This window comes from Ensifer sp. Root127, from assembly GCF_001425225.1.
Classification (GTDB): domain Bacteria; phylum Pseudomonadota; class Alphaproteobacteria; order Rhizobiales; family Rhizobiaceae; genus Ensifer; species Ensifer canadensis.
This window is the reverse complement of the sequence record NZ_LMDX01000002.1, coordinates 54,556-110,707: the sequence shown is the minus strand read 5'-3', so window position 1 is coordinate 110,707 and position 56,152 is coordinate 54,556. Positions and strand designations below refer to the sequence as shown.

55 protein-coding genes (2 of these 55 running past the window's edge) are annotated in these 56,152 nt (G+C 62.4%); 26 read left to right on the top strand and 29 right to left on the bottom strand.

Annotation, left to right across the window (positions count from 1 at the left end; genetic code table 11):
• Both ASD03_RS07280 and ASD03_RS07275 read left to right on the top strand, forming a co-directional pair.
• Positions 1–1,553, top strand: partial view of a glycoside hydrolase family 9 protein gene (locus tag ASD03_RS07280; protein WP_239637558.1) — the 3' portion only. 706 nt of this gene lie to the left of the window's left edge; 1,553 of the gene's 2,259 nt are visible here — the last part of the coding sequence; its start codon lies off the left edge, out of view; its stop codon occupies positions 1,551–1,553.
• Positions 1,554–1,565: 12 nt separating this feature from the next.
• Entirely contained in the window at positions 1,566–2,702 is a 1,137-nt protein-coding gene (locus ASD03_RS07275; RefSeq protein WP_057212589.1) for a Gfo/Idh/MocA family oxidoreductase, read from the top strand.
• Here ASD03_RS07275 and ASD03_RS07270 read toward each other — a convergent pair.
• The 6 genes from ASD03_RS07270 to ASD03_RS07245 all read right to left on the bottom strand — a co-directional run bounded on the left by ASD03_RS07270 (position 2,697) and on the right by ASD03_RS07245 (position 8,268).
• On the bottom strand, positions 2,697–3,743 hold the full coding sequence (locus ASD03_RS07270) for a Gfo/Idh/MocA family oxidoreductase (protein WP_025427992.1): 1,047 nt from the start codon (positions 3,741–3,743) through the stop codon (positions 2,697–2,699). The genes ASD03_RS07275 and ASD03_RS07270 overlap by 6 nt on opposite strands.
• Positions 3,744–4,040: 297 nt before the next feature.
• A complete protein-coding gene (locus ASD03_RS07265) occupies positions 4,041–4,385 on the bottom strand; it encodes a metalloregulator ArsR/SmtB family transcription factor (protein WP_025427991.1) in 345 nt (114 codons plus the stop codon).
• Between the two features lie 119 nt (positions 4,386–4,504).
• Positions 4,505–5,248, bottom strand: a complete 744-nt coding sequence (locus ASD03_RS07260) for a HugZ family protein (RefSeq protein ID WP_025427990.1) — start codon at positions 5,246–5,248, stop codon at positions 4,505–4,507.
• Positions 5,249–5,338: 90 nt separating this feature from the next.
• Complete coding sequence (gene choV, locus ASD03_RS07255) at positions 5,339–6,388, bottom strand: choline ABC transporter ATP-binding protein (RefSeq protein ID WP_025427989.1); 1,050 nt, start codon at positions 6,386–6,388, stop codon at positions 5,339–5,341.
• Entirely contained in the window at positions 6,385–7,230 is an 846-nt protein-coding gene (gene choW / locus ASD03_RS07250; RefSeq protein ID WP_025427988.1) for a choline ABC transporter permease subunit, read from the bottom strand. The genes choV and choW overlap by 4 nt, the downstream gene beginning before the upstream one ends.
• An 81-nt stretch (positions 7,231–7,311) precedes the next feature.
• Complete coding sequence (locus ASD03_RS07245; protein WP_025427987.1) at positions 7,312–8,268, bottom strand: choline ABC transporter substrate-binding protein; 957 nt, start codon at positions 8,266–8,268, stop codon at positions 7,312–7,314.
• 270 nt (positions 8,269–8,538) lie between these two features.
• Here ASD03_RS07245 and ASD03_RS07240 point away from each other — a divergent pair, with 270 nt between their 5' ends.
• The 8 genes from ASD03_RS07240 (at position 8,539) to ASD03_RS07205 (ending at position 18,421) form a co-directional block, all read left to right on the top strand.
• Positions 8,539–9,132, top strand: coding sequence for a thymidine kinase (locus ASD03_RS07240; protein ID WP_025427986.1), 594 nt, complete (start codon positions 8,539–8,541; stop codon positions 9,130–9,132).
• Between the two features lie 170 nt (positions 9,133–9,302).
• Positions 9,303–9,689 carry a cytochrome c family protein gene (locus ASD03_RS07235; protein WP_025427985.1) on the top strand — a complete coding sequence of 129 codons (387 nt, stop codon included), beginning with the start codon at positions 9,303–9,305 and terminating at the stop codon, positions 9,687–9,689.
• 165 nt (positions 9,690–9,854) lie between these two features.
• Positions 9,855–10,943: a hypothetical protein gene (locus ASD03_RS07230; RefSeq protein WP_057205736.1), complete on the top strand. Its 1,089-nt coding sequence runs from the start codon at positions 9,855–9,857 to the stop codon at positions 10,941–10,943.
• 72 nt (positions 10,944–11,015) lie between these two features.
• Entirely contained in the window at positions 11,016–12,164 is a 1,149-nt protein-coding gene (locus ASD03_RS07225) for a hypothetical protein (RefSeq protein ID WP_025427983.1), read from the top strand.
• A gap of 2 nt (positions 12,165–12,166) precedes the next feature.
• A complete protein-coding gene (locus ASD03_RS07220) occupies positions 12,167–14,083 on the top strand; it encodes an AAA family ATPase (protein WP_057212586.1) in 1,917 nt (638 codons plus the stop codon).
• Positions 14,084–14,102: 19 nt separating this feature from the next.
• Entirely contained in the window at positions 14,103–15,392 is a 1,290-nt protein-coding gene (locus tag ASD03_RS07215; protein WP_025427981.1) for a DUF6638 family protein, read from the top strand.
• A gap of 3 nt (positions 15,393–15,395) precedes the next feature.
• Positions 15,396–16,619: a DUF2333 family protein gene (locus ASD03_RS07210; protein ID WP_025427980.1), complete on the top strand. Its 1,224-nt coding sequence runs from the start codon at positions 15,396–15,398 to the stop codon at positions 16,617–16,619.
• A gap of 122 nt (positions 16,620–16,741) precedes the next feature.
• The gene (locus tag ASD03_RS07205; protein WP_025427979.1) at positions 16,742–18,421 is read left to right on the top strand and encodes a formate--tetrahydrofolate ligase; all 1,680 of its coding nucleotides are present in this window, start codon (positions 16,742–16,744) and stop codon (positions 18,419–18,421) included.
• A 306-nt stretch (positions 18,422–18,727) separates the two neighbouring features.
• Here the strand turns inward: ASD03_RS07205 and ASD03_RS07200 are convergent, their stop codons facing one another.
• The gene (locus ASD03_RS07200; RefSeq protein WP_025427978.1) at positions 18,728–19,234 is read right to left on the bottom strand and encodes a DUF1993 domain-containing protein; all 507 of its coding nucleotides are present in this window, start codon (positions 19,232–19,234) and stop codon (positions 18,728–18,730) included.
• A 228-nt stretch (positions 19,235–19,462) separates the two neighbouring features.
• On the opposite strand from ASD03_RS07200, the gene ASD03_RS07195 reads away from it, so the two are divergent.
• On the top strand, positions 19,463–19,915 hold the full coding sequence (locus ASD03_RS07195; RefSeq protein ID WP_025427977.1) for a YiiD C-terminal domain-containing protein: 453 nt from the start codon (positions 19,463–19,465) through the stop codon (positions 19,913–19,915).
• Between the two features lie 96 nt (positions 19,916–20,011).
• Here the strand turns inward: ASD03_RS07195 and ASD03_RS37360 are convergent, their stop codons facing one another.
• Complete coding sequence (locus ASD03_RS37360) at positions 20,012–20,956, bottom strand: extensin family protein (RefSeq protein ID WP_025427976.1); 945 nt, start codon at positions 20,954–20,956, stop codon at positions 20,012–20,014.
• Between the two features lie 295 nt (positions 20,957–21,251).
• On the opposite strand from ASD03_RS37360, the gene ASD03_RS07185 reads away from it, so the two are divergent.
• From ASD03_RS07185 to ASD03_RS07180, 3 genes are all read left to right on the top strand, one after another.
• Positions 21,252–23,357 (top strand): TonB-dependent hemoglobin/transferrin/lactoferrin family receptor, encoded by a 2,106-nt coding sequence (locus ASD03_RS07185; RefSeq protein ID WP_025427975.1) that lies wholly within the window; start codon positions 21,252–21,254, stop codon positions 23,355–23,357.
• Positions 23,358–23,477: 120 nt separating this feature from the next.
• Positions 23,478–23,522, top strand: coding sequence for a trpE operon leader peptide TrpLE (gene trpLE / locus ASD03_RS39895; protein ID WP_178385073.1), 45 nt, complete (start codon positions 23,478–23,480; stop codon positions 23,520–23,522).
• Between the two features lie 113 nt (positions 23,523–23,635).
• On the top strand, positions 23,636–25,825 hold the full coding sequence (locus ASD03_RS07180) for an anthranilate synthase (RefSeq protein ID WP_025427974.1): 2,190 nt from the start codon (positions 23,636–23,638) through the stop codon (positions 25,823–25,825).
• Positions 25,826–25,901: 76 nt separating this feature from the next.
• Here the strand turns inward: ASD03_RS07180 and ASD03_RS07175 are convergent, their stop codons facing one another.
• A complete protein-coding gene (locus ASD03_RS07175) occupies positions 25,902–26,819 on the bottom strand; it encodes a LysR substrate-binding domain-containing protein (RefSeq protein ID WP_025427973.1) in 918 nt (305 codons plus the stop codon).
• A gap of 179 nt (positions 26,820–26,998) precedes the next feature.
• Between ASD03_RS07175 and ASD03_RS07170 the strand changes: the two genes are divergently transcribed.
• The 3 genes from ASD03_RS07170 to queF all read left to right on the top strand — a co-directional run bounded on the left by ASD03_RS07170 (position 26,999) and on the right by queF (position 30,079).
• The gene (locus ASD03_RS07170) at positions 26,999–28,543 is read left to right on the top strand and encodes an MFS transporter (protein WP_025427972.1); all 1,545 of its coding nucleotides are present in this window, start codon (positions 26,999–27,001) and stop codon (positions 28,541–28,543) included.
• A 154-nt stretch (positions 28,544–28,697) separates the two neighbouring features.
• Positions 28,698–29,618 (top strand): cation diffusion facilitator family transporter, encoded by a 921-nt coding sequence (locus ASD03_RS07165; protein WP_057206125.1) that lies wholly within the window; start codon positions 28,698–28,700, stop codon positions 29,616–29,618.
• Positions 29,615–30,079, top strand: a complete 465-nt coding sequence (gene queF / locus ASD03_RS07160) for a preQ(1) synthase (protein WP_025427970.1) — start codon at positions 29,615–29,617, stop codon at positions 30,077–30,079. Before ASD03_RS07165 ends, queF begins: the two co-directional genes overlap by 4 nt.
• A gap of 38 nt (positions 30,080–30,117) precedes the next feature.
• On the opposite strand, the gene ASD03_RS07155 is transcribed toward queF, so the two are convergent.
• Positions 30,118–30,696, bottom strand: coding sequence for a HupE/UreJ family protein (locus ASD03_RS07155; protein WP_025427969.1), 579 nt, complete (start codon positions 30,694–30,696; stop codon positions 30,118–30,120).
• 244 nt (positions 30,697–30,940) lie between these two features.
• Between ASD03_RS07155 and ASD03_RS07150 the strand changes: the two genes are divergently transcribed.
• Together ASD03_RS07150 and leuA are read left to right on the top strand one after the other, a co-directional pair.
• Positions 30,941–31,519 carry an ATP-dependent Clp protease proteolytic subunit gene (locus tag ASD03_RS07150; RefSeq protein ID WP_025427968.1) on the top strand — a complete coding sequence of 193 codons (579 nt, stop codon included), beginning with the start codon at positions 30,941–30,943 and terminating at the stop codon, positions 31,517–31,519.
• Positions 31,520–31,972: 453 nt separating this feature from the next.
• The gene (gene leuA / locus ASD03_RS07140) at positions 31,973–33,682 is read left to right on the top strand and encodes a 2-isopropylmalate synthase (RefSeq protein ID WP_025427966.1); all 1,710 of its coding nucleotides are present in this window, start codon (positions 31,973–31,975) and stop codon (positions 33,680–33,682) included.
• A 114-nt stretch (positions 33,683–33,796) separates the two neighbouring features.
• Here leuA and ASD03_RS07135 read toward each other — a convergent pair whose 3' ends face one another.
• The 5 genes from ASD03_RS07135 to ASD03_RS07115 form a co-directional block, all read right to left on the bottom strand.
• A complete protein-coding gene (locus tag ASD03_RS07135) occupies positions 33,797–34,177 on the bottom strand; it encodes a DUF6481 family protein (RefSeq protein ID WP_025427965.1) in 381 nt (126 codons plus the stop codon).
• A 37-nt stretch (positions 34,178–34,214) separates the two neighbouring features.
• Positions 34,215–34,439 carry a hypothetical protein gene (locus ASD03_RS07130; protein ID WP_025427964.1) on the bottom strand — a complete coding sequence of 75 codons (225 nt, stop codon included), beginning with the start codon at positions 34,437–34,439 and terminating at the stop codon, positions 34,215–34,217.
• A 185-nt stretch (positions 34,440–34,624) separates the two neighbouring features.
• On the bottom strand, positions 34,625–34,834 hold the full coding sequence (locus ASD03_RS07125) for a cold-shock protein (RefSeq protein WP_025427963.1): 210 nt from the start codon (positions 34,832–34,834) through the stop codon (positions 34,625–34,627).
• A 473-nt stretch (positions 34,835–35,307) separates the two neighbouring features.
• Positions 35,308–36,135 carry an anti-sigma factor gene (locus ASD03_RS07120; RefSeq protein ID WP_025427962.1) on the bottom strand — a complete coding sequence of 276 codons (828 nt, stop codon included), beginning with the start codon at positions 36,133–36,135 and terminating at the stop codon, positions 35,308–35,310.
• A gap of 3 nt (positions 36,136–36,138) precedes the next feature.
• Entirely contained in the window at positions 36,139–36,657 is a 519-nt protein-coding gene (locus ASD03_RS07115) for an RNA polymerase sigma factor (protein WP_025427961.1), read from the bottom strand.
• Positions 36,658–37,054: 397 nt separating this feature from the next.
• Here ASD03_RS07115 and ASD03_RS07110 point away from each other — a divergent pair, with 397 nt between their 5' ends.
• Positions 37,055–37,846: a DUF3313 domain-containing protein gene (locus ASD03_RS07110; protein ID WP_158268960.1), complete on the top strand. Its 792-nt coding sequence runs from the start codon at positions 37,055–37,057 to the stop codon at positions 37,844–37,846.
• Between the two features lie 64 nt (positions 37,847–37,910).
• Here ASD03_RS07110 and ASD03_RS07105 read toward each other — a convergent pair whose 3' ends face one another.
• Positions 37,911–38,459: a tetratricopeptide repeat protein gene (locus ASD03_RS07105; RefSeq protein WP_082557275.1), complete on the bottom strand. Its 549-nt coding sequence runs from the start codon at positions 38,457–38,459 to the stop codon at positions 37,911–37,913.
• 164 nt (positions 38,460–38,623) lie between these two features.
• Positions 38,624–39,526 carry a metallophosphoesterase gene (locus ASD03_RS07100; protein ID WP_057212582.1) on the bottom strand — a complete coding sequence of 301 codons (903 nt, stop codon included), beginning with the start codon at positions 39,524–39,526 and terminating at the stop codon, positions 38,624–38,626.
• A 110-nt stretch (positions 39,527–39,636) separates the two neighbouring features.
• Here ASD03_RS07100 and ASD03_RS07095 point away from each other — a divergent pair, with 110 nt between their 5' ends.
• A complete protein-coding gene (locus ASD03_RS07095; protein WP_107027893.1) occupies positions 39,637–40,104 on the top strand; it encodes an NUDIX domain-containing protein in 468 nt (155 codons plus the stop codon).
• Between the two features lie 98 nt (positions 40,105–40,202).
• On the opposite strand, the gene ASD03_RS07090 is transcribed toward ASD03_RS07095, so the two are convergent.
• A complete protein-coding gene (locus ASD03_RS07090) occupies positions 40,203–41,180 on the bottom strand; it encodes a glutathione S-transferase family protein (RefSeq protein ID WP_057212580.1) in 978 nt (325 codons plus the stop codon).
• Between the two features lie 259 nt (positions 41,181–41,439).
• On the opposite strand from ASD03_RS07090, the gene ASD03_RS07085 reads away from it, so the two are divergent.
• Positions 41,440–41,997, top strand: coding sequence for an N-acetyltransferase (locus ASD03_RS07085; protein WP_057212578.1), 558 nt, complete (start codon positions 41,440–41,442; stop codon positions 41,995–41,997).
• A 13-nt stretch (positions 41,998–42,010) separates the two neighbouring features.
• On the opposite strand, the gene ASD03_RS07080 is transcribed toward ASD03_RS07085, so the two are convergent.
• The 7 genes from ASD03_RS07080 to ASD03_RS07050 are packed head-to-tail and all read right to left on the bottom strand — an operon-like array spanning position 42,011 to position 50,981.
• Positions 42,011–42,433, bottom strand: coding sequence for a GNAT family N-acetyltransferase (locus ASD03_RS07080; RefSeq protein WP_025427955.1), 423 nt, complete (start codon positions 42,431–42,433; stop codon positions 42,011–42,013).
• Complete coding sequence (locus tag ASD03_RS07075) at positions 42,433–43,635, bottom strand: cellulase family glycosylhydrolase (protein ID WP_082557273.1); 1,203 nt, start codon at positions 43,633–43,635, stop codon at positions 42,433–42,435. Before ASD03_RS07075 ends, ASD03_RS07080 begins: the two co-directional genes overlap by 1 nt.
• A 54-nt stretch (positions 43,636–43,689) precedes the next feature.
• A complete protein-coding gene (locus ASD03_RS07070; RefSeq protein ID WP_038576313.1) occupies positions 43,690–44,163 on the bottom strand; it encodes a GNAT family N-acetyltransferase in 474 nt (157 codons plus the stop codon).
• The gene (locus ASD03_RS07065) at positions 44,160–46,229 is read right to left on the bottom strand and encodes a membrane protein (protein WP_025427952.1); all 2,070 of its coding nucleotides are present in this window, start codon (positions 46,227–46,229) and stop codon (positions 44,160–44,162) included. The genes ASD03_RS07070 and ASD03_RS07065 overlap by 4 nt, the downstream gene beginning before the upstream one ends.
• Positions 46,230–46,239: 10 nt before the next feature.
• Positions 46,240–49,047, bottom strand: coding sequence for a DUF4159 domain-containing protein (locus ASD03_RS07060; protein WP_025427951.1), 2,808 nt, complete (start codon positions 49,045–49,047; stop codon positions 46,240–46,242).
• Entirely contained in the window at positions 49,044–49,964 is a 921-nt protein-coding gene (locus ASD03_RS07055; protein ID WP_025427950.1) for a DUF58 domain-containing protein, read from the bottom strand. Before ASD03_RS07055 ends, ASD03_RS07060 begins: the two co-directional genes overlap by 4 nt.
• A 3-nt stretch (positions 49,965–49,967) precedes the next feature.
• Complete coding sequence (locus ASD03_RS07050; protein ID WP_025427949.1) at positions 49,968–50,981, bottom strand: MoxR family ATPase; 1,014 nt, start codon at positions 50,979–50,981, stop codon at positions 49,968–49,970.
• Between the two features lie 195 nt (positions 50,982–51,176).
• On the opposite strand from ASD03_RS07050, the gene ASD03_RS07045 reads away from it, so the two are divergent.
• From ASD03_RS07045 to ASD03_RS07035, 3 genes are read left to right on the top strand one after another with little or no spacing between them, the layout of a single operon-like run.
• A complete protein-coding gene (locus tag ASD03_RS07045; RefSeq protein WP_025427948.1) occupies positions 51,177–51,800 on the top strand; it encodes a DUF1285 domain-containing protein in 624 nt (207 codons plus the stop codon).
• Positions 51,797–52,429, top strand: a complete 633-nt coding sequence (locus tag ASD03_RS07040) for a CoA pyrophosphatase (protein ID WP_025427947.1) — start codon at positions 51,797–51,799, stop codon at positions 52,427–52,429. The genes ASD03_RS07045 and ASD03_RS07040 overlap by 4 nt, the downstream gene beginning before the upstream one ends.
• Positions 52,426–53,685: a CCA tRNA nucleotidyltransferase gene (locus ASD03_RS07035; RefSeq protein WP_057212576.1), complete on the top strand. Its 1,260-nt coding sequence runs from the start codon at positions 52,426–52,428 to the stop codon at positions 53,683–53,685. The genes ASD03_RS07040 and ASD03_RS07035 overlap by 4 nt, the downstream gene beginning before the upstream one ends.
• A gap of 108 nt (positions 53,686–53,793) precedes the next feature.
• On the opposite strand, the gene ASD03_RS07030 is transcribed toward ASD03_RS07035, so the two are convergent.
• Both ASD03_RS07030 and ASD03_RS07025 read right to left on the bottom strand, forming a co-directional pair.
• Positions 53,794–54,099, bottom strand: a complete 306-nt coding sequence (locus ASD03_RS07030; RefSeq protein ID WP_025427945.1) for a hypothetical protein — start codon at positions 54,097–54,099, stop codon at positions 53,794–53,796.
• A gap of 376 nt (positions 54,100–54,475) precedes the next feature.
• Positions 54,476–54,661 (bottom strand): DUF1059 domain-containing protein, encoded by a 186-nt coding sequence (locus tag ASD03_RS07025; RefSeq protein WP_025427944.1) that lies wholly within the window; start codon positions 54,659–54,661, stop codon positions 54,476–54,478.
• Positions 54,662–54,863: 202 nt separating this feature from the next.
• On the opposite strand from ASD03_RS07025, the gene ASD03_RS07020 reads away from it, so the two are divergent.
• Complete coding sequence (locus ASD03_RS07020; RefSeq protein ID WP_025427943.1) at positions 54,864–55,409, top strand: adenine phosphoribosyltransferase; 546 nt, start codon at positions 54,864–54,866, stop codon at positions 55,407–55,409.
• A gap of 6 nt (positions 55,410–55,415) precedes the next feature.
• Here the strand turns inward: ASD03_RS07020 and ASD03_RS07015 are convergent, their stop codons facing one another.
• Positions 55,416–55,628, bottom strand: coding sequence for a hypothetical protein (locus ASD03_RS07015; protein ID WP_025427942.1), 213 nt, complete (start codon positions 55,626–55,628; stop codon positions 55,416–55,418).
• 265 nt (positions 55,629–55,893) lie between these two features.
• A protein-coding gene (locus tag ASD03_RS07010) for a MaoC family dehydratase (RefSeq protein ID WP_025427941.1) crosses the window boundary here: on the bottom strand, positions 55,894–56,152 show its 3' portion. Its footprint extends 212 nt past the window's final position; only the last 259 of its 471 coding nucleotides appear in the window; its start codon lies beyond the right edge, outside the window; it ends in the stop codon at positions 55,894–55,896.

Sequence of the window (56,152 nt, the reverse complement as noted above, 5' to 3'; positions counted from 1 at the left end):
TTTCCGCCTATGCCGTTCCCGGCAACGGGTACCGACTGGTCTCCGGTGACTGGACTAGCGATCGCTTTTCGATCTCTGACGATCTCTATGGCCGCCTGCGCGTAGACGCGCTCTCCTGGTTCTACCCGCAGCGCAGCGGTATCCAGATCCGCGGCGATATCGCCGGCAAGGCCTATGCCAGGCCGGCTGGGCATATCGGCGTCGCGCCGAACGAGGGCGACCAATCAGTCGGCTGCTTGACTGGCGACGAGGCCAAGGCGCTCTATGGCGACTGGTCCTGCTCCTATCGTCTCGACGTTTCCGGCGGCTGGTACGATGCCGGCGATCACGGCAAATACGCGGTCAACGGTGCGGTCTCGGTCGCGCAGCTGCTGGCGACATTCGAGCGCGGCCGTGTCTTTGGCGGTGCTGCCTCGCCCGTCCTCGGCGATCGGCTTTCGCACATTCCCGAAAGCGGCAACGGCATTCCCGATCTGCTCGACGAGGCGCGATGGGAGCTGCAGTTCCTGCTTGCAATGATGGTGCCGGACGGTGAGCCGCTTGCCGGGATGGTGCACCACAAGATCCATGACACAGAGTGGTCGTCGCCGCCGATGCTGCCAAGCGAGGATCCGAAACCGCGGGCGCTGCACCGGCCCTCGACGGCGGCGACCTTCGATGTGGCGGCCGTTGCCGCGCAGGCCTCGCGGCTGTTCGCGAAGGACAACCCGACCTTTGCCGCAACGCTGCTTTCGGCAGCGCGCAAGGCATGGGTGGCGGCCAATGCCAATCCGGTCCTGCTCGCGCCGAAATCCGACGGCAATTCGGGCGGCGGCGATTACGATGACGACGACGCGTCGGACGAACTCTATTGGGCCGCGGCAGAACTGTTCCTGACAACCGGAGAGGCGACGTACCTCGATGCGCTGCGCGCTTCTCCGCACTGGTCCGGCGATGTGCTGCCGTCGACCGGCGCGTTCCACTGGCGCAATGTTGCCGGTTTCGCCCGGCTGCAGCTGGCGCTCTACGGCGTAGCCCTGCCCAAGGCCGAACTCGACATGGTGCGAAGTTCGGTTCTGACGGCCGCGCGGACATTCCTGTCGCTGCAGGCAGCGGAACCGTTCGGGCAGATCTACCGCCCGGCGAACCACCAGTACGACTGGGGATCGAACCAATTGATCCTGCAAAACATCATCGTCCTGTCGACGGCCTTCGACCTTTCGGGCGACAAGGCCTTCCTCAATGCCGCGCGCGAAAGCATGGATTACATTCTCGGCCGCAATGCCATGGCGATGTCCTACATTACAGGTTATGGCGCGCGCTCGCCCGAGAACCAGCACAGCCGCTGGTACGCGCACCAGGTGGACCCGACCCTGCCCAATCCGCCGGTTGGCTCGCTTGCCGGCGGGCCGAATTCGACGCCGGTGGATGCGATCGCCAAGCAGCGGCTGCAGGGCTGTGCGCCGCAGACCTGCTATGCCGACGATATCGAGGCTTATGGCTCCAATGAGATCACCATCAACTGGAATGCGCCGCTCGTCTATGTCGCGTCGTTCCTTGCCGACGCACGCTAGGGGGCTGCAGCAATGACCGGGATAGCCTTTGTCGGAACCGGCTTCGTTGCCGACTACTACATGACGACGCTTGCCAACCATCCGCAACTGCGCCTCGCCGGCGTCTGGGATCGCGATGAAGCCCGCCTGGCGGCGTTTGCCGGCTACTGGAAGGTCAACCGCTACGCTTCACTGGACGCGGCGCTGGCGGATCCCGCGGTCACGATCGTCGTCAATCTGACGACGCCGGAAAGCCACTACATGGTAAATCGCGCAGCACTTCTGGCCGGCAAGCATGTCTATTGCGAAAAGCCGCTGGCCATGGATGTCGAGCAGGCCAGCGAGCTGGTGGATCTGGCGCGAGTGCGGGGGATGGTGCTTGCCGGTGCGCCGGCCAATGCGCTCAGCGAAGCGCACGCGCTCTGCACCTCGCTTCTTGCGAGCGGCGCCATCGGCACGCCACGCCTCGTCTATGCGGAAATGGAAGATGGTCCGGTGTTCAAAGCCAACTGGCGCGAGTGGCGCAGCCGTTCCGGCGCCCGCTGGCCCGGCGTGCATGAGTTCGAAGTCGGCTGCACACTCGAACATGCAGGTTATGCCGCAAGCTGGCTCGTTTCGCTGTTCGGACCGGTTGCCGAAGTCAGCGCCATTTCCGCCCTGACCTTCCCGGACAAGGGGCCGGGCACGGAAAACTTAAGCCTTGGCCCGGATTTTTCGGTCGGTTGCCTTTCCTTCCGCTCCGGCGTGACGGCTCGTGTGACCTGCGGGCTTGCGGCTCCGCGCGACCGCTCGCTGACCATCATCGGCGACAAGGGCACCATCGTCGTGCGCGATCTCTGGGACAACCGCTCGCCCATACATCTGGAGGCCTTCGGGGCGAAGCGCCCGCTGCAACACCGTATCCTCGACTGGGTCGAGTGGAAGGTCGGCCGCAAGCTGCCGCTCCGGCTCTATGCCGGCCGGAAGGTACGCTATCCTGCCCGGGTCGTGGCGTCGCAATTGCCCGCCTATCCCTCGAAGATCGATTTCGTTGGCGGGATTGCCGCCCAGGCCGAGGCGATCGCTCGTGGGGAAACGCCGTACTTCTCCGGCGCGACCGCGCGCCATCTGACCGAGATCGTGCTTGCGCTCAACAGCGGTCGTCAGGGCTATCGCCCGCTCGATCTATGACGGCGGTAAAGCACGGATCGTCTCGATGATTTCGATCGCCTGGATGCTGCGCGATGTCGGCATCAGGATGTGCTCGTGCCAGCCCTCCAGGATCGCCGCACTTGCCGCCTCGATCTCGAATTGCAGTCCGTTGCCCGGGAACGGCAGATCGAAGCGTTGAAGGCCGGGCAAGGAGACGCGCCTGGCAATGCGCGTCAGCATCTTTGCCCACGGGCCCTGGCCCCGAGGTGCGATGACTTTGCGGACAAGACCGTTGTCGCCAAGAAACAGTCGGCTCGCCTTCAGAAACGGCGCGTCGATGACGAGGGTGCCGCGATCGCCGTCGATGATGAACCGATTGTCGCCGTCGCGGTCGAAGCCGCAGGAAAGATGGGCCTGGAAGCCGGTGTAGGAAAGCCGCATTTCGGCCGAAAGATCGACGCCGGTGGGCGCGCTTTGCCAGCGTCCGTCGACCGCCCGTGGTTGTCCGAACAGGTTGAGGCACAGGGACAGTGGATAAATGCCGAGGTCGAGCAGCGATCCGCCGCCGAGCCTTGCGTCGAAGAAGCGGCTGGTGGGATCGAATGGTTTTTCATAGGCAAGCTCGGCTATGACATGCCGGATGCGGCCGAGAGCCTCTGCGCCGAGCAGGGTCCGGACTTTGGCGATCGCTGGCAGGAAGCAGGTCCACATGCCTTCCATGGCGAAAAGGTTTTTGGCTGCAGCCAAGGCTGCGAGTGAGCGCGCATCGTCGAACGACGTTGCCAGCGGCTTTTCGACCAGCACAGTTTTGTTCGCCGACAGGAAGACGATCGCGTGCTCCAGGTGCACGGCGTTTGGCGAGGCGACATAGACGGCATCGATACCTGGATCGGCGGCAAAGGCATCGATGCTGGAATGGCTGGCGATGCCGCCGAAACGGGCGGCGAAGGCGTTGGCCTTCTCCTTGCTCCGGGAATAGACAGCGGCCAGCTCAGCATTGCCGGTAAACTGGATATCGGACGCGAAGCTGTTCGCGATCGCGCCGGTACCAGCGATGCCCCAACGGACCTTGTCTTGCATTGCGTGAAACCCGATGTCCCGGCAGTAGGTTCAAAATGCTACAGCGTCCTTTGCGCGTCATATTTGAGGCGCGGCGCTGTAATGTCCGGGCGCATCCTGACCCCGAAACCTCAAGGCCGCGTAAACATCGCAGGCAAGCCCCTGGCAACATTGACGGTCGATGTTACCTGGGCAACGAGGCACTTCGGCCGGGCAATGGCTTGCCCCGTCTGCCGATCTTCCAGAAAAGAGTAAGCCCCGCGCGATTTCTCGTGTGGGGCTACTTCAGGGCATGATCCCTGTTACGGACTGAGTAGGTCAGGCCGAGCGGCGGACCAAAGTCTTTTCTGTCACGGCATTTGCTTCGACGCCGTAGATATCGGAGAGCGTACCCAGAATTCTCATGACCGCGTCGGACGAGCTGGAATAGTAGATCGTCTGAGCGTCACGGCGAGTGCTGACCAGATTCTGGGCTCTCAGTTTGGACAGGTGCTGGGACAGGGCGGACTGGCTCAAGCCCACCTTATTGGCCAATGCGCCGACAGCCATCTCTTCCTTGACAAGGGAATCGAGGATGAGAAGGCGCTTAGGATTTGCCATGGCCGAGAGGAAGCCAGCTGCTATCTCAGCTTCATCGTGTTTTTCAGGCGAAAGTGGCTGCATTGCGTGCTCCATGCGAAAATTACATCACACGTAGTTATGGTTGACGAAGGACGATAATTAGTCGTGATGCATAAAAGGGCAACCACCTACTGCAAGAAATGGGGGTATCTGGCGAGCGATTAACCGTAAAGTTCGCGCAAAAGTGGCCGTAACTCCGAGCTGTCCCGCATTGGCGCGGGGAACTCGAGCCGCTTCAGTTGGTCGCCAAGGGCCAGATCCAGGCCGGCAGCGTCGATACCGACCACTTTCCAGTCACCCTCCGGGCCGTTGCAAAGTTTTTCAGCGTAAAATCTGACCGCTTCGGCATGATCGGCGTTCATATGCTCGATAGCGCCTGCTTCCATGGCGGCGAGCGATGCGGTGGCGGGTGATTCGATCACCAGATCCTGCGCGGTCAGCACATAGGCGCGGCCGAAACCACCGTTAAGGCTGGCGCGTAACGGGTTCAGGCGGAAGAAACCGAAATCCGGAAAATCGACATAGAGCTTCGATTTCGGATGGCGGCGAACGAATCGTTCGCGGATGCGGGCATGGGCATCCGAATCACGCGAGATCGCTTCGGCCTCGCACTGAACCGTCAGCCGTGGATGGGCGAGGGGATCGCCCTTGCCGGGGTCGCCCGTCAGCAGCGAGGCGCGCGTGTCGGCAAGCAGTGCCTTGGTATGGGTCGACAGCTTGGAAATCAGGATCAATGGCACGCCGTCGACATCCATGCCGACGAGAACGCGACTGACGAAAGGAAACCCACCGCTCTCCGGTTCGATCGCCGCAAGCGAGCCGCTGCGTGCGCCGCGCAGAAGCGTGTGCGCAAGCTTGCGCGCCTCGTCATCGGTTTCGCGCAATACGTTCGGTTTGTCGGTCATTCGTCGGTCCTTCCAGAAATTCAAGCGCGGTTCCAGACGAAAAAGCCCGGAACTGGTGCCGGGCTTTTATTGGCTTCTTGTGCGTTTTCGTCAACTTTTGTTGCGGTGTCGCGTCAGGCCTTCAACGATGTTTTGCGCGTTGATCGTGCCGACGACGGAGCCGTTGTCGACGACGCCGACGCTGCCCGGCTGTCGGGACATGGCGTCGAGGATATCGACGAGCGGCGTCGTCGGCTTGGCGGTCGCCGTCACGCCGGCCACGGCCGCTCCGCGTTGGATGCCGGTCTGCATCACGTCCTTTGCCGTCAGCATGCTGATCGGGTTCATGTGCTGGACGAAATCGGCGACATACTGGTTCGCCGGGTTTCTGACGATGTCCTGCGGGGTTCCGCACTGGATGATGCGGCCACCTTCCATGATGGCGATGCGGTTGCCGATGCGGAACGCCTCGTCGAGGTCATGGCTGACGAAGACGATTGTCTTCTTCAGGCGGCGCTGGAATTCGAGCAGTTCGTCCTGAAGCCGGGTGCGGATCAGCGGGTCGAGGGCCGAGAACGGTTCATCCATCAGGAGGATCGGCGCGCCGGTTGCAAAGGCGCGGGCAAGACCGACACGCTGTTGCATGCCGCCTGAAAGCTCGTTGACCTTGCGGTCGGCCCACTTCGTCAGGTTGACGAGCTCTAGCTGCTCGCCGACGCGGGCCTTGCGTTCCGCGTCGGGCATGCCGGCAAGCTCTAGGCCGAAGCCGACATTGTCGGCGACGGTGCGCCAGGGCAAGAGCGCGAACTGCTGGAACACCATCGACACAGTGTGCATGCGGAAGTCGCGCAGCGACTTTGGTGTGGTGCGATAGGGGTTGAGCGGCCCGTTTGCGGTCTTGACCTCGACCTCGCCGCGAACGACGGGCGCAAGGCCGTTGACGGCGCGGAGCAGCGTCGACTTGCCAGAGCCTGACAGCCCCATCAACACGAGGATTTCACCCTCGTTGATCGCGAGCGACGCACCGGCGACACCCAGCACCAGGCCGGTTGCGGCGCCGATTTCGTCACGGGTCTTGCCCTGGTCAACCATCTGGAGCGCGGTCTGCGGATTGTTGCCGAAGATGATGTCGACATTCTTGAAAACGACGGCGTCGGTCATGCACCCTCTCCTTCGTCGGACGAGCGGAACAGGCGGTCGAGGATGATGGCGAGGATGACGATGCAGAGACCAGCCTCGAAACCCTTGGCGACGTTCACCGAGTTCAGTGCGCGAAGCACGGGAACGCCAAGGCCGTTGGCGCCGACGAGTGCGGCGATGACCACCATCGACAGGGAGAGCATGATCGTCTGGGTAAGGCCCGCCATGATCTGCGGCATGGCGAAGGGAAGCTCGACCTTGCGCAGCACCTGGCCGGGTGTCGCGCCGAAGGCCTGTGCCGCCTCCACCAGCGAGGGCGGCGTCGAGATGATGCCGAGACGGGTGAGGCGGATCGGTGCGGGAATGGCGAAGATCACCGTTGCGATCAGGCCCGGCACCATGCCGAGACCGAAGAGAATGAGCGCGGGGATCAGATAGACGAAGGTCGGGATCGTCTGCATCAGGTCGAGGATCGGCCGCATGACGGAGTAGACCCAGGCCCGGCGCGCGGCGGCAATGCCGAGCGGAACGCCGACGGCCATGCTGACGACGCTGGCCGCCAGCACCAGCGCCAGCGTTTCCGTCGTTTCCTTCCAGTAGCCCTGATTGATGATCAGCAGCAATCCGAGGCCGGTGAACAGTGTCACGCCGAGCGAACGGCGGAACCACCAGGCGAGTGCGGTGATAACCGCAACGACGATCAGCGGGTGCGGCGTCTGCAAGATATAAAGCAGAACGCCGACGACGCCGGACAGGAAGCGAGCGAGCTGGTCGAAGAACAACTCGAAGTTCGTCGTCAGCCAGTCGACGAACGCCTTGGCCCAGCCGCCAATGGGAATGCGGTATTCTGTCAGAAATTCCACAGGGTGAATCCGTCTCGTCAGATCAACACTATCGCGCGATGCGGTGAAAAAAGGCGGGGACTTCCCCCGCCTTGCTGCCGGTCAGAGCCCGAGCGCGGTCTTGACAGCGGCGAGACCTTCGCCGCCATCCTTGGTCGTGACGCCGGCAAGCCATGGGTCGATCGCCGTCGGGTTGGCCTTCAGCCATTCCGTTGCGGCAGCGTCCGGCTCCTTGCCGTCATTCAGGATCTTGCCCATGATCTCGTTTTCCATCTGCAGCGAGAACTTGAGGTTCGTGAGCAGCTTGCCGACATTAGGGCATTCGGTGGTGTAGCCGGCGCGCACATTGGTAAAGACGCTGGCGCCGCCGAAATTGGCGCCGAAGATGTCGTCGCCGCCGGAGAGATAGGTGAGCTTGAAATTGGCGTTCATCGGATGCGGTTCCCAGCCGAGGAACACGATCGGCGCGCCATCCTTCTCGGAGCGGGCGACCTGAGCCAGCATGCCCTGTTCGGAGGATTCGACAACTTCGAAACCCTTGAGCCCGAAGGTGTCCTTGTCGACCATGTCGATGATCAGGCGGTTGCCGTCATTGCCCGGCTCGATGCCGTAGATCTTGCCCTCGAGCGCGTCCTTCTTGGTGGCGATGTCCTTGAAGTCCTTGATGCCGAGTTCGGCACCCTTGGCGTTGGTCGCCAGCGTGTATTTCGCGCCTTCGAGGTTCGGTCCGAAGGATTCGACCGACTTGTCGTCGAGATAGGGGCGCACGTCGTTTTCCTGGGTCGGCATCCAGTTGCCGAGGAAGATGTCGATGTCCTTGTTTTTGAGCGAGGTGTAGGTGACCGGAACGGAGAGAACCTTGATATCCGTCTCGTAGCCCAGGCCCTTGAGGACAGCGGAAACCGTAGCGGTGGTGGCGGTGATATCGGTCCATCCGACGTCGGAGAACCGGACGGTGCCACAGTTTTCAGGCTCGGCTGCCGCGGCGTTTCCGGCAACAAGGGCAGCCACCGAAACGGCGCCCGCGAGCATGAATTTGAGAGAGAGTGCTTTGTTCATCGTTGTCGTTCCCCTGCCTCTATTATTGTTTTAGCCAAACACATTGGAGCTTTAGCCAAACACCATTGGATAGCGAATTCAAGCGCTTTGATGTCGAAGGAAGTGTATTGCGTCAATACGCGGACGGGATGCACGCTGCGACGCAGAATGTCGCAATGCCCACGAAATGGTCAAGTTGGGCGAAAAACTGTGGGTCGCGCAAACGGGCTCTGGCCTTCGGGCCCAAGCCTCGTCATGAACCGGCAAGACGATTTCCGGGAACGGCAGGATATGGCCAAACTCTATTTCAGCTATGCGACGATGAATGCGGGCAAGAGCACATTGCTGCTGCAGGCATCCTACAACTACCAGGAACGCGGCATGCGCGTCGTCATGCTGATCGCAGCGTTCGACGACCGTGCCGGCACCGGGCGCATTTCGTCACGCATCGGCCTCGATGCGGATGCCATTCCGTTCCACGGTGGCGACGATCTCTACGCGTTGATCGAAAAGCTCAACACCGATGGTGCGGGCCAGATTGCCTGCGTCTTCGTCGACGAAGCGCAGTTTCTCGACGAGGAGCAGGTCTGGCAGCTGGCGCGGGTCGCCGACCGCATCGGCGTTCCCGTCATGGCCTACGGGTTGCGCACCGATTTCCAAGGCAAGCTTTTTCCGGGCTCGATGGCGCTGCTGGCCATTGCCGACGAGCTGCGCGAAGTGCGCACGATCTGCGACTGCGGCCGCAAGGCGACCATGGTCGTCCGTCTCGACGGGCAGGGCAACGTCGTTCGCGAAGGCGCCCAGGTCGAGGTCGGCGGCAACGAGAAATATGTCTCCTATTGCCGGCGCCATTGGGAAGACAAGATGCGCTGCGACCCCGCCTGAAGCCGATAAACCGGATTCGATTCAGGGCGTTATGCCGCGAGTTTGCAGTGCTACAGCATCCTTCGCTCGTTCTATCGGACGCGCGGCATCGCGGTGCGACTGCATGGCGTCTTGAAAGCCACGCATTCTGGATGCCATGCTGATCCCGGTTTTCCCCGATGAGGTTCGCGATGCCGCGTCTGCTTCCCTATCTTCTGCTCTGTCTCTGTCTCGGAGCGACGCCCGGCCATGCTGGCGGTGACGCCAAGGCGGGGGCATCAGTCTTCCGTAAATGCGGCGCCTGCCACACGGCGACCGAGCCCAACAATAGGGTGGGGCCGAGCCTGATGGGCGTGATCGGCCGTCCGGCCGCCTCGGTCTCCAGCTACAGCTATTCGGAAGCGATGAAGGCCTTCGGATCCGAGGGGCATGTCTGGGACGAAGCGACGATGAGCGAATATCTCCTCAGCCCCAAGGCGATGGTCGGCGGCACCAAGATGAGCTTTGCCGGGCTGAAGAAGCCGCAGGACATTGCCGACGTCATCGCCTATCTCAAGGACCCATCCGCGGCCAAATAGGCAATGCCTTCGATATCTCAATCACTTCGACGGGACGGCTGACCAAAAAAGCCGGCCGGCGAGGCTTGTTCTCTTTCGATAAACACCCTTTATATACCTGCAATCGAAGGCTGAACAATTTGGCCCGGATGGCATCTGTTGCCTCAACCGATCCAGGGGGATGATATGGCGACTCTTCAGAATTTTGACGCGGAAATCGAGAAGACGAAAAGCGTTGTCGAGCAGATGCGCGGCAAGCTTGAGCAATCCGGCGTCGTGCTGGAGCAATTCGCCAAGGCCGAGACCAAGCTCGGCGACGTCAATTTCGATATCGAGAACGCCCGCATCCAGGACGTCATCAGCCAGCAGAAGGTGATGGAGGCCAACATCGCCGACCTGATCATCGGGCTCGAAGATGCGACCAACGTCTTCGGCTCCGAATTCGAGAGCATGAAGAACTATACCGGCTACGAGAAATTCATCGGCATGTTCTCCAAGCAGAAGATGCAGCGCATGCGCACCGACCGGGTGCGCAACATGTCGCTCGCCGGCAACCTGCAGGAGCTGCTGTCGAAATCCGATACCATCGTCGGCATCCTCAAGGACCAGAAGTCGATCCTCGACCAGCGCTACAAGACCTCCGAGCAGAGCCTGATCCAGGTGATCGAGCGCCGCAAGGGCACGATGTCCAATCTCGAAGCGGTGCAGAAGCGTATCGAGGAGCTCAACCCGCTGCTGCTCGACATCGAGAACCGCATTGCTGCGTCGACCGAGCAGAAGGTGCGCACCGAGCTTGAAGGCGAGCGCTCGGCGCTGGCGACGGAATACAACGAGAAGCAGGCGAAGGAGCAGGAGCTGCTGGCCGAGAGCCAGACGCTCGAGCGCTACACCTCGATGTTCCAGACCTTCGTCGATTCGCTCAACAACCAGATCGCCGCACAAAACACTCTGATCAACAAGCTGACGATCGATACCGAGCAGCGCATCGTGCTCTACAAGGCGCTCGAGGATTCGTTGAAGACCGCCGCCCAGCAGGATGTCGCCCACAAGATCAATACGCTCGGAAGCCAGGTCGATACGGCAGCGGAAGAGACGATGGCGGGCATCGGCGCCGCTGCCCAGCGCCATATCGGCGACTTGCTCGAAATGCACGAGAAGAACATGCTGTCGACGCAGGATATCCAGCGCCGCAAGAAGCTGGCCGACGATGCGTTTGCCCGACGCTTCCAGACGGTCATGGACAAGCACAACACCGCCAACTACGTGAAGCAGTGATCGGCGGCAGGGCACGGGCATGCACATGATAGGGTCCGAGTTTGCCTTGCGGCACGCGCCAGGGGGAACGGCATGAAAGTGGCTGCATCCCCCGCCGTGACGCAGTATTTCGCCTCGATCCATTCGGCTCTTGCCGGGCTCGAGCTGTTTCTCGGTGACCGCAATTCGCCGCTCTATCGCAATACGGTGGTCGGTGAGGTGATCGTTCCCTATCTCGCCCGGCTGAAAGCTTCGATCGCCTGCTGGGAGAACCGCATCGGCTTCGTCGATCAGTTCAGGATCTCCCGGGCCGAGAGCGGCTTCCCGGTTTTCCAGAACGTGCTCGAACTGGAAAACGACCGCCAGGCGGCGCCGAAGCGGCTTGCGGATATTCCCTCGGCCGATGCCCTGCGCGAGGAGATGGCCGACTTCATCCTTAGGCAGAAGGCTTTTCCTGAGGCGCTGCAGTCGCGCATGGCCGAGCGGCTCTATCTCGAGCAGATCGGCAAGGGCGAGATTTTTTCGCCGTTCATCCTGCCGGAAACGATCCGCGTTGCCGTCAACCCGAAGACGATGCGGCCCTATTACATCGTGAGCTGGGGCGCCTTCGACGGCACCCAGACCCTGCCGATGGTCTATATGGCGACGATCGAGGATTCCTCCGAGAAGATCGTCGAGATGCTCGTCACCGCGGATGGCAAGCTCAACCCACAGGTCGAGATTCCGCTGCCGGTCGGCGGCCTGCTCAATCCGGAGCTTGCCAGCCGCTTCGATGATTTCGCCTCTAAGAACAGCACCTACTCGCTGACGCCGGTGACGATCGCGACCAATATGGACAAGGATTTCCCCGAGCTGCACCCCAAGCAGTTGCGGCGCATCGTGCTTGGCCCGTTCTATTCGGCCGGGATCACCGAGAACAATGCGAAGATCAACGAGATCCTGTCCAAGGTGCGCAAGCCCGAAAATGCCTGGCTCTTGACCTGGACCGTGCAGGAGGTGTTTTCGAAGGCCGAACGCGCCGCACAGCGCGGCTTCTGGTCGACGACGCCGGCGCAGGAGGAATTCCACATCGACACCGACAATCTGGAGGCCACGCGCATGGGCGTTTCGTCCTACGAGAAACATGCGCTGGTGCCGCACGACGCCTATCAGGCGCTCTATGCATCGGGCGAGGCGGCCCAGGTGTTCGGTGACTACAAGGTGCATGTCATCTCCGGAAACCAGGTCGTGAGCGAGGTTTAAGCATGACGCTCAATACCGGGCTGACGACGCTGCACGAGGACGAGATCGCCAAGCACCAGGCGGTCGCGCAGGGGCTGGTGACCAAGCTGGTGATCCTCGAGCGGGACGAGGGATCAGCCGGCACACCGCTCGCCGGCACCGGGCGACGGTTTGTTTCGACGGTTTCGACCGGCGGCCAGCGCCGCACCCGCGAGGTCGAGCTTGCGCGCACGGTTCAGGCGGTGCGGCAGGGCGACCAGATGCTGTCGCCGGCGCAGCATGCGGTTCTCTACAGGACCCGTCGCGGCATCCAGGTGGCGCTGGCTGTCGCCGACGTCTTCGCGCGCCAGACGAACCTCGAACAGCTGCAGGCGCGCAACACGACCGCGCCGCTTGCCGGCGAGGACGCCAACCAGTTCAAGGCGCTGCTCAACGCTTCCGCCTATATCTCCGCCTTCACGCTGGCCGCCTATCTCGGCTCGACGCTGTCGGGCGAGGGCGAGCCGGTGGACGATGCCGTCGAGCCGGACTTCCTGTTCGATACGCCGCAGGATGCCCTGAAGGGGCTGATCGCGGCGCTCGACCGCAGCATTTCCGGTGCGGCCGACGATTTGGCGCTGACGGCGCGTGCCCGTGCGTTTTCGCGCGTTGCCATCGAAGGGCTTATTGCGCGCGAGGGCCGCTTTACCGGCCTGCAGAGCTTCGAGAACGTGCATATCCGGCTCGACCAGGACGACTTCACCCTGAACGGCTTCGACGTCGCGCCCGGCCAGAAGCGCAAGCCGCTGGTGATGACCTTCAAGAAACCGGAAGAGATCATCGGCAACCATATCGCCAAGTATCAGGCGCTGAAGCTTGCCAAGATGCTGATGGCCTATGACTTCGACCGACAGATGAACCCGTTCGTCGAACTTGGCGGCTTCCTGTTCACCTTTATCGGCGACGGCATGCCGGGCACCGGCAAGACGATCCTGATCCAGATGCTCGCCGGCATGCTCAACGAATATTGCGAGATCGCCGGCTACGCCTTCCACTACGAAAACTTCGGCGTCGACCAGATCTCCTCCTATCAGGGCAAATCGGGCCAGAACTGCAAGGAGTTCGTCAACAACGTCATCAACCCGCGCGCCATCGGCTTCGGCACCATCGACGATGTCGACCAGGTTGCGGCCAAGCGCTCCGACGACCGGGCATCGGCCGGCCAGCACGAGGTGACGGCGGTGCTGATGGAAAGCTTTGCCGGCGCATCGACGGTGGTGCGCGGCAACTGCACCTTCGGCATGTTCTCCAACTATCCCGAGAATGTCGACGATGCGCTGCGCCAGCGCGCCGGCGCCCGCTGGCTGGTCGACGGGCCGCAGACGGAAGACGACTATATCGACATCTTCGCGCTGCTCGTCGGCAAGAACCACAAGATCCCACTCGGCAAGCACGCGCTGTTCGAGGGACAGGAGATCAAGCGCGCCGTGTCGCAATCCTACGGGGCGCATTCGCGACCGCAGGAGGAGGGGCTGGTTTCCGTCTGGGAGCGGTACCAGAAGGAGAAGGGCGCGCTTGCCACGCTTGCCGATGTCGGCGCCTATCTGCACATGATCAAGGAGGCAGAGCCGCGCTTTACCGGCCGGGCGATCAAGAACATCACCGACGCGGTCAAGCTCAGGGCGATGGACGTCGAATTGCCCGACGACTGGTTCAAGGATGCCGGCTCGTTCATGCACAAGGGCTATGACGAGAAGAAAGCGATGATCGAGGCGCTTCGCGGCCCGATCACCATCGAGATGGTGCTGCAGGAAATCAACCGCTACGCCGACAGCGAATTCCGCTACACCGACAAGTCGGACGATGCCGCCGTCACCGACATCATCCGCCGCGAGCGCCAGCGCGAAAAGGCGATCCGCGAGATCGAGGCGATGAAACGCGACGGCCGGTGGCAGGGCTGATGGCGGGGAGCGCTGAGCTATGAAACGTCTGCTCGAAGCCGAGCTTATCTATGGACGCCTGCTCGATATCGCCGAGCCGCATCTGATCGCGCGCTACAACAAGGCGCTGGAGGGCTTTGGCCTGCGTCCGACGGCGCTGGAACGCTTCAGCATCGACATGACGGGGTTCTCGCCGGAGATTGCCGACGAGCTTGGCGATCGCGACTATCTCGACCCCAACCGGGTGAACCGCCGTTTCATCATCATGACGCCGGATCAGGCGGAACTGCCGGTGGTGCACACAAGCTTTTCCAACACGGCGGCGTTGATGCACGAGTTCTTCAACGCCAACAGTCGGGCGATCAACGCAGTGACGATCAAGGATGCACTCTACGGCGAGATCGAGGATTCGGTTTCCATCGTCGACGACATCGATGATCTGCTGTCGATCAACGAGGTGCGCTTCCGGGTGCTTTCCGCAGAAGACATGCTGGGCAAGGCGGCCGAACTCAGGAGCCTGGTCGACCGACTGAAGAAGGTGCCGACCGCCTGGACTGATGACGAGATGCTGAACCGCATGGTCGAACTGGCGAAGGTGACGGGCGACATCCGCCAGAACGCGCTGGTGCCGGATCAGCTGGTTTTCCGCCACGATGCCTTCTGGGCCAATCACTTCGGCGGCGTCTATGTCTTCCTCGACGAGAAGACGACGACCGTCATCTGCGACCCGTCGGTCCCCGGTTTCCGCCGGTCGCGGCCCTGGCAGGTCAGCTACATCGCGATCGACGATCACGCCCGCATCTACGATTTCCTGGCCTCGACAAAGCGGTTGCAACTGCCCCAGGCGTCCTGGGTCGAGGACTCAGGGCTCTACCAGCATCGCGCCGACATGGTGGTGCGCGGTTTGATCAACGATGCCGATCCGACGACGGATCTTGCCCGCGCCGACCGGATCTGGCTGCAGACCTGGATGCATCGCAACGCGGCACTCGTTGCCCAGGATGCCACCTATCCCTTCCTGCAGGAGATGCAGCGCATGGTGCAGACGACGGGCAGCATCCGGATGCAGGATGTCGCGCCGGCAAACCGCTTCATGCTGGTGAGGGCCGCGCCCGTTCATCCCGATCAGTGGCTGGTCAACCGCTTGATCGCCCAGCTCGTTCCCCGCGATTTCGTTTCCCGCTTCGTCTTCGACAAGCAGGGGTTTTATGACGCCTACGAGCGTTACAGCGAAAAGTTCAGGGAATATGTTGTGACGACCTTGACCGGCACATATCTCAAGGACAAGGCGGCCTTCCGCCGCAAGCTTTACGGCCTCAGAGAGGAATAGGACATGTTTGATCCGATCGTCGCGTTTTTCCAGCGTGTCTTTACCGCGATCGGTCGCGGCATCGGCCTGGCCGTTGCCTGGCTGCTGTGGCCGTTCGTTGCGCTTGGAAACTGGTATCGCCAGCGCAACTGGATCATCAAGGGGCCGATCGGCATCATCCTGCTCGGCCTGATCTTCTTCTACGGCTATTTCATCTGGCAGACCCAGGCCTGGACGAATTTCGATGCCGACTATGTTGATCGCTACAAGCTCGCCGAGCGCAAGGTGCCGGCGGGTTCGCCTGTGGCGGGGCCCGGTGTCACGACCGGACAAACGACGACCGGCGCAGCGGCAGCCAACCAGGCGGCCGCGGTTACGCCGCCGGCCGAAGTTACGCCTGAGGCACTTGCCGCCGTGCAACTGCCCGCCGGGACCCAGTGCCAGACCTCGGCGATCGTCGATGTCGCGGCCGATCTCATCGATTTCAACGTCAATGAGAATGCCTGGATTTCGTCGATGCTGCTCTACAAGGTCGGCTTCTTCGGCCTCGATTGGGACGATACGCCTTGGCTCGACAACAAGGCATCGTTCCAGCGCGGCATCAACCAGGCGGTTCGCCGTACCTCGGTTGAACTGGTCGATTCACTCGGTCGCGTTCGCGGCACGTCAGGCATCAACAACGATCTGCAGCGGGCGCGTGGCAACATCCAGTTCGACGAGGAGACCTGGTACTTCGGCCTCAATCCGTTTGGCCCGAAGACCCCGACACCGAGCTTCTATCGCGCTGCCATGCGGGACATGCGCACCTTCAACACCACGCTTGCCAAGTGCGATGCCGTCTTTGACGGTCGCGCCGATAACCTGGTGGAGTTCCTCGACCGCATCGCCAACGATCTCGGCAACACCTCGGCGATCATTCGCGAGCGCTCGGAAAACCACAATGGCGGCTGGTTCGACACGCGTGCCGACGACCGTTTCTGGTTCGCCTACGGACAGCTCTACGGTTACTACGGCATCCTTTCGGCTGCCGGCGCCGACTTCGAGAACGTCGTCGCCCAGCGCGGCCTGACGCCGATCTGGACGGAAACGATCAAGCAGCTGCGCTCGGCACTTCGCATCCAGCCGTTCATCATCTCCAACGGCGAAGAGGCCGGCTGGATCATGCCGACGCATCTGGCGACCATGGGCTTCTATATCCTGCGGGTGCGCTCCAACATCGTCGAGATGCGCGACATTCTCGCGCGATAAAGATCAGCGCCTGATGGGCGGCAGCTCCAGCCGGAGTTGTGCCTTCCGGCGAAGGTGCAAGAAACGCCTCATCCCGAATGGGGTCAGGCACAGAAATGCAGCTTGGGGGGAGGGGAAAACCCATGGTGGAGGTCAAGTCCGATATCGAAATCGCGCGTGCCGCGAAGAAGAGGCCGATCCTGGAGATCGGTGCAAAGCTCGGCATTCCGCCGGAGCATCTGCTGCCCTACGGCCATGACAAGGCAAAGATCGGCGCGGAATTCATTGCTGCACAGAAGGACCGCAAGAACGGCCATCTGATCCTGGTGACCGCGATCAATCCGACGCCCGCCGGCGAGGGCAAGACGACGACGACGGTCGGTCTCGGCGACGGCCTCAACCGCATCGGCAAGAAGGCGATCGTCTGCATCCGCGAGGCGTCGCTCGGCCCCTGTTTCGGCGTCAAGGGTGGGGCGGCCGGCGGCGGCTACGCCCAGGTGGTGCCGATGGAGGACATGAACCTTCATTTCACCGGCGATTTCCACGCCATCACATCCGCCCACAACCTGCTTGCGGCGCTGCTCGACAACCATATCTATTGGGGCAACGAGCAGAACATCGACATCCGGCGCATTTCCTGGCGACGGGTGATGGACATGAACGATCGGGCGCTGCGCAACATCGTCGGCTCGCTCGGCGGCGTTGCCAACGGTTATCCGCGCGAGACCGGTTTCGACATCACAGTTGCTTCCGAGGTCATGGCGATCCTTTGCCTTTCGATGGATCTGAAGGACCTGGAAAAGCGCCTCGGCAACATCATCATCGGCTACCGGCGTGACAAGAGCCCGGTCCTTGCCCGCGATATCAAGGCGGACGGGGCGATGACCGTGCTGTTGAAGGATGCGATGCAGCCGAACCTGGTGCAGACGCTGGAGAACAATCCGGCCTTCGTGCACGGCGGCCCGTTCGCCAATATTGCCCATGGCTGCAACTCGGTGATCGCGACGACCACGGCGCTGAAACTCGCAGATTACGTGGTAACCGAAGCCGGCTTCGGCGCCGATCTCGGCGCGGAAAAATTCTTCGACATCAAATGTCGCAAGGCCGGGCTCAAGCCCGATGCCGCCGTCATCGTCGCCACCGTGCGCGCCATCAAGATGAATGGCGGCGTCAAGAAGGACGATCTCGGCAAGGAGAACCTCGAGGCGCTGCGCAAAGGCTGCGCCAACCTCGGCCGCCACGTCCAGAACGTCAAGAAGTTCGGCGTGCCTGCGATCGTCGCGATCAATCACTTCACCTCCGATACCGAGGCCGAGGTGCAGGCAATCAAGGACTATGTCGCAACGCTCGGTGCAGAGGCCGTGCTCTGCCGCCACTGGGCCGAAGGTTCTGTAGGCATCGAGGAACTGGCGCGAAAGGTAGCAGCACTCGCCGAAGGCGGCCACTCGCAGTTTTCGCCGCTCTATCCCGACGAGATGCCGCTGTTCCACAAAATCGAGACGATCGCCAAGGACATCTACCACGCCAGCGAAGTGATCGCCGACAAGTCGGTGCGTGATCAATTGCGCACCTGGGAGGATCAGGGCTACGGCCACCTGCCGATCTGCATGGCCAAGACGCAATATTCGTTTTCGACCGACCCGAACCTGCGCGGCGCGCCGACGGGCCACACGGTGCCGATCCGCGAAGTGCGGCTTGCCGCCGGCGCCGGCTTCATCGTCGTCATCACCGGCGAAATCATGACGATGCCGGGCCTGCCGAAGGTGCCGTCATCGGAGAAGATCTACCTCAATCAGCAGGGCTATATCGAAGGCCTGTTCTAGAGCAGTTCCAGGAAAAGTGCGAAGCGGTTTTCCGTCAGGAAATGCGTAAAAACAAAGAGATAGAGCGCTTATGCGATTCCGTCTAAATCGGAAACGCTTGAGCTCCCGGCTACTGTAAGTTTCCGTAAATCGCATTCGATTTAGGGATAAAAGCAGCGGCAATTTAAAGCGCTACAGCGACCTTGGCGCGTCTAACAAGACGCGCGGCGCTGTAGGCATAACGCCTCAAACCGAGATCGATTTGAGGCGTTATGGATTGATTTTAAAGCGTTTCCGCTCCCGTTTCGCTTCCCGAGGCGCCACGTCTCAGTTGAGGCTGATGAAGTCCGCCTTGCCGACGGGAACGCCCTTATGGCGGAGAATGTCGTAGGCCGTGGTCAGGTGGAAATAGAAGTTCGGCAGCACGAATTTCAACAGATAGTCCTCGCCGCTCAACGTCATCTTCAGCTTGGTGAAGGTCAGGGTGACCTCGCGGGTTTCGCTGCCGTCGAGATCGGACGGTCGAACGGTCTCCAGGAATGCGACGGTCTTGCCGATGCGCTCGCGCAGTTCCCCGAACGTCTTCTCCTCATCGGGAAAGCTCGGCACCTCGAGCGCGGTCAGCCGGGCGATGGTGCCCTTTGACGTGTCGCTGGCGCGCTGCACCTGGCCTGCAAGCGGCAGCATGTCGGCGACCAGTCGGGCGTTGACCAGATCGTCGAGCGAAAGACCGGTTTCGCCGGCATGGGCCTCGGCCTTGTCGAGCAATTTGCCGAGGACATTGAAGCCATGGACGAAGGTGGGAACGGAGAGCCTGTACATTGTGAGCGCCATGGAGGTTTCCTCGGGCTTGGGGGGCAGTGATATTCCTGGGCTGCTATCTGGGGAAGGAAACCTGATCCTGCAAGGTATCTACGCCACCTTTGTTGCCGTGCAAGCCGTGCGGGTTGCTCGCTTGATGGTGACGAAAGGGAGAGGGTATTGTCCTGATCAGTGCGTCCGTGCTGATGTTGCGAGTGCCTGCCCACCGATACGATGTGAGCAAAATCGATCTGAGCCGCCATGACCCCGTTGGACCTTGAAGCTTATCTTCACGCCCATATTCCGCTTTCGGCAGCGATGCAGGTTCATGTCGACGAAGCGATTGATGAGCACGTGCGGCTATCTGCGCCGCTCGCTCCCAACATCAATCATCGCGAAACGGTGTTCGGCGGCAGTGCCTCCGCACTCTCCATCCTTGCCGCCTGGTCGCTGCTGCACGTGCGGCTGACGCACGCGGGCGTTCCGGCCCGCCTCGTGATCCAGAGCAACCGGATGGAGTATCTGAAGCCGGTTGCCGGTGCATTCTCCTCTCGGTCAACCCTTGCGGACATGGGGCAATGGCCGAGCTTCCTGCGGCTGTTTCACCGTCGGGGCAGGGCAAGGATCGTCGTTGCCGCCGAGTTGCTGGATGACGGTGAGCTTGCCGGGCGTTTCGAAGGCGAGTTCGTCGCCCTTGGCTATGGTGCGGATTAAAGCGTTCCAGATAAGGCGCGAAGCGGTTTTCCGTCAGGAAATGCGTGAAGCAAAACGATAGAGCGGTTCAGCGACTCCGTACAAGGCGGAAACGCTCTATCGGCAGTAACGATATCCGTTCCCGCGCTCGATCACGTCGAGATGCAGGTGCGTCTCATGCGCCGCGTCGCTGCCCGGATCGAGCACGGTCTTGAAATACAGGCAGGCCGAAGCGGTGATCGCACGCTGGAAGGCGCCGGTCATGGTGCCATCCTCGTCGCGAGGCTGGATCTCGATGGTCTTGCCGTCGCTGAGCGTGAACGAAGCGATGTCGACGGCGTTGCCGTGGGCATGCTCTGAGATCTTGCCTGTCGGGGCGTTGTTGCGCAGGCGGCAGATATAGGTGGAGGCCTGGTTCAACATCTTGACGGTCGTACCCTTGGCAAACGCCACGTCGGCCGCCGGCTGTACTGCTTCCTTGGTCCAGCGCGCCAATGCCAACGCCGCCTCGCAGCGCATCAGCCCCTTCGGCGCCAGTTTCACGTCGGGCAACACGCTTGTCACATCAAGCGGCTTGTCGATGCCGCAGCCCTTGCCATCGTCGATCCGCTTGGCTTCGGTGAAAACGGCACCCAATGCTTTCAGCTCCGATAGGCACTTGGCGTATTCGGTCGGGTTCTCGTTTTCGACCGGCGGGTAGATGACGGGGGGCTCTTCCGCCTTGTAGTCAGTCGGCTTGTCCGTGGTCTTCTCCTCGCTGGCGGCGTCGCCCTTCTTGCCGTCGGCTCCCTTGTCGCCGTCCTTCTCAGTTTCTGTGCCTTCCGCCGGCTTCGGCTCAGGCGTTGGCGCTTGGCTGCCCTGTTGACCGCTGGGAGGCTGCTGGTCCTTGTCTTCGTCACCTTCCTTCACCCGCGTTTCCGGCTTCTTTTCAGGAGCGGGTACCGGCGCCTCGGCCTGTGCGTCCGCAGGTGGTTTGGGTAGGGGAAGGGGGCCGGTTTTGGGAAGGCTCGCGCCTGTGAGGAGCAATGTCGACAGGAAAATCAGGGGGATATGGCAACGCATGCGTTTCCTTTCACATGTCCGCGAGGGCAGGCCTCGACGGGGAGGAACGCATGGGAAGCCATCTGGTTTCATCGGCTTGATGCAAAGAGCGTTGCAGTTCGGCAACGCCCCGAATTGGGACGATCCCATAAATTGTTGGGGAGGCGTTTCTATCTTGACAATAATAGTCATGTTTTTTATGCGGCATAAATGAGGCGACGCAATGTCGCCACGTATTCGAACCCCACGCCCAGCCAGCCCCTTGAGTTCGCCGCTCAACAGCAAGCCCGGCCCATGAATTCAAAAGGATTGGTCCATGCTCAACCGGCACCGTCGCCTGGCACTTTTGGCGTGCACGACTACACTTGCTCTTTCCGCCGCCTCTGGTGCCTTCGCGCAGACCGCGACGACCGCGCCGAAGGCAAACGAACAGAATGCCGAGGCCGCCAAGAAGGGCGAGACCTTCCTTTCGCCGATCGTCGTCAAGGGCGCGCGCACCAGCGACCCCTATGCAAAGGCCGGCCCGGTCAGCGTGGTGACGACCGACCAGATCGACCTGCAGTCCGGGCTTGAAACCGATGACCTGCTGCGCGGTGTTCCCGGCACGTCGACGGCGAACAATCCGCAGAACCCGGGTGTGGCCGTCAACATTCGCGGCTTCGAAGGTTCCGGTCGCGTCAACATGATGATCGACGGCGTGCGCCAGAACTTCCGCTTCACCGGTCACGAAGCGCAAGGTCTCGCCTATTTCGACCCGGCGTTCCTGTCCGAGATCGACGTCACCCGCGGCGCCGTCACCGGTGTCGGCGGTGGCGCATTGGCCGGCTCGGTCAACTTTAGGACCTATGACATCGAAGACCTGATCCAGGACGGCAAGACCTATGGCGGCATTGCCTCCGCCACCTATGGCACCAACGGTGCCGGCTGGTCGGAATCGCTGATCGGCGCCTACCGCTTCAACGACGTCTTTTCGGTACTGGGCGGTATCAGCAAGGCCGACCCTGGCAATTACGACAACGGCAATGGCGTTCAGGTGCCCTATACCGAGGAAGACCTGCTGTCTGGCATGCTGAAGTTCGAGATTACGCCGGATGAGGATCATACCTTCAAGTTCAGCGGCATCACCTATGACAATGACTTCTTCGCCAACTCCTACTTCCAGAACGTGAAGAACCAGACGCTGGCCGCAAGCTATTCCTATACGCCAGACAACGAACTCATAGATTTCCGCGCCAACGCCTATTGGAACCGGTTGAAGATGAAGTACGACACCGACGTCAGAGGTGGCGGTACTGCCGCCGGCCGTCAGATCATCGACACCGGCAAGGGCTTCGACATCTCCAACACCTCGCTGTTCGATCTTGGTGACGTTGCGGTCAGGGCCAATTACGGCGTCGAGTATTTCCGCGATGATTACGACGTCATCAACAGCACGGCGCGGCCGAGCGGTGGTGTCAACGGTGGCGGTCGCAATGCCACGACCGGCGTCTTCAGCACGACGACCTTCACCTACGGTATCGCCGACCTGACGGCCGGGCTGCGCTACGACCACTACAGCCTCGACGGCTCGGGCGCCGTTGTCGCCGGCAACCCGATCGGCCTTCCGGCAGGTCCCTACACAGTTGACAAGTCCGATGGACACCTCAATCCGAGCATCACGCTTGCGCTCAACCCTACGGACTGGTTCCAGCCCTACGTGACCTACGCAGAGACCTCGCGCCCGCCGACGGTCAACGAAACCTTTGCCGGTGGAACACACCCGGGCTCTAGCGGTCAGTCCTTCTTCCCCAATCCGTTCCTGGAGCCTGAAATCTCCAAGGGCTGGGAAGTTGGTGCCAACTTCTCCTTCGACGGTCTGCTCGACTCCAGCGATAGCCTGCGTGTGAAGGCCAACTACTTCCACAACAGGATCGACAACTACATCACCGCGGCAATGCTTGGTGGCGGTCGCCAGATCTTCTTCGTCAACAACCCTGGCACGTCGACGGTTCAGGGCTTCGAACTGCAGGCGGCCTATGATGCAGGCTTCGTCTTCGGCGACCTCGCCTATACCTATACCGACAGCAAACTGCCATCGCAGATCAACGGTTTCGGCGTGCAGACCTACCTGCCGGACACTATCGTCAGCGCGACGCTCGGCGCCCGCTTCCTCGAAGATCAGCGCCTGACGGTCGGCACGCGCTTCTACGCGGTTTCGAGCGCCGACGTCGGTGCGATCAACCGCACGCCGCCGACCGTTCCGGGTTACGGGCTGGTCGATATGTTCGCGAACTACAAGTTCGAGAATGGCTTCGAAGTGACGGCAACGGTCACGAACCTGTTCGACAAGGCCTACACGCCGTCGTCGAGCACCATTGCCGGCAGCACGATCGACACCGGTCGCGGCCGGACCTTCCTGGTCACGGCGAAGGCCAAGTTCTGATCGATCGCAGACGAGCTCCAGTCGGAAAGGCGGCCCTTCGTGGCCGCCTTTTCTTTTGCTCCTGCGGCGGCACTTTTTCCCGCTTGCGCAAGGCTGCAACCCGCGCTAACACTTTCGCCCATGACAAATGCACGCAACATTTCGATCTGGTGGTGGGCTCGCTGAGGCGGCCTTGACCAGTCATGCGTGATTGAGACATCAAGCCGCCCGGAGATTTCGAGGCGGCTTTTTCGTATTCTGGCCGCGTGGAAAAACCGGGCTTTTACGGAGCGAGACGAATGGCAACGGTAATTCTCGAAGACGGCGCGGAAAGCTATACCACCAGGGGCGGGATCGTCGTCACCCGCAGGCGGCGCGAAGCCTCCTATGCGGATTCGATTTCAAGCTATGTCGACAGGCTGGACGAACGTCGCGGCGCGGTGTTTTCGTCCAACTACGAATATCCGGGCCGCTACACGCGCTGGGACACTGCCGTCGTCGACCCGCCGCTCGGCATTTCCTCCTTCGGCCGCTCGCTCTGGATCGAAGCCTATAACGGCCGCGGCGAAGTGCTGCTGTCGATCATTTCGGACCATCTGAAAACCGTCGCCGACATCACGCTCGGCACCTCGACGGCGACCCGTCTCGACCTGACGATCAACGCGCCCGACCGTGTCTTCACCGAGGAAGAGCGCTCGAAGATGCCGACGGTCTTCACCGTGCTTCGGGCCGTCACCAACCTCTTCCATTCGGCGGAGGATGCGAGCCTCGGCCTTTATGGCGCCTTCGGTTACGATCTCGCCTTCCAGTTCGACGCCATCGAGCTGAAGCTGAAGCGCCCGGACGACCAGCGCGACATGGTTCTGTTCCTGCCGGATGAGATCCTGGTCGTCGACCACTATGCCGCCAAGGCCTGGATCGACCGCTATGACTTCGCCAAGGACGGTGTTTCGACTGAAGGCAAGACGGAGGAGATCGCCAGCGAACCCTTCCAGACCGTCGACATCATTCCGCCGCATGGGGACCACCGGCCCGGCGAATATGCCGAGCTTGTGGTCAAGGCGAAGGAAAGCTTCCGCCGCGGCGATCTCTTCGAGGTCGTTCCCGGCCAGAAGTTCTTCGAGCGCTGCGACAGCAAGCCGTCGGAGATCTCCAAACGGTTGAAGGCGATCAACCCGTCGCCCTATTCCTTCTTCATCAATCTCGGAAACCAGGAATACCTGGTCGGCGCCTCGCCGGAAATGTTCGTGCGCGTGTCCGGCCGCCGCATCGAGACCTGCCCGATTTCCGGCACGATCAAGCGCGGTGACGACCCGATCGCCGACAGCGAGCAGATCCTGAAGCTGCTGAATTCCAAGAAGGACGAGTCCGAACTGACCATGTGCTCGGATGTCGACCGCAACGACAAGAGCCGCGTCTGCGTTCCCGGCTCCGTCAAGGTCATCGGCCGCCGCCAGATCGAGATGTATTCGCGCCTGATCCACACGGTCGACCACATCGAGGGGCGCCTGCGCGACGATATGGACGCCTTCGACGGCTTCCTCAGCCACGCCTGGGCCGTCACCGTCACCGGTGCGCCGAAACTCTGGGCGATGCGCTTCATCGAAGGCCACGAGAAGAGCCCGCGCGCATGGTATGGTGGCGCCATCGGCATGGTCGGCTTCAACGGCGACATGAACACCGGCCTGACGCTCCGCACCATCCGCATCAAGGACGGCATTGCCGAGGTGAGGGCGGGCGCGACGCTGCTCTACGATTCAAACCCGGAAGAAGAAGAAGCCGAAACCGAACTGAAGGCCTCTGCCATGATCGCAGCCATTCGTGACGCGAAATCCGCCAACAGCGGCAAGGCCGGCCGTGACGTCGCCGCCGTAGGCGCCGGCGTCAACATCCTGCTTGTCGACCACGAGGACAGCTTCGTGCACACGCTGGCGAATTACTTCCGCCAAACGGGGGCAACGGTGACGACGGTGCGCTCGCCGGTGGCCGAAGAGATCTTCGACCGGGTGAAGCCGGATCTCGTCGTGCTGTCGCCGGGACCCGGCAACCCGAAGGATTTCGACTGCAAGGCAACGATCAAGAAGGCGCGTGCCCGCGATCTGCCGATCTTCGGCGTCTGCCTCGGCCTGCAGGCGCTTGCCGAAGCCTATGGCGGCGATCTCAGGCAGCTGGCGATCCCGATGCACGGCAAGCCGTCGCGCATCCGCGTGCTCGAACCCGGCATCGTCTTCTCCGGCCTCGGCAAGGAGGTGACCGTCGGTCGCTATCACTCGATCTTTGCCGATCCGTCGAGCCTGCCGCGCGATTTCATGATCACCGCCGAAAGTGAAGACGGCACGATCATGGGCATCGAGCATACCAAGGAGCCGGTGGCAGCCGTGCAGTTCCACCCGGAATCGATCATGACGCTCGGCGGCGATGCCGGCATGCGCATGATCGAAAACGTGGTGGCGCATCTGGCCAAGCGGGCGAAGGTCAAGGCCGCCTAAGAAACGAACCGCAGACAATCAGGCGCCGCCTCCGTATCAAAGGGCGGCGCTTTCGTTGTCGGGCTGGCAGGTGCCTTCATGGGGCGCTTGGCGCGCCCGGAATTTCGCAGCGATCGGCAAACAGCCGCTCGCTGAGGAAATCGACGAAGACCCGGACCTTGGGCGAGAGGTGCCGGTTCGAGGGCCAGAGAAGGTGAAACTGGCCGGGTGCGTTGAGATGGGCGTCGAGCACCGTTTTAAGCGCGCCGTCGGCAAGCGGCCCGCGCGCCAGAAAGTCCGGCATGCAGCCAATGCCGAGACCGCTGATCACGGCGCCACGCAATGCCTCCATATTGTTGCAGGTCAGCACTGTGCACATCGGCGGCATGGTGCCTGACATGACAATCGGCCAGTCCTGCAGTTTGCGGCTGTTGGGAAACCGGAAGCGGATTGCCCGGTGACCATCGAGATCCCGTGGGCATTCGGGCGTGCCGTGATCGGCGAGGTAGCTTGGGGCGGCGCAAAGCAGAAGCCGGAACGGGCGCAGGGCTCTCGACATCAGCCGGGAATCCGGCAAATCGCCGCTGCGGATAGCGACATCGACCTCCTCATCGATCAGGTCGACGATGCGATCGTTGAAATCGAGATCGAGTTCGACTTCGGGATAGCGCTCAACGAATTCCGGCAGCACCGGCAGCAGCAGGTGATAACTGACGATCGGAACGCTGACGCGCAGGCGCCCGCGTGGAGCCGCGACGGCTTGGGCTAGCGATGCCTCGGCATCGTCTAGATCGTCGAGGACGCGACGGCAGCGCTCGTGAAACAGCCGCCCTTCCTCCGTCAGCCGGATGCTGCGTGTCGAGCGTTGAAACAGGCGAACGCCAAGCTGTCTCTCGAGATTGGTCACCGCCTTGCCAACGGCCGAAGCGGATAGGCCAAGGACCCGTCCGGCAGCGACAAAGCTGCCGAGATCGGCGGTTCGAACAAAGGCCGTCAGTCCACCCAAGCGATCCATTGCCTCTCCTATTCGAGCGTTTTTTTTCCGCCAAGAGTGGAATGATGGCGGTATTTCCCAGCCATTCTGTCCAATCTATCCTCCTCAAGTCAATCGATACCCACCGACCGGCGACCGGTCGCCTCACGAAGTGCGACCGGCGGGTCCTTCCTTGCTCGAACACATCGGGACTGCAAGACATGAGAGAAAAGACCAGGAGTAGGAGCAACGCCGGACGGTTGTGCGTTCTTGTTGCTGTTTGTTGTGCGGCCGCCGCCATGCCGCTGACCTTCACCGGGCCGGCGGTGGCACTGCCCGCGATCAGCCGGACGCTGGGTGGAAGCCCGCTGGCGCTCAACTGGGTCACGAACGCCTTCATGCTGACCTTCGGCAGCACCCTGATGGCGGCGGGCGCGCTTGCCGATAGCTATGGCCGCAAGCGCATGTTCCTCGGCGGGCTTGCAGCCTTCGGCCTGTTCTCGCTCGGCCTTGCCTTCGCCAACGATATTGTCTTGTTCGACATTCTCAGGGCCTTGCAGGGTGTCGGGGCGGCGGCAGCGTTTTCGGGCGGCATGGCTTCACTGGCACAGGAGTTTGAAGAGGGGCAACGGCTGCGGGCGTTCAGCGTCGTCGGTGCGAGCTTTGGCGTCGGCCTGGCATTTGGCCCCATTGCCTCCGGCCTCGTGGTCGAGGCGCTCGGCTGGCCGGCAATCTTCCTGCTTGTCGTCGCGCTCGCGGCCTTTGCCTTTGCGCTCGGTGCCGTTTTCCTGCGGGAAACGCGCGACCCGAATGCGGGCGGCCTCGACTGGAAGGGGGCGGTGACGTTCACGCTGGCGCTGGCATTCCTGACATTTGGCATCCTGCAGCTGCCCGAGGCCGGCTGGAGCGATCCTTTCGTCCTCGCTGTGCTGGTAGCTGCGGTTGTCTTCTTCTTTGTCTTCTACCGAATCGAGCGTTCCGTGGCGCGGCCGATGCTGGATCTGTCCTTGTTCAAGTATCCGCGCTTTGTCGGCGTACAACTGCTCGCGGCGGCGCCGGCTTATGGTTTCGTCGTGCTGCTCATTCTTCTGCCGGTGCGGTTCATCGGCATCGAAGGCATGAGCGAGATTGCCGGGGGGCGGATGATGATTGCGCTCTCGGCTCCGCTGCTCCTCCTGCCGATCGCCGCCGGTCTGTTGACGCGCTGGTTTGCGCCGGCCGTCATCTGCGGGACCGGATTGCTGGTTTCAGCCGCCGGGCTTGGCTGGCTCAGCCAGTTTCCCGTGGGCTCGGCGCCGGGGCTGCTGGTCCCACCATTGCTGCTCGTCGGCATCGGCATCAGCCTGCCCTGGGGTTTGATGGATGGGCTGGCGGTCAGCGTGGTGCCGAAGGAGCGGGCGGGAATGGCGACGGGTATCTTCAGCACCACCCGTGTTGCGGGCGAAGGGATCGCCCTTGCGGTGGTGACAGCGCTTCTCTCTGTCTTCACGCAGATCAAATTGGGGTCGGCAGCCGGCGGCCACGCCGCCGATGTCGCCCAGAGGCTCGTCACCGGCAACGTGGCTGCGGCCGGCAGCATAGTGCCGTCGGTTGAGCGCCTTGCACTGCTTCAAGCCTATAGCAGCGCGTTCGGGACGCTGCTCTGGCTGTTGACGGCCATTACCACGGCAACGGCCGTGGTCGTCTTCCTGTACCTCGGCAAGGGCGCCGAAGAAGTCGAAAGCGCCGAAACCGATCTGATGCCGGGTACGATTACGGACCCTTAAAAAACGGGCAGGAGCCGAACGCACCTTTGACAAGCCGGCATCGATGGCACATATGTTTCCCATTGACCGCCTGCGCGAAATTCGCGCGGGCGGTTTTGCGTTTCAATGGGCTTGCGTTTGCAACTCGTTTGCATCTGCATGAGGAATGAAGAAGATGTCTCTATCCGATAACCGAACCGTCCTGCGGCTTGCCTTCTGGGGCATTCCGCTTTCTCTGGCTGTGCTGGGGCTGAAGCTGCTTGCCTGGTGGCTTACCGGCTCGGTGGCCCTTTTGTCGGATGGTCTTGAGTCCACAGTCAATGTGATTGCGGCGGTGATCGCCTATCTGATGATCGGCTATGCGGCGAAACCGGCGGATGCCGGCCATCCCTTCGGGCACCACAAGGCGGAGTATTTTTCCGCGGTTATCGAGGGCGTGCTGATCGTCGTTGCCGCATTGCTGATCGTCTGGGAAGCGGTGCCGGCGATGATGGCGCCGGTGATGTTGGAAGCTCCGGCGCTCGGCCTGGCGATCAACTTTGCTGCTGGTGTCGTCAACGCCATCTGGGCCTATGTGCTGATCAGCGCCGGTCGGAAGCATCGCTCGCCGGCTCTCAGCGCCGACGGCCATCATATTCTGTCTGACGTCGTGACCTCGATCGGCGTTTTGATCGGCCTTGGTCTTGCCATTGCCACGGGTTACGCGATCCTTGATCCCTTGCTGGCCGTCATCGTCGCCTGCAATATCCTGTTCCAGGGCTGGATGGTGATCTCGCGGTCGATTGACGGGTTGATGGACCGGGCGGTGCCGGCCGAGGAGGAGGAGGCGATCAAGCAGGCGATCGCCGCCAACGGCAAGGGCTCGCTTGGAGTGCACGATCTCAAGACCCGCCAGGCAGGCCCGGTGATTTTTGTGGATTTCCACATGGTCGTGCCGGAAATGATGCCGGTCGGCGAGGCGCATGATATCTGCGATCGCATCGAGGACGCGATACGCGCCGTTCACCCCGGCGCCAAGATCGCGATCCATGTCGAGCCGGAAGGTGAAAAGGCGCACGGCGTGCGCGTAAAGGTAAGTGGAGCACCACGCAAATGAGCAAGACTGACGTATCCGGCCTGTCGCAACTGGGCGCCAAGGTCGACCTGCCGCAGAGCCCCGACGAAGCGGTGCTCGAGCGCGTGCCGAGCGGCAATCAGGGCGCGGACTTCCTGGTGCGGTTCACCGCGCCGGAATTCACCTCGCTTTGCCCGATGACCGGCCAGCCGGATTTTGCCCACATCGTCATCGACTACGTGCCGGATGAATGGCTGGTGGAATCGAAGTCGCTGAAGCTGTTCCTGCATTCCTTCCGCAATCATGGCGCCTTCCACGAGGACTGCACCATTGATATCGCCAAACGGCTGGTCAGCCTGTTGTCGCCGCGCTGGCTGCGCATCGGTGCCTACTGGTATCCGCGCGGCGGCATTCCGATCGACGTTTTCTGGCAGACCGGCAAGCCGCCGGAAGGATTGTGGCTGCCCGATCAGGGCGTGCCGACCTATCGCGGTCGCGGATAAAAATGGCGGGCATGACCCGCCATTCCCCGTTCGTTTCGTCAGCCGAAGATCAGGGCCGTGCCGGCAAGTGCCGTAAGGCCGCCGAGAATGCGCGCCAGCGTGCCGCCGCCTGAGAGGCGACCAAGCGCCACGCCAAGGCCGATGCCGGCCGCGTGAAGGGCGGCGGTGGCAAGCATGAAGCCGATGGCGAAGGGAAGGGCGCCGGCGCTGCCGAGTTCGCCGCCATGGGCATGGCCGTGAAAGAGCGCGAAGAGGCCGACGACCGCAGCCGACGCGGCCGCATCGAGGCGCACGGCCATTGCCACCAGCAGGCCCAGCGCGACAACCGAGGCGAGGATCGCGGGCTCGACAAAGGGAAAATGGATGCCGGCCGTTGCCAGCGAAAAGCCGGCCGCCATCATCGCGACGAAGGCCGACGGCACGAGCCACAGCGCCCGGCCGCCGATCTGTGCGGCCCAGAGGCCGACGGCGACCATGGCCAGGATATGGTCGAGGCCGAAGAGCGGATGCGAGAAGCCGGCGGCAAACGAGCCGTGCTCATCAGGGTTGAGGTGAGCGAAGGCCGGTGCCGCGGATGCCATCAGCACGGCCGCTGCAATCAGGATGCGTCTGTTCATATCTGTCCCCATGGATCGACAGGACCTGGGAGGGAGCCCTGTCCTTGCAGTTTTTTGACCGGCTCGATCTTATTGGGCTCTGTGTCTCTGTCCATACGGCATTTGGCGGTGGCGCCGTTTACCATAGGCGCAGTGCAATCCGCTTCGCCCTTTGTCGCCCTTTCGGTTTGTTGCATTGTCTTCGCTGTCGAGTCGCATTATCTGACTTTGACAAAGAAATTCATGAGACGCCGGAGAACAACGGATGAGCGACGAGGAAGACAAGAACACCGAACTGCCCTTGGGCAAGGAAACGGAGGCGAACCTTTTCAAGTCGCGCTCGATTTTCATTTACGGCACCATCACCCAGGAGTTGGCGCAGAAGGTTTGCTCGCAGCTCGTGGCGCTTGCGTCGGCCAGCGATGACGACATCCGCCTCTTCGTCAGCTCGCCAGGCGGCCACGTCGAATCCGGCGACAGCATTCACGACATGATGAAGTTCGTGAAGCCGAAGGTCTGGACGATTGGCACCGGCTGGGTCGCGTCCGCCGGCGCGCTGATCTATGTCGGCGTTCCCAAGGAGCGTCGTCTCTGCCTGCCGAATACCCGCTTCCTGCTTCACCAACCGTCGGGCGGCACCCGCGGCATGGCTTCGGATATCGAGATCCAGGCCCGCGAAATCATCAAGATGAACGAGCGCCTGAACAAGATCTTCTCCGAAGCGACCGGCCAGACGGTCGAAAAGATCGCCAAGGATACCGAACGTGACTATTGGCTGTCGGCTGAAGAGGCCAAGAACTATGGCCTCGTCTCGCGCATCATCACCTCGGTTTCGGATATCTGAGACCGATATACCGTCGGCAACGGCGTTGAAATTGCAAAGGGCATCGGCGGCAGCGCCGGTGCCTTTTTCGTTTGGCGGGGCTCGCGCCAGAGGGATGGTCGCACTCCTCACGTTTCCGCACGGGCATGCCTTGCTCCGGTTCGGCAAGCCGTGTATAGGCTTTGTCATGACCAAGGCCAGCGCATATCGGATCGCTACGATCTCTGCCGCACACGATGACAATCGTGCGCCGCTGCACGCCTTCGCCTCGCTTCTTCTTCTCGGCCTTACTCGCGGTTGCCGGGTTCGCTGAGGAGCGCCCGGCGGCCGAAAAAGCCACGCCGGCAGATGCTCCTCGAATCCAATAGAGTTTTAGGACAAACGCGCGCCCGCCACGGCATTTGCCATCGCAATCCGATCCCCGATCGGTTATGGCAAAGCGGCCAGAGCGCTCAGTGATGAAGAGAAGCTGCAATGATCCAGAAATCCCATTCCATCAAGAACGGCATGCCGGAAGCGGCGGTGAAGTATCAGCCTTACCCGCAGATCGCGCTCGCCGACCGGACCTGGCCGTCGAAGACCATTTCCCAGGCGCCGATCTGGTGCTCGGTCGACCTGCGTGACGGCAACCAGTCGCTCGTCGACCCGATGGGCCATGACCGCAAGGCGCGCATGTTCCAGCTGCTCCTGGACATGGGCTTCAAGGAAATCGAGATTGGCTTCCCCTCGGCCTCGCAGACGGACTTCGACTTTGCCCGCTGGTGCATCGAAGAGGGCAATGTCGCCGAAGACGTGTCGCTGCAGGTGCTGGTGCAGTGCCGGCCGGAGCTGATCACCCGGACCTTCGAGGCGCTGCAGGGCGCCCATAAGCCGATCGTGCATTTCTACAACTCGACCAGTGAGTTGCAGCGCCGGGTGGTGTTTGCCAAGGATGTTGCCGGCATCAAGCAAATTGCGACCGATGCTGCCAAGATGATCACCGACATGGCCGCCAAGGCCGGTGGCGATTTTCGCTTCGAGTATTCGCCGGAGAGCTTCACCGGCACCGAGCTGGAAGTGGCGCTGGAGATCTGCAACGCGGTCACCGCGATCGTCAAGCCGACGCCGGATAACAAGCTGATCCTCAATCTGCCGTCGACCGTCGAGATGGCGACGCCGAACATCTATGCCGACCAGATCGAGTGGATGTGCCGCAACCTCGACAATCGCGAGAGCCTGATCATTTCCCTGCACCCGCACAACGACCGCGGCACGGGCATTGCGGCGACGGAGCTCGGCCTGATGGCCGGTGCCGACCGCGTCGAAGGCACGCTGTTCGGCAATGGCGAGCGCACGGGCAATGTCGACGTGGTGACGCTGGCGCTGAACATGTTCACGCAAGGCGTGGACCCGCAGCTGGACTGCTCCGACATCGAGCGGATCAAGGAAGTCTACGAATATTCCAACCAGATGGTGATCCCCGAGCGCCATCCTTACGTCGGCGAACTGGTCTACACGGCCTTCTCCGGCTCGCACCAAGATGCGATCAACAAGGGCATGAAGGCGATCAAGACCGCCAACAAGCCATTGTGGGAAGTGCCTTACCTGCCGATCGATCCGCGTGACGTCGGCCGCTCCTACGAGGCGATCATCCGGATCAACTCGCAGTCGGGGAAGGGCGGCATCGCCTATATCCTGCAGGAAGACTACGGCATCAACCTGCCGCGCAACCTGCAGGTGGAGTTCCGCGAGGACATCCAGCACATCACCGACGAAGAAGGCAAGGAGCTACCCTCCAAACGCATCCATGAACGCTTCATCGAGCGTTATGTCGAGCAGCCCGGCGCGCGCATCAAATTCGTCGATCACAACACCTATCCGGTCGGCGAGCACAAGGGCGTGCGTGTGGTTTCGGCCGAGATCACCGACAACGGCGAGCTCAAGCGCATCGAGGGCAAGGGCACCGGTCCGATCGACGGTTTCATTAACGCGCTGTCGATCTATCTCGGCGTCGATCTCTCGGTCGCCGACTATTCCGAGCATTCGCTGCAGCACGGCTCGAACGCAGCCGCCATCGCCTATGTCGAGATGGAGCACCCTGATGGTAAGCTGTTTGGCGCCGGCATCAACACCAACATCGTTGCAGCCTCGCTGGAAGCGATCGTCTCGGCTGCCAACCGCGTGTTGGAAATGAAACGTAGCTGATCATCAAAACGCCGCGCGCCCTGAGGACGCGCGGCGTTTTCGATCGGTACTTGACGCTACCCTCAATCACGGCTCGCCATGGTGGGGGCTTCAAAGTCCATTTGCGGGCTGCGGTTAAGCCTGCCGCGCCTTGCGGTTGGCGTAGCGCCGGTCGCGCTCGGCCTTGCGGGCAGCCTCGTCCTCGATCACGCGTGAAATGCGGTTCTTGTCGGCGGCTTCGCGCGCTTCGGCCTCAGCTCTTGCAGCAGCCGTGAGTGCCGCCTCGCGCTCAGCGGCCTCGGCCTGCAAGCGCTCGCGCTCCTCATTCTTTACCCGTTCGCGTTCGATGCGCCGCTCTTCGCGGGCTGCAGCGACCGCCTGACGCTCGGCCTGGCGGGCGAGTTCGGTCGGTTCTGCGGCTTCCTTTGCCGCGCGGTAGGCTTCAAGAAGCGCTTTCTTCGCATCGGCCGCGGCGCTGCGACGGTCGGTGAGTTCACTGTTTCTGATGTTTCTCAAGTCTCTATTCCAGTTGAGGTGTCACCCTGACTGAAAGTCAGGTTTTTCTGACGCGTTTCGAAGCGGGGGCGGCAGCCGCCGCCAGGCGGTCCTGCAATTCCTTCGCCAGCCGCGCTTCGCGCAGACGCAGGGTCTTCTCTTCGCGAGCCTGGACGATGGAGTCGAGTTCTTCAACGGCGCTGTCGCGGGCAAAGAACTGCGATTGCTCTTTGGCAAAGGCGATCTCGGCCCGCTGGCGCGATTTGTTGTGTGTCTCTGTCATGGGATATCCCCGACTTTGGCGCGCGTCTACGGTGTTGCACGTCACTCCCGATGCATAATGCAGTTGCGGGATCGTGCAGTCGGCGCGCGGAAATAAAAAAGGCCAGGCATGTTGCCTGACCTTGATGGGTATCATGCTCTCGACAGTGCCAGTACATCCGTGGTCAAGGGAGAGCCGATACCGATTTAGGCTGCCTGCAGATTGCAGGCAGACATCTTGCCCGACTTGTTGTCGCGCTCCATGTCGTAGGCGATCTTCTGGCCTTCGACGATTTCGCGCATTCCAGCACGCTCGACGGCGGAGATGTGGACGAATGCGTCCGGACCGCCGTTGTCAGGCTGAATGAAGCCGAAGCCCTTGGTGGAATTAAACCATTTAACTGTGCCAGTGGTCATGATGAACCCTTTCATAGCATATTGAATGACCGCCGCGCACAAGCGCTGCGGATGAAGATAGCGATTTTTGAAAGGAAGGTTCGTCAGGGCGCAGTTGCTAAATGCGCGGTAACCAAAGTTCAGCAAGCAAATATCGATTTGTCAGAGATATAGACAAAGTATTGATATGTCAACCGTTGGTTTTTTCTTGCCGGGTTTTGCCAATTTTGCGGGTGTTGCGAAACGGCAATTCGGAGCGAAATTTTTTTCGGTGCAGCATATGTATTTTAGGCCGGGAAAGCAGGTGTAACTATTTGGTTGCCTGCAAAAATTTCCGCTTGAGCTAACATCAGCCCGGCTCGGCATAGGGCCGCTCGCGCGGATGATGCAGTCTGCCGCGCTGCGGTCGATGTCTGATTTTGACGGCAACACGATCCACCCTGGCAACAGGCGCTGCCATGGTTCCGTTGCCTGGTTCAGGCGGAGGTCGCGGCTCAGATTGTCGTGGAGACCGCTTCGGCCAGATCGTGCAGACCGATGCTGGCCGACGGGCCGACGAGCACGAAAGACGCGCCGCCGCGCTGCCAGGAAACCATGCCGAGATTGTCGCGGATGCTTTCGGAGAATTTGTCTGACTGCGGGCTGTCGCTGTCCTTGAGGAAGCAGATGGCAAACACGTCGCCATCGGCATTGCGATAGATAAGTTGCGCGACGGGTTTGCTGTTGGCGACGAGCAGACGCGCACCCTCGAAGTTCAGACCCTTGCCGGTGAGGTTGGGAATGGTGAACGGGACGCCGACGCTGGAGGCGAGCCAAGTCTCGATCTTCGGCGCTTCGGAGGCCGGGACCTCGACGAGCCGTTCCTTCTGGCGGGAATAAATGCGGTGGTAGTCGGCGATGTCGTCAAGCCAGGTGCGGGCGGAGGCGACCCTTGTCGGCTCGCCGGCGTGGTTGGCCGTGCCGATGATAAACCCGGTGAAGCCACCGACCAGCACCAGCGCCACGGAAGCAGCCATCACCCGCGGCCAGATGCGCACGCTGCGCACATTGGCGGCAGCGATCGTCACGCGTTCCGCCTTGGGATTGATGCCGGAGCCCTGCTTGATCTGACGCACCAGCGCCAGCGGCACGGGATCATGAAGGAAATCCTCGAATGCCGTGTTGCCGAAGGCGCTGCCGGCCTTCAGCTTTTCAAACAACGCCTTGGCTTCCTCGTCGCGGGCGAGGAGCGTCTCGAGTTCAGTCTTTTCTGCCTCGCCGAGTTCGCCATCGATATAGGCGCACAACCGGACTTCGAGCGCGTGACCTTTTGTCTGCTGCAACGGTCATGCCCTCCTTTCGGTGTTTTCGGAGATCATCGCGGCGAGCCTCAACCGCGCGGTCGACAGCCTGCTCATCACCGTGCCGATCGGGATACCGAGGATATCGGCAGTCTCGCGGTAGCTGTGGCCTTCGACATTGACCAGCAGGAAGGTGCTTGCCAGGCCCTCAGGCATCGAGAGGATCATCTTCTGCAATTGGTTGGCGTAGACGGCTTTCTCGGCGGAGGCCTCGATGCTCAGTTCGTCCTGGTCGGACACGTCGACCGTACCGCTGCCGGTGCGGACTTTCCGTTTGCGGATCTCGTCGATCCAGAGGTTGCGCGTCATGGCGTAGATCCAGCTTTCGAGCCGGCCTTCTCCGTTCCAGAGGTGACTGCGCGTAATCGCTCTTTCGCAAGCTTCCTGGACAAGATCATCGGCATCATGTGCATTGCGCGTCAATGTCATCGCGAAGCGGCGCAATTTGGGCAGCAAGCTGACCAAGTCGCGTCTGAAGTCCTTCGTTTCTGCCGCTGGGCGCATTGCTCTTCCAAATGAAACGTGCGGGATCGTGTCTTTATTCGCCAGGTAATTCCACGGTGAATGATATGAAACATTTGACCGTTAGTCTGCAAGGGAAGTCACGGATCGGAAAGCGAAATCTGCTCTTTCTTTCGCCGTTATCCCAAAAACCCTTGCCGATCCGCATGTCGTCTCGCAGGGCGGTCGTTACCGTAAACTGCAAGGGTGGGCCGGCATTGCGTCAAAGTTCGGCCCGAATCTGATCGGCACTCATCCGCACAACTCCAGGTCGATCACAGAGGACGCGTCAATGAACGAGCATGCATGCGGCGAGAGACGAAATGACGGTCGACCTTCCACAGGGCGACCGCGTGATGGCGGGTGGCGCCCCGCTCCGAAATTCTTGCGGGTGGCCGGCTTGACCGTATCCCTGGCGGGCCTCGCCGGTTGCCAGAGTGCGTCTCTCAGCGAAACCGGTTCGCTGTCCTCCTACAAGGATTTCGTAGCAAGCGACGGGATGGTGACCAAGACCAAGTATCGGGTGGATGCCGCTTCGACCAAGACGGTCAAGACCGTGCATCTGATCCCGACGACCTTTGCCTCCAATGCCGATGTCGGCACCCTCGGCGACCCCCAGAAGAAGCTGGTGGCGACGGCGATCGACCGCTCGCTGTGCGAGGCGCTAAGCGCGCATTTCGATGTCGTTCCGGTGTCGAAGCCGGCGGATATGGCGGTGCGTTCCGTTGTAACGAAGGTGAAAGCCACCAACGCCGTCGTTGCCGGCGTGTCGAGTGTCGCTTCGAAAGTCTCGCCTGTCCCGGTTCCGCGCCTTCCGATCGGTCTCGGCAATCTATCGGTCGAAGCCGAGGCCTTCGATGCCAGAGGCAAACAGATCGCGGGTCTGACCTGGGCGCGGGGGGCAAACATCGTCACCAGCGGTTCGCGCGCGTCGACTGCCGCCGACGCCTTCGAGCTTGCCGGAGACTTTTCCGACGATTTCAGCGCGATGCTGGCAAAGTCGAACGATCCGATGAAGTCCGACTTCGAGCTGCCGTCGATGAAGAACGTCTCGAATAGCGTGTCCTATGCGGTTACCGGCAAATCGACCGATCCCGATTGCGCGGTTTTCGGGCGTGGCTCGGGGGTCACGGGCATTGTCGGCGGCGCGCTGGGCTTGCCGCCGGAATGGACCGAGAAGAAGCGCAACTGAGGAGACGCTTCAAGGATCGATGCCGCGGCTGCCTTCCCAGGTTCGGGAAGGCAGTGGGCATGCATCAATATTGCCTGACGCCGCCCAAAGACTGCAGCAGCGAGCGATAGGCCCAGGTGTCTTCGCCGCCGCGATCGCGAATCTCGACCAGTTGCACGCGGGCATCCTCTACCTGACCCTGTTCGATCAGGGCCTGGCCCATGTAGGAGCGGGCGAGGATATAGTTCTCGTCGGCTTGGAGCGCGCGCTTGTAATACTGCATGCCGAGCTCCATGCGCCCGGCCTTGCGGTTGGCATAGCCGAGATAGTTCAGCACGCGGGCGCTCTTCTGATCCTTGACGGCACCGAGGACCTTGATGGAGTTCTCGTATTGGCCGGCATAGGCAAGCTCGCGGGCGGCCTGGAAGAGGATGTCGTCGCTAAGATCGCTCTTCTTGGCATTGACGCAGGCGTTCTTCTTGGCATCCCAGATCTTGCCGTTGGTGCATTCGCTGCTCGTCTTGGTTTTCTTCGGCGGTTCGCTGGTATCCTCGCCGGCGGCCATGGCGGTCTGCCCTGCAAAAACGGCCGCGCTGGCGGCAAACAGGGCGCATAGAATGGTCTTGCGGTTCATCATGCCTATCTCCCAACATATGCAATGGCGCCGAGCACACCATTCACGGCGCAGAGGATAGATCGCTCTGCCGGTCGTGGGAACCCGAACGGGAGTGTGACGCACGAATAGGGGCATTTATTCGCCCGGCGATGGGATTTCGGCGAAAAGTCGGGCGAGCGGGCCTAGAAGCGGGTGGTTTCGACCAATGTGGCACCGGTCGCATCGGCGTTGAGCGCGTAGCGCTCGCGGGTGAGGAACCAGTTGCCGGCCTCGCCGGCAATCGTGAACAGATTGTAGGCAGCCTGTGGCTTGTGTCCGCCCGGCCCCTGCGACGCCGACGAGATGCCGACGACCGGCACCGGGCCATTCGGGCCCTGCAGCGAGTAGACCGTATTGAGGTGAGTGTGGCCGTGGATCACCAGCTCGGCGCCGCCCGACGAGATCGTTGCCGCAAACCGGCGGATGCCGAGCATGCGCTTGTGCAGCGAGGCGGCGCCGCGGATCGGCGGATGGTGGATCATCACCACGCGGAAAAGACCGGCGTCAGCGGCCTGGCGAAGCAGGTTGACGGTGGCGCGCGCCTGCCGCTGGCCGAAATAGCCGCTGGCGGCAAAGGGCGGCGTCGCGACCGCAGTCGAGCAACCGATCAGCGCCACCGGGCCGCGCACCCGCAGATAGGGGAAGCAGCGATGGCCCTCATGCCACTCGGCCGGTGCGCCATCCGCCCGCATAAAGGGATACCAGGCGCGCGTCGTCTTCTCGTAGGCGCCGGGCACATAGGCATCGTGATTGCCCGGGACGATCGAGATGTTGGCCGGGTCGCCAGCATCCTCGAGCCAATCGGTCACCGTTGCGATCTCTCGCGACGAGGCGAGGTTCACCAGATCTCCGGTGATCGCCATATGGTCGGGATCGCGCTTCTCGATATCGGCCATCAGGCAGTCGAGCGTGCCCGTGAACAGGTGCCGGCTGCGGTTCCGGTGCCAGTTGACGAAGCCGGTGATGCGCTTGGAGGCAAGTTCCCTCAAGGAGAGATCGGGCAGGGGGCCGAGATGGATATCGGAGATATGGGCAAGTTTGAACATCGTCCCCGTCTAGCGCATATTCCGGTTGAGGGGAATCATGTCGCCGGATTAATCCGGTCTGACAGTCAATGCGGAAGGATAGGCATCTGAAGCAGGAGCGGCCACCGGAGATGCGACGCTGGTATCTCCGCGTCCTGATGCGCCTGGTGCACGGCTATTACGCGTTGTCGCGCGGCATGACGATCGGCGTGCGTGCCGCCTGCTTCGACGTTGAAGGGCGCGTCTTCCTGGTGCGGCATTCCTACCTGCCCGGCTGGCATTTGCCGGGTGGCGGGCTCGACCGCGACGAGACCGCGCTCGAAGGGTTGCTGCGGGAGTTGCGCGAGGAGGGCAATCTGGAAACGACCGCCCCGCCGACACTGGTACAGGTCTATTACAACAGGCGCACGAGTCGGCGCGATCACGTGGTCTTCTACCGTTGCGACGGCGTGCGCCAGACCTTGCCGAAGGTGCCGGATCTGGAGATCGCCGCGAGCGGTTTCTTCGCGCTTGATGCGCTGCCTGACGATACGACGCCGGCAACGCGCCGCCGGCTTGGCGAGCTTGCGGGCAGCACGGCTTTCGACAGCTACTGGTAGGGCCGGCCGCACGCGTGAACGCGCGGCGGCGGCTTGGGGCTTTTGTTTTTGCGCATGTCGTGATCGCAAAACCGCTACACACTTTTGTGCGACATGCGTTAGGCGGCCTGCCGCCCATGCGGCGCATCCAGATCGAGGATCGGGCCGACGGGTACGACGCCGGTCGGATTGATCATCGTGTGGCTGCGGTAATAGTGTTCCTTGATGTGGTTCATGTTGACCGTCTCGGCCACCCCGGGCACCTGGTAAAGGTCACGCAGATAACCCTGCAGGTTCCTGTAATCGGCGATCCGGCGGATGTTGCACTTGAAGTGACCGACATAAACGGGGTCGAAGCGCACCAGCGTCGTGAACAGCCGCCAGTCGGCCTCGGTGAGCCTGCTGCCGGTCAGGTAGCGTCGGGTGGCAAGCCGCTCCTCCAGTTCGTCGAGCATGTCGAACAATGGGGTGACGCCTTCCTCGTAAGCTTCCTGGCTCGTGGCGAAACCGGCCTTGTAGACGCCGTTGTTGACCGCGCCATAGATGCGGGTGTTCAGCTCGTCGATTTCGCCTCGCAACTCCTCCGGGTAGAAATCGTCGTTCGAACCGGTCAATGCGTCGAAGGCCGAGTTGAACATGCGGATGATTTCAGCGGATTCGTTCGAGACGATCGTGTTCTTCTGCTTGTCCCACAAGACGGGCACGGTCACCCGGCCGGAATAGGTTGGGTCGGCGCGGGCGTAGACCTGCCAGAGGGCGTGGAAGCCGTAGAGGTGGTCGACGGTGCCGCCATCCTTGCCCTTGAACTCCCAGCCCTTCGTCAGCATCAGCGGATCGACGATCGAGACCGAAATCAGGTCTTCGAGCTTCTTCAGCTTGCGGAAGATCAGCGTGCGGTGCGCCCAGGGGCAGGCAAGCGAGACGTAGAGATGATAGCGCCCGGCCTCGGCCTTGAAGCCGCCCTCGCCGGATGGGCCCGCCGACCCGTCGGCGGTGATCCAGTTACGGAACTGCGATTCGCTGCGCTTGAAATGGCCTTTCGTCGCCGCCGTGTCATACCAGACGTCCTGCCAGACGCCGTCTACAAGCCTGCCCATGGGCGATCTCCTTTGTCGTTTCGTCGTTCATAGATAGCGTCTTTGCCGGTCTTCGATAGGTATCGATTTCTGAACAGTGCGTTTTGGGCTTTGACATCGGGCAATTTTCTGGTATCGGCGATTTCAGAAAATTTCTCTGTGTCCGGAACGAACCGTACTCATGACCTTCTCGGGAAACCTGCGACGACGCTGATGCTGCCAACGCCCTCTTCGGGTGAAGCCATCCCCATGTCCGTTCGTATGCCTGGTTCCTGATCCCATGAAAAAGCACGACCTCGTCTACCTGACCGAAGACTCGTCCCATGACGCAGCCATTGAAATCATCAACGAAGAAGCCTTTGGCCCCGGCCGGTTTGCCCGGGCGGCTGCACGCATCCGCGAGCAGGGGCCGCATGATCGGTCGCTGTCCTTCATCTGCGCCGACAATGGCGAGACGATCGCCTCGGTCAGGATGACGCCTGTGATGGCCGGTTCGATCAAGGGCCACCTGCTTGGACCGCTTGCCGTCAGGCCGTCGCACAAGAACATGGGCATCGGCCGGGAACTCGTGCGCATCGCCGTCGAGGCGGCACGGCGGAAGGGGTCGCAGGCCGTCATCCTCGTCGGCGATCCGCCCTATTATCAGCCGCTCGGCTTTGAAAAGGTCCGTTACGCCGCACTGGAATTTCCGGGCCCGGTCGATCCGGCACGGGTGCTGGTGGTGCCGATGGCTGAAGGCGTTCACGCCGGCCTTGCCGGCGTCATCGGCTGGCGGGACGACGCGGCCGCCCATGACGCGGCCGAGTTGGCCGATATCGAACTGGCGCTTGCCGTTTGATGGCCTTCGGGCCTTACTGCGAAACCAGCAGCTTTTTCAGGAAGACGCGGCTGCGGCCCGGTGGAAAGTCGGGCAACTCGCCGAAGGTCTCATAGCCCTGGCGCTTGTAGGCGCGCAGCGCCTGCGGGTTGAACGTGTCGATCCAGGCGCCGTGGCAGCCGCGACGAATGGCCTCTTCCTCGGCCGCCGTCAGCAGCTTGCCCGCAAGGCCCTGTCCGCGCAGGTCTTCCGGTAGCCACAGCCATTGCACGAACAACCAGCCCCAGGCGGTGTAGCCGCTGAGGCCGCCGCGTTTGCCCGCCGCATCGGGTCCACCGACGAGCACTGCCAGCGGCCGCCGCTCGGATGGGCCGACATCGGCGGCGTTGAACGCCGTCAGCCCGTTGCCGATCGCCTCGAGTGCTTCGGCCGGCGGTGCGTCGGTGATCTCGAACATCACTGCTCCTCCTTTGCCAGCCGTTTGGCTATCGGCTCGAATTCCGGTGTCGCCGTGCGCTTGACCGGATCCGGCGTGCCGGCGTCGATCGCGTCCCAGTATTTCCAGTGGACCTTCTTCGATCCCAGTTCGTAGTCCATGCCGTCCCAGCTGTCTTCGCGGAAGCTGTAGAAGGCCCAGTGCAGGCTGTCCTTGTCGAGCGTCGTCAGCACGTCTTCGAGGTAAGCCTTGCAGCCGGTCCAGCGGCGCATGCAGCCGAACTCGCCGGCAACGACGCGATTGAGCGGTATGCCCTTGTCTTTCGCCCATTGCACCGGTTGGTCGAGATAGGATGCGACCCGCGCCTTGTCCCAGTCCTCATCGCCTTCGCCGAAGGGCACCTTGCCGGGATAGGTATAGGGCTTCTCGCGCTTCATGTTGGGTGCGCTCGTCGCGGCGTAGGGCTCATACATGTGGAAGCTGTAGACCACCTTCTGGTCGCTGAGGCCCGACGGCCAATAGGTGAAGCCGTCGGCTGCCGCGTACCATCCGGCGTCGGCCATGATCGGGGTGGCCGGATCGACCTCGCGGATTGCGGCGATGACCGTTTCGTAGAAGGCCACGAGGTCGGATGCGCTGCCTTTCTTGCCGGCATACCAGTCGAGCATCGCCTTCCTGTCGGCATGCTCGGCAAGGCCGTTTTGCTTTTCAGGCGCCGGTTCGTTGATGATGTTGTAGGCGGCAACGCCAGGATGATCCCTAAGTTCGCGCGCGAGATCGCGCCAGAAGCTTGCGGCCTCAGCCCACCAGGCCTTGTCTTGCCAGATGCGCCCATCGAACTTGTTGCCGTTGTTCTGCGACCAGCGCATGCCGGGCAGCGACAGGGGAGTGATGACGACCTTCAACCCGGCCTTGTCGGCCCGGTCGAGCGTTTCCTTCAGCATCTTAAGGTCGGCCGCAGGAATGCCCTCGTATTTGTCGGCATCGCCGATCAGATAATCGCGCTTGGCCGGCTTCCACTTGTCGTAGGAGAGCCGGACCCAAGTGGCGCCGTAACCGGACAGCGCCTTGAAATAGGCCTCGTCCGGCGGCAGCCGGTTGAAGCTGTTGCCGCCGTGCTGCGGCTTGTCCCAGATGCCGATGAGATCGGCCGCATGAGCGGGCCCGGTGACGACAGAACCGGCTACGGTGAGAGCGAGGAGGGAGGAGACGATCAAACGCATGTACAGGGCTCCTAAAAACTATCCCTGCGATTTCGACAGTCATTGTGGCCTAAATCAGGAACGGCGCATGCTGAAGACGTCGAGCCGGCTTTCACCCACATCGTTTTCGTCGAGCTGCCAGCCGCCGCGTTGATAGAATGCTCGCTTCTCCGGCAAGGAGCAGAGATGCACGCTCTCGACGCCGGTGGCCAAAGCCGCGTCCGCGGCATGGCGAACGATGCTCGCGCCGATGCCGAGTCCACGAAAGGTCGGCTCTACCCAGACCGCCGCGACCCAGGGACGAAGTGCCGGCCGCTCGTCGAGATCGGATTCGATTACCGATGCGGTGCCGATGAAGGTCGCGCCGCGATGGGCGACGATGGCAAACGGGATGTGGTGGTCGCCAAGGCTTCCGGCAACCAGTTCGGCGATATGGCCAAGCGGAAAGCCACGCGGCTCCCACCAGGCCCGCCAGACACGGTCGGCGATATCATCGGCGAAATAGGGCACATCGCGCAGGTTGCTGATGGCGACGCTCGGATCGGTCATCGACCCTCGCGGTACCAGGTCGCCGATATCAGGAAGAGCAGGACGGCAAGGCCGAAGAGACCGGTAAACAGCGACAGCGAGTTGATGCCCCTGAGCACGGTTTCATCCGTCATGCGCAGCGACAGCCGCTGGTCGTCGGCGACACGGACGGCGCCGCGCACCGGCAGGATCGATGGCAGGTCGATGGCGCCATCGGCACTTGCCAGCCGGCGCACAAGCCCCTTGGTCTTGTCAGCCCAGGGGCGCAGCTTGTCCTCGGTCGAGATCGCCGCCCTGAACTCCGGTGCGTCGACATTGCCGACATGCACAAGCGTCGTCAGTTCGTCGTTGGCGACTTCGAACAGGCCGGTTTCCGTGGTCTTGATTTCGGCGCTGTAAAGACCCGGCTCGCGCTGGGCGAGCGTCAGCTCCTCGGTCTTGCCGGAGGGGTAGGTGAGGGTCGCATGGCCGGGGTCACCTTCGATGGTCTGACGGGTGATCTCCAGCGTGCGGCCGGCGGCACGCGCGGTCAGCGCTTCTTCTTCCAGCGCCGGCTCCTGCATCAGCCAATGGGCGGTGCGGCGATAGAGCGAGACGTGCGGACCGCCGCCCTCGAAACCGCGCGCCCAGAGCCAGCCCTGGTCGGACAGCAGCATGGCGACACGGCCCTTGCCGACGCGGTTCAGCACCAGCAGCGGCTTGCCGTCAGCCGCTTCCATCACGGTCTGACCGAGCGGCCTGTCGACGTCGACGGTGCGGAACCAGCGGCCCCACTGCGGCGGTTCGCTTGCCGCACCTTCGAGGCCACGGGTGACCGGATGCTTCTTTCCCTCGTCCGACAGGCGGGGGTAAAAGCCTTTTTCATTCATCACGCCGGTCGGGTTTGCCGGCAGCACGGCCGACAGGGGCGTTGCGGCAATGGAATCGTTGCCGGCATGTTCGGGACCGGCGGCGATCAGCAGCGCACCGCCGTTCTGAACATATTGCGCGATGTTGTCGTAGTAGAGGATCGGCAGGACGCCGCGGTGCTGGTAGCGATCGAAGATGATCAGGTCGAACTCGCTGATCTTGTCCACGAACAGTTCGCGCGTCGGAAAGGCGATCAGTGACAACTCGTTGATCGGGGTCCCGTCCTGCTTTTCCGGCGGGCGCAGAATGGTGAAGTGCACGAGATCGACGGCGGCATCAGATTTCAGCAGATTGCGCCAGGCGCGCTCGCCCGCATGCGGCTCGCCGGAGACGAGCAGCACGCGCAGGTTCTCGCGGATGCCGTCGAGCACATGGACGGCACGATTGTTGGTCTCGGTGACTTCACCGGGGACGCCGTTGACCGCGAATTCGAGAATGTTGTTGCCGCCGCGCGGCACGGTGAAGCTGAAGGGCACGTCAGTGCCGGGCTCGACCACTTCGGTTGCGATCTCGTTGCCGTTGAGGCGGATGGTCACCTGCGCGGTTCCGCCCGGTGCCGCACCGTCATCAACGACGCGGAAGGACAGCTTCTGCTGTTCGCCGACGATGCCGAAACGCGGCGCGCTGACGATCTCGATGCGGCGGTCGAACTCATCCGGCTTGCCGCTGATCAGCCCATGGATCGGCGCGTCGAAGCCGAGCTTCTGGTTGATATCGGGGACGTCGTGGATCTGGCCGTCGGTGATGAAGATCGCACCGCCGACCCGTGCCGGCGGCACATCGGCAAGCACGGAGGTCAAGGCGGAGAAGAGCCGCGTCGATGGCGCTTCGCTCTCTTCGCTGTCGGCAGCCTCGACGATGCGGGTCTCGATCTGCGGGAAGCGCGACAGCCGGTCCTTGAGATCGGCAAGCGCCTTGTCGGTCTGCTCGCGCCGGCCGGCATAGTCCTGGCTCTGGCTGCGGTCGACGACAACAGCGACGATGGTCGACAGCGGCTCGCGCTCCTCCTGGAAGAGGATCGGATTGGCCAGTGCCAGGCAGAAGGCGGCAAGGGCTGCGGCACGCACCCAGGCTCCGCGCACGCCGCGCCAGATGCCAAGCGCAGCCAGAATTGCGGCTGCAACGGCAAGCACCGCCAGATAGGGCCAGGGGATGAAAGGCGAGAAGTCGGCGGTCATCGATCGGCCCTCATTGTCCGAGCCGTTCGAGCAGGGCCGGCACGTGCACCTGGTCGGCCTTGTAGTTGCCGGTCAGCATATACATCATGATGTTGACGCCGGAACGGAAGGCGTATTCGCGCTGCATTTCGTCCGGCGGCACCGTCGGCAGCAGCGCGACGCCATTGGCGTCCACCGCCCAGGCGCCGGCAAAGTCGTTGCCGGTGATCATGATCGGCGTCACGCCGTCGCCCGAGCGCGCTGGGCGGTTGCTTGGCTCTTCGCGATTGTCGAGCTGCGCCTCGATCCAGAGCGGGCTGCCGGTATAACGGCCTGGGAAGTTCGCCAGCAGGTAAAAGGCCTTGGTCAGCACGTGGTCGGTAGGAACCGGCTCCAACGGCGGGATGTCGAGGTTGGCAAGGATCGCCTGCAGCCTCTCGGTGTTGGGGCTGGTGCCACCGGATGACGCGCCGAGCGAGGAGAACTGGTCGCGCGTGTCGAACAGCACCGTGCCGCCGGCGCGCATATAGGCGTCGATGCGGCTGACGGCCTGTGGGCTCGGCATCGGCGCCGAGGCGGAGACCGGCCAGTAGATGATCGGGTAGAACGAGAGCTCGTCCTTGGTGATATCGAGGCCGACGGGCGTGCCGGGCTCCAGCGTGGTGCGATAGGTGAGGAAGTCGGTGAGCCCCGTCAGCCCGCGCTCGGACAGGCGGTCGACTTCACTCTCACCGGTCACCACATAGGCCAGATGCGTGGTGTCGAGGCGCTCGAGAATGGCGGCGTCTTCCGGTCGGCTGTCATCGGCCAGACTATCCGGCGGCGAAACGAGAAAGGCGCTTGCCGCCAGCAACAGGACCGCGGTCATGGCCTTTGCTGCGCGCAGCCGCGAGAAGGCCCCGCCCATGAACAACACGATCAGCGCGTCGACGAGCAGCAGCAGCAGGGCCAGTGTGAACAACGCCGGCTTCAGCGACCAGCTCTCGGACCCGGCCAGTTGCTGGGCGGTGTGAGCGCCGGCGGCCGTCATGTCGATCGGCTGCAGCTCGGCATTGCGTGGCAGCAGGTTGAGCGCGGTGAAACCGTCTTCGGAGCCATAGAGACCCGGAGGGTTTTCCGGTGTGGCGACCGGCACCTTGCCGGGGATGACGTCGAGCGGCCGGGCGTTGCCGGTCTCGGCCACGAGCACGCCGTCGGCATTGAGCAGCCGATAGGGCGCGAGCGTCTGCTGTTGCGCCTTGCCCTCGTTGGCAACGCCGCCGCCGCGCGAAAGCTGGACGCTGCGGCGAAGCATTTCGACGAAATCGCCCGAGATCGGCAGGTTCGACCAGGTGGCCTCGGCGCTGACATGGAAAAGGATGATGCGACCGGCGCCGTGAGCTGAGGTCGTTACCAGCGGCGTGCCGTCGGCAAGGCTTGCCCAGGTGCGCTCGGCAAGATCGGAGGTCGGCTCGGCCAGCACCTGCCGCTTGACGAGAATGTCTGTCGGGCGTGCCATGCCGGCAAACGGGCTGTTTCCGGGGTAGTCGGCAAGCGGCTGCGGTTCGGACCAGGACAGCGCGCCGCCAAGCGCGCGTTCACCCTGGCGCAGCGTCACCGGCACGAGCGGATCGTCTGCGGGGGCAGCGGCAAGCCGCGGGCCGGCAAAGCGGATGAGCATGCCGCCATTATCGATCCACTTCGACAGCTTCGGATAAATCTCCTCCGGCAGCCGGCCGATATCGGCCATGATCAGTACGGACGGCTTCTGCTCCAACAGTTCCGGAATGGCGACGGCGAGATCCGTCTCGTGCGGTTCGACGAGATCCGCATAGGGGGTGAGCGCACGGTTGATGTAGTAGAGCGGCGATAGCAGCGGCTGCGACAGGTCGCGGGCCTCGCCGCTCAGCAGGGCGACGCGGCGACGGCGGAAGCCATCGTCGAGCAGATGCACGCTGCCGGCGGTCGCTGCATTCTCGATGCCGATGCGGGCAAAGTCGTTGCGCAGTTCGAAGGGCGCTTCGATGCTGCCCTTGGCAACGCCTTCGCCCGAGGCGAAGGCGATCTGTCCATCGGCGATCGCGCGCCCACGCGTATCGTAGGCGACGATCGGCAGGGTCAGCGCGCCGTCCTTGCGCAGGCGCGTTGCCGTCACCGACATGCCGGTCGAGCCGTTGCTGGTATCGGTCAGCGCTACGGTGCGGCTACCATCGGCCTCGACGACCCGCAGTTCGGCAGCTCCCACGTCAGCAAGCGCTGCCATCGTCTTCTGATCCGCAGCCTCGATGCCGTCGCTGACGAAGGCGAGCGTGCCGGGATTCGTGCCCTCAAATGCGGTTTTCAGCGCGGCTATCGCCTGGGCTCGGTCGACGGCAAGGGGAATGGGGGCGGCAGCGGCAAGCCTGTTGCGCGCGGTTGCTGCCGAGCCTGGCGTGGCGTCGTGCTGGCGATCACCGGTGAAGGCGATGGAGACTGCAAGGTCGCGCGCTTCCGCGTCGTCAATCAGCGTGCTCACGGCATCGACGCGCTGTTCCCAGTCGGTGGCGGTTGCCCAGCTGTTGTCGACGACGATCGCCAGCGGGCCGCCGGTAGCAAGTGTGTTCTGACGCGGGTTCACGACGGGATCGGCGATCGCGAGGATGACGGCGGCCGCCATCAGCATGCGCAGCAGGGTCAGCCACCACGGGCTTTTCGATGGGGTTTCCTCGCGCTTCAACACGGAGGCGAGAATGCGCAACGGCGGGAACACTTCGGCCGCCGGTTTCGGCGGCGTCATGCGCAACAGCCACCAGATCACCGGCAAAGCGATCAGGGCTGCCAAGAGTGCCGGATTGGCGAAGAGGAAGGGAAGGCCGGTCATAGCTGGCCTCCATGCGTAGCGCGTCCGGGCATGCCGGACAGATACATGTGGACGGCAACCAGCGCCTCGGAGGCGGGCCGATCGGTCCTGTGCGGCGTGAAGGTCCAGCCGAGATGGCGCAGCGTGACGCCGAGGCTTTCGCGGCGGGCGAGGTAGGCGCGCTGATAGTCCTCGCGCAGGACCTCGGCGCGGCCGGCCGTCAGTTTCTGGCCGGTTTCCGGGTCGCTGAATTCAGTCCGCCCGGCATAGGGGAAGACTTCCTCCGCCGGATCGGCAACCTCGACGACATGACCGCGCAGGCCGCGGCGGGCGAGCGGGCCCAGCCGCTCCATGATCCTGTCGGTCGGATCGAGAAAATCGCCGATCAAGACGAGATCGCTGGCGCTGCGGATCATCCCCGTCTCGGGCAGCCCTTCGGAGAGCGGGCTCAGCATGATCGCGGTTGCCAGCCGTTCGGCGGCGTTGCGGGCGGAGATCGGCTCCATCACGCCGGGGCATCCGATGCGTTCGCCGGAGCGGGCGAGGATTTCGGCGAGCGCCAGCATCAAGACCAGGGCCCGGCTTTCCTTTGACACCGAACCGAGCGTTGACTTGTACATCATCGACGGAGACAGGTCGGCCCAGAGCCAGATGGTGTGGGCCGCTTCCCATTCGCGGTCGCGCACATAGGTATGGTCGTCGCGGGCCGAACGGCGCCAGTCGATGCGCGACAGGCTTTCGCCGTCGCTATAGGGGCGAAACTGCCAGAAATTCTCGCCGATCCCGCGCTTGCGCCGCCCATGCCAGCCGGAGATCACCGTATTGGCGATGCGGCGGGCCTCGACCAGGCAGTCAGGAACGAGCATCGCGCGCTGCTGCGCACGGGAAAGAACCTCACCAGCGGGGGTACGCGCAACTATGTGCCCGATGGAGGCCATTCTTTATCCCTTGGCTTGCTTCACCAGCTCGGCGACGACATCGCGCACGGTCATGCCTTCGGCACGGGCAGCGAAGGTCAGCGCCATGCGGTGCTGGAGAACGGGCTCGGCGAGCGCCAGAATATCGTCGATCGACGGCGCCAGGCGACCGTCGTAGAGCGCACGGGCGCGGGCGCAGAGCATCAGCGCCTGTCCGGCGCGCGGACCCGGGCCCCAGGCGACGTTCTTGTCGGTGGCGGCATTGCCGTTGCCGGGGCGGGCGGAGCGCACGAGATCAAGGATGGCATCGACCACCTTCTCGCCGACCGGCATCTGCCGGATCAGGCTCTGGATCTGCTGCAGGCGGGCGGCGTCGATCACCGGCCGGGCCGAGGCCTCCGTGACGCCGGTGGTCTCAAGCAGGATCTGTCGTTCGGCGGCAAGCTCGGGATAACCGACGTCGACCTGCATCAGGAAGCGGTCGAGCTGGGCTTCCGGCAGGGGGTAGGTGCCTTCCTGCTCCAGCGGGTTCTGGGTGGCCAGCACGTGGAACGGCTGCGGCAGGTCCTTGCGGGCTCCGGCAACGGTGATGTGATACTCCTGCATCGCCTGCAGCAGCGCCGACTGCGTGCGCGGCGAGGCACGGTTGATTTCGTCGGCCATCAGCAGCTGCGTGAAGATCGGACCGGGGATGAAGCGGAAGGAGCGGTGGCCGGCGGCATCCTGGTCCATCACTTCCGAGCCGAGAATGTCCGATGGCATCAGGTCGGGCGTGAACTGCACGCGGCTGGAATCAAGGCCGAGAACGGTGCCGAGCGTCGCGACCAGCTTGGTTTTCGCAAGGCCGGGAACGCCGACGAGAAGGGCGTGGCCGCCGGACAAAACGGCAAGCAGCGTCTGCTCGACCACGTTCTCCTGACCGAAGATGACCTTGCCGACTTCGGCCCGCACGAGCGCGATCTCCGCGAGCGCGTTTTCCGCCGCGGCAACGATCGCCCTTTCGTCGGTCGCTTCCGTGGCGCCCTTCATCACACTCATGGTCGTACTCCCCGGTCGCCCGTTGTTGAACCGAATCGCCCTGCGGGGGATTTTCAGTTGCCTTATTCCAATTTAGACCCTGGCTGACGGCTGACAAGTCGCCGCAGACGCACTATCTCGTGACAGCATACACGCCGCATCTCGCGACGGCATACACGCCTCCGGTGCAAAATCGGGGCCAATCGGGACGGAACGATGGCAGAAGCCGAAATTCAGCGAACCGGGGACGCGGCCGGACTGGCGGCCCTGATCGCGCGTGCGGCCGGCCAGACGGGCGACCGCAAGCGTGGCCTGCCGCCGGTGGAGCGCTGGAATCCGCCGTTCTGCGGCGATATCGACATGGAAATCCGCGCCGACGGCACCTGGTTCTATCTGGGCACGCCGATCGGCCGGCAGCCACTGGTGCGGCTGTTCTCCACAGTTTTGCGCAAGGACGAGGATGGCGTCACCTATCTGGTGACGCCTGTGGAAAAGGTGGCGATCCGCATCGTCGACGCGCCCTTCGTTGCCGTCGAAATGAGCGTGACGCAGGCGGACGGCGTGCAGGTGCTGACCTTTCGCACCAATGTCGGTGACGTTGTCGAGGCCGGGCCGGAGCATGCCCTGCGTTTTGTCATTCATGGCGAGAACCGCGAACTGAAGCCGTACCTGCACGTGCGCGGCCGGCTCGAGGCGCTGGTTTCCCGGCCCGTCATGTACGATCTCGTCGAACTCGGCGAGACCGTGGTGGTCGACGGCGTCGAGATGTTCTGCGTGCGCTCGGGTGGGTCCATCTTCCCGATCATGAAGGCTGCCGAACTGGAAGCGCTGTCGCGATGAACCGGCATCCCTATTCTGCCGACGAATTTCGCCGCCGGGCCCTGACCCAGATGGGCGGGCCAGTGGAAAGCGCGTGGCGGGAACACGGAGATTTCCTGCTCAATCCCAGTATCGTGCCGCATCTTGAAACCCTGCATCTGAAGGATGCGGCCGTGCTGGTGCCGGTGGTCGACGACGGCGAGGATGCGCATGTCATCTTCACCCAGCGGACCGCAAGCCTGCGCAAGCATTCCGGCCAGGTGGCGTTTCCCGGCGGCGCGGTCGACCCGGAGGACCGCTCGATCGAGTCCGCCGCCCTTCGCGAGGCGCAGGAGGAGATCGGTCTTGACCCGCGGTTCGTCGAGACGATCGGACGACTGCCGCACTATATGGCGTTGTCCGGTTTCAAAATCACGCCGGTTCTGGCGGTGGTGCAGCCCGGCTTCGAGCTGGTGCCCAACCCCGACGAGGTCGAAAGCGTCTTCGAAGTGCCGCTGTCCTTCCTCATGAACCCCGGAAACCATGGGCGTGGAAGCGGCCACTGGCAGGGTGAAGACCGGCATTTCTATCGCATGCCCTATGGCGACAGGAATATCTGGGGTATCACCGCCGGCATCGTCCGAATGCTTTATGAAAGGCTTTATGCATGACCTCGGTTGCCGGTGAGAGCTGGTTTTCGGCTCCATCCCTTCGTCGCGTCTTCGATCTCCTGAATGTCGAGGGCGGGGAGGTGCGCGTCGTCGGCGGCGCCGTGCGCAACAGCCTGATGGGGGTGCCGGCCGGCGATGTCGACATGGCCACCACCTGGCATCCAGACGAGGTCGTTGCCCGCGCCAAGGCAGCCGACATCAAGGTGGTACCGACAGGCATCGACCACGGCACGGTGACGCTCGTCATCGACGGTACGCCCTATGAGGTGACGACACTGCGCCGTGATGTCGCGACCGATGGGCGCCGCGCTGAAGTTGCGTTCGGAACCGACTGGAAGGTGGATGCCGAGCGCCGCGACTTCACCATCAACGCGCTCTACGCGGACCATGAGGGCGAGGTCGTGGACGACGTCGGCGGCCTTGCCGATATTAAGACCCGCACTTTGCGCTTCATCGGCAATGCTGCCGAGCGGGTGGCCGAGGATTATCTTCGCATCCTGCGCTTCTTCCGCTTCTTCGCCCATTACGGCAACGGTCGCCCCGATGCCGATGGCCTGAGGGCCTGCGCCCAGGCGCGTTCCAAGCTGTCGACACTTTCGGCAGAGCGGGTTTGGGCCGAGACGAAGAAGCTGCTTTCAGCCGAGGACCCCGGCCGGGCGCTGCTCTGGATGCGCCAGGCGGGCGTGTTGACCGAAATCCTGCCCGAGACCGAGAAATGGGGCATCGACGCCATTCCGGAACTGGTTGCTGCCGAGAAGGCCTTTTCTTGGGCACCGGATCCACTGCTGCGCCTTGCGGCAATCGTGCCGCCGGATGAAGAGCGGCTCGAAGCCATGGCCGCGCGGCTGCGCCTGTCGAAGGCCGAGGCCGGCTATTTCGCGCGCTGGGCCAACGCGCCAGCGCTACCGGCAAAGACCGTGGATGCGGCACTCGATCGGTTGCTCTATCGCCACGGTGCCGAGGGGATTTCCGTCCGGCTTCGCCTCGCGCTCGCCTCGGCCAGACGCAAGTCCGAAAACGATCCGGCCTTGCTTGCCGAGACGGCGGCGTTCCAGCGCCTCTTGACGCGCACCGAGGCATGGAAGCGCCCGAGCTTCCCGCTGACGGGCGCCGATGTTCTGAAGGCCGGCATCCCTGCCGGGCCTCGCGTCGGCCAGATCCTCGGTGAGCTGGAGACCCTGTGGGTAGACCGCAATTTCAGTGTCGACCGGGCAAACCTTGTCGCCCGCCTCGAGGCGATGGTGCCGCGCGCGTAAAGCGCGTGGCGCGCGACCATGTCAGAAGTAGATGACCGATCTTTCCTGGCACCAACTGCCGGTATTGAGCAAGCTGTGGGCTCGTAGAGCGAGGGAGCCGAGAGGCTGTTACTTGGTCGGCCTCACCAGCGAGACGACCCGTGGCTTCGATGGGGCGTCCAGCCATTCGATCCATTTGTCCCTTTCCTCGAGCGTGTCGAAGAACCGCCAGAGCTTGTACTCTTCGTCGGTGGTCTGCAGCATCTCCCCGATGGATACGAGCTCCAGAGGCAGCATTACCTCGTTGCCGTCGAAGCGAATGAAGTAAATCCCTTCGGCAGCGAGGCGAATAACTTGACCCGTGCCGTAACTTCCATCGGGATCGTCGACCGTGAAGTACATGCCGGTCAAAGTGTCAAAAACTTTGTCGTTCATAGGTTCCGAATGCCAGTTAAAAAGAATGAGGGCATGAGACGTTGGCGCAGCTCACCGGTAAACGCAAGAGATCGCCATACAGGTAAGGACAACAGGCCACGTGCTATAGAGCGTGAGCACCGCGCGGGTCAAATCTTCCTTCGCGTCATTGCCATAGCATAGGGATCGGCGAATGCGGTGCCGTGTGCCTCAGATCCACACCTGGATGACGGTCTCGGTCAACTCGGTCTGAAAATCCAGATCGGGCGGTTTGACGGACTTGGTCCCTCGCACCGGTTCGATGCGACGCACCATCATTCGGTGTCAGGGCAAACGGCACGCGTCGCGGGCGTTGTCATTGCAAGACCCGCGCGCGTTCGGAGTAGATGTAGTTTCGTCAGGCCGCCTTGGTTTCTTCGACGATGCGGGCCTTGATGTTGTCGATCATGTTTTCCCGGATCATAGTTTCACCGTGGGCCTGGCGCATGTGTTCCACCACGCGGCGGACGATTTCGGCGTCGTTATCGGCGCGGGTGTGCCATTCGCACCCCGGGACAAGAGAACCGCATTCAAACAGGCGCATGATGTTCCTCCTTCCGATGTGGGCTCAACGTGAGGCATGCGGCGCGCGTATCTCCTCCGCGTGCCATGGGCCTCAGCGTAGCATCAACCCCCGGCACGACCAAATTGTTCCAGCCATCCGTGCGGCAGAAACCGTTATAGACATGCGGGTCGATGGTGTTATGGGTTTGCGGTAACAAGAGACACAAAGGCCTTCTTTGCCCATGACCACTACCGTTCAATCGGAACTGATCGCCGCCATCCGCAACATTCCGGACTATCCGAAGCCGGGCGTCATGTTCCGCGATATCACCACCCTGCTCGGCAATCCCAGGGCGTTCCGCCGTGCGATCGACGAACTGGTGCACCCCTATGCCGGTACCAAGATCGACAAGATCGCCGGCATCGAGGCGCGCGGCTTCATTCTTGGCGGCGCGATCGCCCACCAGCTTTCCTCCGGCTTCGTGCCGATCCGCAAGAAGGGCAAGCTGCCGCACGACACGGTGCGCATCGCCTATAGCCTCGAATACGGCGTCGACGAGATGGAGATGCACAAGGACGCGATCAGCCCGGGGGAGAAGGTCATTCTGGTCGACGACCTGATCGCGACCGGCGGCACAGCGGAAGCGGCCGTCAAGCTGTTGAAGCAGATGGGCGCCGATATCGTCGCGGCCTGTTTCGTCATCGACCTGCCGGAACTCGGTGGCCGCAAGAGACTCGAGGCGCTCGGCGTCAATGTCCGCACGCTGATCGAATTCGAAGGTCACTGACACCGCTCAGGCGCGGTTGATCGTCGGCAGCATCAGTTGCACCTCGCGCTGCGTTGCCGGCGTCAGTGTTTCCACCTCTTTCCGCCAGAAGGCGTCGGCTTCCGGCGGTTCGTCTTCCCAGCTTCTGATCGAGGTTTCGTTATCGTCGATGGCCACGCGCCGGTGGCCGCCGAGGCGAAGATATTCCTCCGCCAGTTCGCGAACATGGGTCTTTTCCATCGATAGCCCTCCGTTCCTTTCTGTCGAAGTTCCCACGCGTGCTGGCCTTTCGGCCACTGGCGCGGAACTCTGAAGGTCCGAACGGATTTTACGCCCAAATCGTTCCTGATTTAAGGAATAACGGGGACGCGCGTCGTTTGGACGGGCGACGGTCGCTCAACAGAGCGTTTCCGGGCTAACCGGAGTTACGGAAACGCTCTATCTCTTTATTTCCAAGCATTTCTTGACTGAAAGCCTCTTGGCGTTTTTCCTGGAGATGCCCTGGCTAAACGAACTCGATGACCTTGCTTTCGAAACGGATGACCGCCTCGCCGTGCTGGTTTTCGCCTTCGCAGAGGATCGTGTTGATCCGCCAGCCCGGCCGCGAAGCGAGCGTGCGGCTTTCGAGGAACGTGACGGCATAGGTCACGGTATCGCCGGCATAGACCGGCTTCAGCCATTTCAGATCCCGGAAGCCGGGCGAGGGGCCGAGCCGCGGCGCGTGCAGGCCTTCGGCCGCAAGCCGCCGCTGTTCGTCCTTCCAG

Bases quoted from the DNA above. Each gene is read 5' to 3' on its own strand.
- ASD03_RS07275 (WP_057212589.1), top strand. From the start codon at position 1,566: ATGACCGGGATAGCCTTTGTCGGAACCGGCTTCGTTGCCGACTACTAC.
- ASD03_RS07270 (WP_025427992.1), bottom strand. From the start codon at position 3,743: ATGCAAGACAAGGTCCGTTGGGGCATCGCTGGTACCGGCGCGATCGCG.
- ASD03_RS07265 (WP_025427991.1), bottom strand. From the start codon at position 4,385: ATGCAGCCACTTTCGCCTGAAAAACACGATGAAGCTGAGATAGCAGCT.
- ASD03_RS07260 (WP_025427990.1), bottom strand. From the start codon at position 5,248: ATGACCGACAAACCGAACGTATTGCGCGAAACCGATGACGAGGCGCGC.
- choV (WP_025427989.1), bottom strand. From the start codon at position 6,388: ATGACCGACGCCGTCGTTTTCAAGAATGTCGACATCATCTTCGGCAAC.
- ASD03_RS07245 (WP_025427987.1), bottom strand. From the start codon at position 8,268: ATGAACAAAGCACTCTCTCTCAAATTCATGCTCGCGGGCGCCGTTTCG.
- ASD03_RS07240 (WP_025427986.1), top strand. From the start codon at position 8,539: ATGGCCAAACTCTATTTCAGCTATGCGACGATGAATGCGGGCAAGAGC.
- ASD03_RS07235 (WP_025427985.1), top strand. From the start codon at position 9,303: ATGCCGCGTCTGCTTCCCTATCTTCTGCTCTGTCTCTGTCTCGGAGCG.
- ASD03_RS07230 (WP_057205736.1), top strand. From the start codon at position 9,855: ATGGCGACTCTTCAGAATTTTGACGCGGAAATCGAGAAGACGAAAAGC.
- ASD03_RS07225 (WP_025427983.1), top strand. From the start codon at position 11,016: ATGAAAGTGGCTGCATCCCCCGCCGTGACGCAGTATTTCGCCTCGATC.
- ASD03_RS07220 (WP_057212586.1), top strand. From the start codon at position 12,167: ATGACGCTCAATACCGGGCTGACGACGCTGCACGAGGACGAGATCGCC.
- ASD03_RS07215 (WP_025427981.1), top strand. From the start codon at position 14,103: ATGAAACGTCTGCTCGAAGCCGAGCTTATCTATGGACGCCTGCTCGAT.
- ASD03_RS07210 (WP_025427980.1), top strand. From the start codon at position 15,396: ATGTTTGATCCGATCGTCGCGTTTTTCCAGCGTGTCTTTACCGCGATC.
- ASD03_RS07205 (WP_025427979.1), top strand. From the start codon at position 16,742: ATGGTGGAGGTCAAGTCCGATATCGAAATCGCGCGTGCCGCGAAGAAG.
- ASD03_RS07200 (WP_025427978.1), bottom strand. From the start codon at position 19,234: ATGGCGCTCACAATGTACAGGCTCTCCGTTCCCACCTTCGTCCATGGC.
- ASD03_RS07195 (WP_025427977.1), top strand. From the start codon at position 19,463: ATGACCCCGTTGGACCTTGAAGCTTATCTTCACGCCCATATTCCGCTT.
- ASD03_RS37360 (WP_025427976.1), bottom strand. From the start codon at position 20,956: ATGCGTTGCCATATCCCCCTGATTTTCCTGTCGACATTGCTCCTCACA.
- ASD03_RS07185 (WP_025427975.1), top strand. From the start codon at position 21,252: ATGCTCAACCGGCACCGTCGCCTGGCACTTTTGGCGTGCACGACTACA.
- ASD03_RS07180 (WP_025427974.1), top strand. From the start codon at position 23,636: ATGGCAACGGTAATTCTCGAAGACGGCGCGGAAAGCTATACCACCAGG.
- ASD03_RS07175 (WP_025427973.1), bottom strand. From the start codon at position 26,819: ATGGATCGCTTGGGTGGACTGACGGCCTTTGTTCGAACCGCCGATCTC.
- ASD03_RS07170 (WP_025427972.1), top strand. From the start codon at position 26,999: ATGAGAGAAAAGACCAGGAGTAGGAGCAACGCCGGACGGTTGTGCGTT.
- ASD03_RS07165 (WP_057206125.1), top strand. From the start codon at position 28,698: ATGTCTCTATCCGATAACCGAACCGTCCTGCGGCTTGCCTTCTGGGGC.
- queF (WP_025427970.1), top strand. From the start codon at position 29,615: ATGAGCAAGACTGACGTATCCGGCCTGTCGCAACTGGGCGCCAAGGTC.
- ASD03_RS07155 (WP_025427969.1), bottom strand. From the start codon at position 30,696: ATGAACAGACGCATCCTGATTGCAGCGGCCGTGCTGATGGCATCCGCG.
- ASD03_RS07150 (WP_025427968.1), top strand. From the start codon at position 30,941: ATGAGCGACGAGGAAGACAAGAACACCGAACTGCCCTTGGGCAAGGAA.
- leuA (WP_025427966.1), top strand. From the start codon at position 31,973: ATGATCCAGAAATCCCATTCCATCAAGAACGGCATGCCGGAAGCGGCG.
- ASD03_RS07130 (WP_025427964.1), bottom strand. From the start codon at position 34,439: ATGACAGAGACACACAACAAATCGCGCCAGCGGGCCGAGATCGCCTTT.
- ASD03_RS07125 (WP_025427963.1), bottom strand. From the start codon at position 34,834: ATGACCACTGGCACAGTTAAATGGTTTAATTCCACCAAGGGCTTCGGC.
- ASD03_RS07115 (WP_025427961.1), bottom strand. From the start codon at position 36,657: ATGCGCCCAGCGGCAGAAACGAAGGACTTCAGACGCGACTTGGTCAGC.
- ASD03_RS07105 (WP_082557275.1), bottom strand. From the start codon at position 38,459: ATGAACCGCAAGACCATTCTATGCGCCCTGTTTGCCGCCAGCGCGGCC.
- ASD03_RS07100 (WP_057212582.1), bottom strand. From the start codon at position 39,526: ATGTTCAAACTTGCCCATATCTCCGATATCCATCTCGGCCCCCTGCCC.
- ASD03_RS07095 (WP_107027893.1), top strand. From the start codon at position 39,637: ATGCGACGCTGGTATCTCCGCGTCCTGATGCGCCTGGTGCACGGCTAT.
- ASD03_RS07090 (WP_057212580.1), bottom strand. From the start codon at position 41,180: ATGGGCAGGCTTGTAGACGGCGTCTGGCAGGACGTCTGGTATGACACG.
- ASD03_RS07085 (WP_057212578.1), top strand. From the start codon at position 41,440: ATGAAAAAGCACGACCTCGTCTACCTGACCGAAGACTCGTCCCATGAC.
- ASD03_RS07080 (WP_025427955.1), bottom strand. From the start codon at position 42,433: ATGTTCGAGATCACCGACGCACCGCCGGCCGAAGCACTCGAGGCGATC.
- ASD03_RS07075 (WP_082557273.1), bottom strand. From the start codon at position 43,635: ATGCGTTTGATCGTCTCCTCCCTCCTCGCTCTCACCGTAGCCGGTTCT.
- ASD03_RS07070 (WP_038576313.1), bottom strand. From the start codon at position 44,163: ATGACCGATCCGAGCGTCGCCATCAGCAACCTGCGCGATGTGCCCTAT.
- ASD03_RS07065 (WP_025427952.1), bottom strand. From the start codon at position 46,229: ATGACCGCCGACTTCTCGCCTTTCATCCCCTGGCCCTATCTGGCGGTG.
- ASD03_RS07060 (WP_025427951.1), bottom strand. From the start codon at position 49,047: ATGACCGGCCTTCCCTTCCTCTTCGCCAATCCGGCACTCTTGGCAGCC.
- ASD03_RS07055 (WP_025427950.1), bottom strand. From the start codon at position 49,964: ATGGCCTCCATCGGGCACATAGTTGCGCGTACCCCCGCTGGTGAGGTT.
- ASD03_RS07050 (WP_025427949.1), bottom strand. From the start codon at position 50,981: ATGAGTGTGATGAAGGGCGCCACGGAAGCGACCGACGAAAGGGCGATC.
- ASD03_RS07045 (WP_025427948.1), top strand. From the start codon at position 51,177: ATGGCAGAAGCCGAAATTCAGCGAACCGGGGACGCGGCCGGACTGGCG.
- ASD03_RS07040 (WP_025427947.1), top strand. From the start codon at position 51,797: ATGAACCGGCATCCCTATTCTGCCGACGAATTTCGCCGCCGGGCCCTG.
- ASD03_RS07035 (WP_057212576.1), top strand. From the start codon at position 52,426: ATGACCTCGGTTGCCGGTGAGAGCTGGTTTTCGGCTCCATCCCTTCGT.
- ASD03_RS07030 (WP_025427945.1), bottom strand. From the start codon at position 54,099: ATGAACGACAAAGTTTTTGACACTTTGACCGGCATGTACTTCACGGTC.
- ASD03_RS07025 (WP_025427944.1), bottom strand. From the start codon at position 54,661: ATGCGCCTGTTTGAATGCGGTTCTCTTGTCCCGGGGTGCGAATGGCAC.
- ASD03_RS07020 (WP_025427943.1), top strand. From the start codon at position 54,864: ATGACCACTACCGTTCAATCGGAACTGATCGCCGCCATCCGCAACATT.
- ASD03_RS07015 (WP_025427942.1), bottom strand. From the start codon at position 55,628: ATGGAAAAGACCCATGTTCGCGAACTGGCGGAGGAATATCTTCGCCTC.